The 57,671-nt window shown below is 66.3% G+C and carries 42 protein-coding genes and 6 pseudogenes (1 of these 48 running past the window's edge); 22 read left to right on the top strand and 26 right to left on the bottom strand.

Annotated elements, in window-relative coordinates:
- The 4 genes from BJF89_RS17530 to BJF89_RS17515 all read left to right on the top strand — a co-directional run.
- Positions 1-932, top strand: partial view of a GNAT family N-acetyltransferase gene (locus BJF89_RS17530; RefSeq protein WP_075816346.1) — the 3' portion only. It extends 202 nt beyond the left edge of the window; the window shows 932 of its 1,134 coding nt (coding positions 203-1,134); its start codon lies off the left edge, out of view; its stop codon occupies positions 930-932.
- A gap of 64 nt (positions 933-996) precedes the next feature.
- The gene (locus BJF89_RS17525) at positions 997-1,770 is read left to right on the top strand and encodes an exodeoxyribonuclease III (RefSeq protein WP_075816345.1); all 774 of its coding nucleotides are present in this window, start codon (positions 997-999) and stop codon (positions 1,768-1,770) included.
- A 5-nt stretch (positions 1,771-1,775) separates the two neighbouring features.
- Positions 1,776-3,335 carry a cardiolipin synthase gene (cls, locus tag BJF89_RS17520; RefSeq protein WP_083651133.1) on the top strand — a complete coding sequence of 520 codons (1,560 nt, stop codon included), beginning with the start codon at positions 1,776-1,778 and terminating at the stop codon, positions 3,333-3,335.
- A 118-nt stretch (positions 3,336-3,453) separates the two neighbouring features.
- Entirely contained in the window at positions 3,454-4,047 is a 594-nt protein-coding gene (locus BJF89_RS17515; RefSeq protein WP_139312150.1) for a MarR family winged helix-turn-helix transcriptional regulator, read from the top strand.
- 13 nt (positions 4,048-4,060) lie between these two features.
- Here BJF89_RS17515 and BJF89_RS17510 read toward each other — a convergent pair whose 3' ends face one another.
- Genes BJF89_RS17510 through BJF89_RS17500 form a run of 3 tightly spaced genes read right to left on the bottom strand, consistent with a single transcriptional unit; the run spans position 4,061 to position 7,117 of the window.
- Positions 4,061-5,299, bottom strand: a complete 1,239-nt coding sequence (locus tag BJF89_RS17510) for a multidrug effflux MFS transporter (RefSeq protein WP_075816344.1) — start codon at positions 5,297-5,299, stop codon at positions 4,061-4,063.
- Complete coding sequence (locus BJF89_RS17505; protein WP_075816343.1) at positions 5,292-6,104, bottom strand: ABC transporter permease; 813 nt, start codon at positions 6,102-6,104, stop codon at positions 5,292-5,294. The genes BJF89_RS17510 and BJF89_RS17505 overlap by 8 nt, the downstream gene beginning before the upstream one ends.
- Positions 6,104-7,117 (bottom strand): ABC transporter ATP-binding protein, encoded by a 1,014-nt coding sequence (locus BJF89_RS17500; protein WP_075816342.1) that lies wholly within the window; start codon positions 7,115-7,117, stop codon positions 6,104-6,106. The genes BJF89_RS17505 and BJF89_RS17500 overlap by 1 nt, the downstream gene beginning before the upstream one ends.
- Positions 7,118-7,190: 73 nt before the next feature.
- Between BJF89_RS17500 and BJF89_RS17495 the strand changes: the two genes are divergently transcribed.
- Genes BJF89_RS17495 through BJF89_RS17485 form a run of 3 tightly spaced genes read left to right on the top strand, consistent with a single transcriptional unit; the run spans position 7,191 to position 12,294 of the window.
- Positions 7,191-8,654 carry a hypothetical protein gene (locus BJF89_RS17495; RefSeq protein WP_255372734.1) on the top strand — a complete coding sequence of 488 codons (1,464 nt, stop codon included), beginning with the start codon at positions 7,191-7,193 and terminating at the stop codon, positions 8,652-8,654.
- Positions 8,651-9,763 (top strand): transporter substrate-binding domain-containing protein, encoded by a 1,113-nt coding sequence (locus tag BJF89_RS17490; protein ID WP_255372733.1) that lies wholly within the window; start codon positions 8,651-8,653, stop codon positions 9,761-9,763. The genes BJF89_RS17495 and BJF89_RS17490 overlap by 4 nt, the downstream gene beginning before the upstream one ends.
- Positions 9,760-12,294, top strand: a complete 2,535-nt coding sequence (locus tag BJF89_RS17485) for a serine/threonine protein kinase (protein ID WP_075816341.1) — start codon at positions 9,760-9,762, stop codon at positions 12,292-12,294. Before BJF89_RS17490 ends, BJF89_RS17485 begins: the two co-directional genes overlap by 4 nt.
- A 36-nt stretch (positions 12,295-12,330) precedes the next feature.
- On the opposite strand, the pseudogene BJF89_RS17480 reads toward BJF89_RS17485, so the two are convergent.
- From BJF89_RS17480 to BJF89_RS17430, 11 genes and pseudogenes are all read right to left on the bottom strand, one after another.
- Positions 12,331-13,538, bottom strand: a pseudogene (locus tag BJF89_RS17480) (acetate kinase).
- Between the two features lie 17 nt (positions 13,539-13,555).
- Positions 13,556-14,971 carry a phosphate acetyltransferase gene (gene pta, locus BJF89_RS17475; RefSeq protein ID WP_075816340.1) on the bottom strand — a complete coding sequence of 472 codons (1,416 nt, stop codon included), beginning with the start codon at positions 14,969-14,971 and terminating at the stop codon, positions 13,556-13,558.
- Positions 14,972-15,174: 203 nt separating this feature from the next.
- Positions 15,175-16,125, bottom strand: coding sequence for a sulfite exporter TauE/SafE family protein (locus BJF89_RS17470; RefSeq protein WP_083651096.1), 951 nt, complete (start codon positions 16,123-16,125; stop codon positions 15,175-15,177).
- On the bottom strand, positions 16,122-16,892 hold the full coding sequence (locus tag BJF89_RS17465; RefSeq protein ID WP_075816339.1) for a sirohydrochlorin chelatase: 771 nt from the start codon (positions 16,890-16,892) through the stop codon (positions 16,122-16,124). The genes BJF89_RS17470 and BJF89_RS17465 overlap by 4 nt, the downstream gene beginning before the upstream one ends.
- Before the next feature lie 40 nt (positions 16,893-16,932).
- Positions 16,933-18,243, bottom strand: a pseudogene (locus tag BJF89_RS17460) (sulfate adenylyltransferase subunit 1); the annotation flags it as partial.
- Positions 18,243-19,175 carry a sulfate adenylyltransferase subunit CysD gene (gene cysD / locus BJF89_RS17455; RefSeq protein WP_075816338.1) on the bottom strand — a complete coding sequence of 311 codons (933 nt, stop codon included), beginning with the start codon at positions 19,173-19,175 and terminating at the stop codon, positions 18,243-18,245. The gene cysD and the pseudogene BJF89_RS17460, both read right to left, overlap by 1 nt.
- Positions 19,157-20,002, bottom strand: coding sequence for a phosphoadenylyl-sulfate reductase (locus BJF89_RS17450; RefSeq protein WP_075816337.1), 846 nt, complete (start codon positions 20,000-20,002; stop codon positions 19,157-19,159). The genes cysD and BJF89_RS17450 overlap by 19 nt, the downstream gene beginning before the upstream one ends.
- Positions 20,003-20,394: 392 nt before the next feature.
- Positions 20,395-22,229: pseudogene (locus BJF89_RS17445) on the bottom strand (ABC transporter ATP-binding protein).
- Positions 22,226-23,887, bottom strand: coding sequence for an ABC transporter ATP-binding protein (locus BJF89_RS17440; protein ID WP_075816336.1), 1,662 nt, complete (start codon positions 23,885-23,887; stop codon positions 22,226-22,228). Before BJF89_RS17440 ends, BJF89_RS17445 begins: the two are co-directional and overlap by 4 nt.
- Positions 23,888-23,952: 65 nt before the next feature.
- The gene (locus BJF89_RS17435; RefSeq protein ID WP_075816335.1) at positions 23,953-24,147 is read right to left on the bottom strand and encodes a hypothetical protein; all 195 of its coding nucleotides are present in this window, start codon (positions 24,145-24,147) and stop codon (positions 23,953-23,955) included.
- Between the two features lie 25 nt (positions 24,148-24,172).
- Positions 24,173-25,885, bottom strand: a complete 1,713-nt coding sequence (locus BJF89_RS17430; RefSeq protein WP_075816439.1) for a nitrite/sulfite reductase — start codon at positions 25,883-25,885, stop codon at positions 24,173-24,175.
- 1,270 nt (positions 25,886-27,155) lie between these two features.
- Here BJF89_RS17430 and BJF89_RS17425 point away from each other — a divergent pair.
- The 4 genes from BJF89_RS17425 to BJF89_RS17410 all read left to right on the top strand — a co-directional run bounded on the left by BJF89_RS17425 (position 27,156) and on the right by BJF89_RS17410 (position 31,275).
- Positions 27,156-28,586, top strand: a complete 1,431-nt coding sequence (locus tag BJF89_RS17425) for an FAD-dependent oxidoreductase (protein WP_075816334.1) — start codon at positions 27,156-27,158, stop codon at positions 28,584-28,586.
- Positions 28,587-28,763: 177 nt separating this feature from the next.
- A complete protein-coding gene (locus BJF89_RS17420; protein WP_075816333.1) occupies positions 28,764-29,333 on the top strand; it encodes a GNAT family N-acetyltransferase in 570 nt (189 codons plus the stop codon).
- A 71-nt stretch (positions 29,334-29,404) separates the two neighbouring features.
- Entirely contained in the window at positions 29,405-30,337 is a 933-nt protein-coding gene (locus tag BJF89_RS17415; protein ID WP_075816438.1) for a rhodanese-related sulfurtransferase, read from the top strand.
- A 95-nt stretch (positions 30,338-30,432) separates the two neighbouring features.
- Complete coding sequence (locus tag BJF89_RS17410) at positions 30,433-31,275, top strand: hypothetical protein (RefSeq protein ID WP_083651095.1); 843 nt, start codon at positions 30,433-30,435, stop codon at positions 31,273-31,275.
- Positions 31,276-31,282: 7 nt separating this feature from the next.
- Here the strand turns inward: BJF89_RS17410 and purT are convergent, their stop codons facing one another.
- The 3 genes from purT to BJF89_RS17395 all read right to left on the bottom strand — a co-directional run bounded on the left by purT (position 31,283) and on the right by BJF89_RS17395 (position 34,418).
- Entirely contained in the window at positions 31,283-32,557 is a 1,275-nt protein-coding gene (gene purT, locus BJF89_RS17405; RefSeq protein ID WP_075816332.1) for a formate-dependent phosphoribosylglycinamide formyltransferase, read from the bottom strand.
- Between the two features lie 45 nt (positions 32,558-32,602).
- Entirely contained in the window at positions 32,603-33,547 is a 945-nt protein-coding gene (locus BJF89_RS17400) for a TauD/TfdA family dioxygenase (protein ID WP_075816436.1), read from the bottom strand.
- Positions 33,548-33,623: 76 nt separating this feature from the next.
- Positions 33,624-34,418 carry a MerR family transcriptional regulator gene (locus tag BJF89_RS17395; RefSeq protein WP_075816435.1) on the bottom strand — a complete coding sequence of 265 codons (795 nt, stop codon included), beginning with the start codon at positions 34,416-34,418 and terminating at the stop codon, positions 33,624-33,626.
- 260 nt (positions 34,419-34,678) lie between these two features.
- Here BJF89_RS17395 and BJF89_RS17390 point away from each other — a divergent pair, with 260 nt between their 5' ends.
- Entirely contained in the window at positions 34,679-35,182 is a 504-nt protein-coding gene (locus BJF89_RS17390; protein WP_075816331.1) for an Hsp20/alpha crystallin family protein, read from the top strand.
- On the opposite strand, the gene BJF89_RS17385 is transcribed toward BJF89_RS17390, so the two are convergent.
- From BJF89_RS17385 to BJF89_RS17375, 3 genes are read right to left on the bottom strand one after another with little or no spacing between them, the layout of a single operon-like run.
- Positions 35,183-36,334 carry an ATP-binding cassette domain-containing protein gene (locus BJF89_RS17385; protein ID WP_075816330.1) on the bottom strand — a complete coding sequence of 384 codons (1,152 nt, stop codon included), beginning with the start codon at positions 36,332-36,334 and terminating at the stop codon, positions 35,183-35,185.
- Positions 36,331-37,179, bottom strand: a complete 849-nt coding sequence (locus BJF89_RS17380; protein WP_075816329.1) for a MerR family transcriptional regulator — start codon at positions 37,177-37,179, stop codon at positions 36,331-36,333. Before BJF89_RS17380 ends, BJF89_RS17385 begins: the two co-directional genes overlap by 4 nt.
- Before the next feature lie 50 nt (positions 37,180-37,229).
- Entirely contained in the window at positions 37,230-39,230 is a 2,001-nt protein-coding gene (locus BJF89_RS17375; RefSeq protein WP_075816328.1) for a fructose-specific PTS transporter subunit EIIC, read from the bottom strand.
- An 89-nt stretch (positions 39,231-39,319) separates the two neighbouring features.
- On the opposite strand from BJF89_RS17375, the gene BJF89_RS17370 reads away from it, so the two are divergent.
- The 3 genes from BJF89_RS17370 to BJF89_RS17360 all read left to right on the top strand — a co-directional run bounded on the left by BJF89_RS17370 (position 39,320) and on the right by BJF89_RS17360 (position 44,783).
- Positions 39,320-41,890: a YhgE/Pip domain-containing protein gene (locus tag BJF89_RS17370; protein WP_083651093.1), complete on the top strand. Its 2,571-nt coding sequence runs from the start codon at positions 39,320-39,322 to the stop codon at positions 41,888-41,890.
- Positions 41,887-44,178 carry a YhgE/Pip domain-containing protein gene (locus BJF89_RS17365; RefSeq protein WP_075816327.1) on the top strand — a complete coding sequence of 764 codons (2,292 nt, stop codon included), beginning with the start codon at positions 41,887-41,889 and terminating at the stop codon, positions 44,176-44,178. Before BJF89_RS17370 ends, BJF89_RS17365 begins: the two co-directional genes overlap by 4 nt.
- A gap of 149 nt (positions 44,179-44,327) precedes the next feature.
- Positions 44,328-44,783, top strand: a complete 456-nt coding sequence (locus BJF89_RS17360) for a hypothetical protein (protein WP_075816326.1) — start codon at positions 44,328-44,330, stop codon at positions 44,781-44,783.
- A gap of 24 nt (positions 44,784-44,807) precedes the next feature.
- On the opposite strand, the pseudogene BJF89_RS19830 reads toward BJF89_RS17360, so the two are convergent.
- A pseudogene (locus BJF89_RS19830) lies at positions 44,808-45,080 on the bottom strand (GNAT family N-acetyltransferase); the annotation flags it as partial.
- A 223-nt stretch (positions 45,081-45,303) separates the two neighbouring features.
- On the opposite strand from BJF89_RS19830, the gene BJF89_RS17350 reads away from it, so the two are divergent.
- Positions 45,304-45,759 (top strand): hypothetical protein, encoded by a 456-nt coding sequence (locus BJF89_RS17350; protein WP_075816325.1) that lies wholly within the window; start codon positions 45,304-45,306, stop codon positions 45,757-45,759.
- On the opposite strand, the gene BJF89_RS17345 is transcribed toward BJF89_RS17350, so the two are convergent.
- The 5 genes from BJF89_RS17345 to BJF89_RS17325 form a co-directional block, all read right to left on the bottom strand.
- The gene (locus BJF89_RS17345; protein WP_083651090.1) at positions 45,752-46,444 is read right to left on the bottom strand and encodes an energy-coupling factor transporter transmembrane component T; all 693 of its coding nucleotides are present in this window, start codon (positions 46,442-46,444) and stop codon (positions 45,752-45,754) included. The two genes, BJF89_RS17350 and BJF89_RS17345, sit on opposite strands and share 8 nt — an antisense overlap.
- Positions 46,441-47,235, bottom strand: a complete 795-nt coding sequence (locus tag BJF89_RS17340; RefSeq protein ID WP_075816324.1) for a glycosyl transferase family 9 — start codon at positions 47,233-47,235, stop codon at positions 46,441-46,443. The genes BJF89_RS17345 and BJF89_RS17340 overlap by 4 nt, the downstream gene beginning before the upstream one ends.
- A gap of 140 nt (positions 47,236-47,375) precedes the next feature.
- Positions 47,376-47,660 carry a hypothetical protein gene (locus BJF89_RS17335; RefSeq protein WP_083651086.1) on the bottom strand — a complete coding sequence of 95 codons (285 nt, stop codon included), beginning with the start codon at positions 47,658-47,660 and terminating at the stop codon, positions 47,376-47,378.
- A 246-nt stretch (positions 47,661-47,906) separates the two neighbouring features.
- Positions 47,907-48,710, bottom strand: a complete 804-nt coding sequence (locus tag BJF89_RS17330; RefSeq protein WP_139312149.1) for a hypothetical protein — start codon at positions 48,708-48,710, stop codon at positions 47,907-47,909.
- 83 nt (positions 48,711-48,793) lie between these two features.
- Positions 48,794-49,621, bottom strand: a complete 828-nt coding sequence (locus BJF89_RS17325; RefSeq protein WP_075816322.1) for an NAD(P)H-hydrate epimerase — start codon at positions 49,619-49,621, stop codon at positions 48,794-48,796.
- Positions 49,622-50,063: 442 nt separating this feature from the next.
- Between BJF89_RS17325 and metE the strand changes: the two are divergent.
- The 6 genes and pseudogenes from metE to BJF89_RS17290 form a co-directional block, all read left to right on the top strand.
- Positions 50,064-52,413 (top strand): annotated as a pseudogene (gene metE, locus BJF89_RS17320) (5-methyltetrahydropteroyltriglutamate--homocysteine S-methyltransferase).
- 114 nt (positions 52,414-52,527) lie between these two features.
- Positions 52,528-53,054: pseudogene (locus tag BJF89_RS20105) on the top strand (RDD family protein).
- A gap of 345 nt (positions 53,055-53,399) precedes the next feature.
- Positions 53,400-54,320, top strand: coding sequence for a (Fe-S)-binding protein (locus tag BJF89_RS17305; protein WP_255372732.1), 921 nt, complete (start codon positions 53,400-53,402; stop codon positions 54,318-54,320).
- Positions 54,220-55,719: a lactate utilization protein B gene (locus BJF89_RS17300; RefSeq protein WP_255372731.1), complete on the top strand. Its 1,500-nt coding sequence runs from the start codon at positions 54,220-54,222 to the stop codon at positions 55,717-55,719. The genes BJF89_RS17305 and BJF89_RS17300 overlap by 101 nt, the downstream gene beginning before the upstream one ends.
- The gene (locus BJF89_RS17295; RefSeq protein WP_075816319.1) at positions 55,716-56,399 is read left to right on the top strand and encodes an LUD domain-containing protein; all 684 of its coding nucleotides are present in this window, start codon (positions 55,716-55,718) and stop codon (positions 56,397-56,399) included. The genes BJF89_RS17300 and BJF89_RS17295 overlap by 4 nt, the downstream gene beginning before the upstream one ends.
- Before the next feature lie 138 nt (positions 56,400-56,537).
- Positions 56,538-57,671 (top strand): DUF559 domain-containing protein (locus tag BJF89_RS17290; RefSeq protein WP_139312148.1); only part of this gene is annotated, 1,134 nt, incomplete at its 3' end.

Below are 57,671 nucleotides of genomic sequence, written 5' to 3'. Positions count from 1 at the left end.
ACCCGTCGACGGGACGTCCCCTAGTCACCGACCTCATCGGTGTCATCGACTCGGTGGAACCGCTGCAGATCCGCACGACTGACGGGGTCGTGCACACGGTTCCGGCCGACGACGTCGTCGTCCTCAAGACCCTCGCCGACCGTCCGGTGCGCACCTCCGACATTCGCGCGGTGGAACAGGCCACCGCCGCCGCGTTCCCCGGCATCACCAACGACACGGTCGCCGGCTGGCTGATGCGCGCGGGGGACGGGATCACCGAACGGTCGAACTCCGCCGTCCCGCTGGGCCCGGAGACCGGCACCACCCCGGTACCGCTGGAGGCCATCCACGCGTTCTACCGGCAGCATGAGCTCCCCACCCGGATCCTGCTCCCCGACCGGGTGGCACGTCCTGCCGAGCATCTTCTCGGGCTGCCCGGGACACAGGCGGGCCCGGAGATCATCGTGATGGCCCGTACGCTCGAGGGCGAACTTCCACCGGTCCCCGACGGGCCTCCGGACGTCGAGTTCTCCGTCTCGGATGAACCCGACGACGAGTGGCTGAGTCTCTACCATTTCCGCGGAGAACCCCTGCCCGAACACGCGCTCCGGCTCCTCGCCGGTCGGATCGACGGCACGCTCGGCTTCGCGCGCCTCACCGTCGACGGTGTCCTCGTCGCGGTCACGCGCGGCACCGTCACCACCGGCGGGCGGGAACAGTTCCTCGGGTACTCGGCCGTCGAGGTGGCACCGGCATGGCGCCGTCGGGGCCTCGGACGACTGATGGGCACCGCGATGCTCCACTGGGGACGCCAGCATGGCGCGACGCGCAGCTACCTGCAGGTCATCACCACGAACGAGGCCGGTCTCGGCCTTTACCGTTCCCTCGGTTTCACAGAGCATCACCGACACCGTTGCCTGACGCTGACCGACGGCGCCGGGACAGGTGCCTGAGACGGTGGTCTCACCGGTGATCTCGCTGAGGTGCGATCGCCGCGGAGTGGATATGGTGTAGGGCATGAGGATCGCCAGCTGGAACATCAACTCCGTGCGTAACCGGGAACAACGTGTCCGGGACTTCCTGGAACGCTCGGACGTCGACGTCCTGTGCCTTCAGGAGACCAAATGCACCGATGACCAGTTCCCGGATTTCTCCGACACCGGGTACCGGCACGCCCACGTCGGCGAGAACTCCTGGAACGGTGTGGCGATCCTGTCCCGGGTGGGTGTCGAGGACGTGCGCTCGGATTTCGGTCAGCCCCGCTTCGACAAGGATCCGGCCGCGGAACCCTCGCTGGAGCCCCGGGCAGTCGGTGCCCGCTGCGGCGGGGTCGAGGTGTGGAGCCTCTACGTCCCCAACGGGCGGGAGATCTCCGACCGCCACTTCACCTACAAGATCGACTTTCTCGACAGCATGGCGTCCTACCTGGAGAAGGGGAAGGACGTGGGCGACCCGGTCGTTGTCGTCGGTGACTTCAACATCATCCCCACGGACAAGGACCTGTGGGACCGCTCCTGGTTCGAGGGTAAGACGCACGTCACCCCTCGGGAACGTGCGGCTCTGGAAGATCTCGTGCAACGGGGCGGCATGACCGAGGCGACCGCCCCGCTCGAGGGCACCTACACCTACTGGGACTACCAGGCGATGCGGTTCCAGAAGAACCAGGGAATCCGGATCGACCTGCAGTACTCGCGGGGGCTCACCCCCTCCTCCCCGGTCGTGGACCGGGAGGAACGCTCCGGTAAGGGGGCGTCCGACCACGCCCCTGTCATCGTGGATTACGCACTGTGACCGCCATGGTGGCCGCATCGGATTTCTGGTCGTTCATCACCCCCGACAACTTCGGTTTCCCCCTGTTCGGCAACGTCATCGGCGACGGGCTCGAGTGGTGGCAGTGGGTGCTCGTACTGCTGGACTACACGCTGAAGATCATCGCCCTGGGTTACGTGCCCTCCCAGCGCAAGCCCACCAGCGCCATGGCCTGGCTGCTGGCGATCTTCCTCATCCCCTTCGCAGGGGTGATCCTCTTCCTGTTCATGGGGTCGCCGTACATCAACCGGCGCCGCCACAACATCCAGAACCAGGCCAATGAGCTCATCCGCACCGTCAGCGAGGACGAACCGGACGTCCCGGTCGGATTCGACGTCACCGACGAGATCATCAGCATGATGCACCTCAACCGGCATCTGACGTCGATGCCTGCCGCGACCGGTCGCCTGGTGGCGCTGCACTCCGACTACGAGCAGTCGATCCAGGCGATGGCGGAGGCGGTCGACCACGCCGAGAACTACGTCAACGTCCAGATCTACATCACCGCTTGGGACGACACCACCGGGGTCTTCTTCGACGCCCTGGAGCGCGCGGTGAAGCGCGGGGTCACGGTACGCCTGATGTTCGACCACGTCGGCAGCTGGAAGTACCCCGGCTACCTCAAACTCGGAAAGAGGTTGACGGCGATCGGGGTCGACTGGATGGTCATGCTGCCACTGAAGCCGTGGCAGTGGCGCTTCCGACGACCGGACCTGCGCAACCACCGAAAGATCGTGGTCGTCGACGGTCACACCGCGTTCATGGGCAGCCAGAACATGATCGACCCCAGCTACCTGCTCTCCAAGAACCAGAAGAAGGGGCGGCACTGGATCGACGTCATGGTCGAGGTCACCGGACCGATCGTGATGAGTCTGGACACCGTCTTCGCCGTCGACTGGTTCACCGAGTCGAAGGAGGAGCTCGACCTTCTCTCCCCGTCGCAGGCGACGCACTGGCTCAATGCCGACACCGCCCCGCAGGTCCCGGACTCCGGGAACGAGATCCTGCAGGTGGTCCCGTCGGGCCCCGGCTTCACCACCGAGCCGAACCTGCGCCTGTTCACCTCGGTGGCCCACCACGCCAAAGAGCACCTGGTGCTGGTCAGCCCCTACTTCGTGCCGGACGAGTCACTCCTGGACGCCGTCACCACGGCTGCCTACCGTGGGGTCGAGGTCGAACTCTTCGTCTCGGAGAAAGCCGACCACACCATCGTCGACTTCGCCCAGTCCTCCTACTACGCGGAAATGCTTGCTGCCGGCGTGAGGATCCACCGGTACCCCTACCCCGCCGTCCTGCACACCAAACTGGTCATCGCCGACGACGAGGTCGCGATCATCGGGTCATCCAACATGGACATGCGGTCTTTCGGTCTGAACTACGAGGTGACCATGCTCTCCGGGCACGGCGATCTCCTGGATTCGATGACTGAACTGACCGACACGTACCGGGCGACCTGCACCGAACTGACCGAGGAGGAGTGGGGGAACCGGCCGTTGATGCGACGTTATGTCGAGAATGTTGCCCGGCTTACATCGGCACTGCAGTAAATGGCTTACAATGACATAAACAATAGGTCGCAGAAACTACCACGGGTCGGCTACCGTGATAGCTGACGGGACCGATACACCAGTCAGAAGCTAGTCAGTAGCAGACAAGGAGCCCACCATGGCCAAAGACATCCGGGACACCACGGACTCCACAGAGTCTGCCGACGATTTCACCGATTTCATCAATGACCTGGGCTCCGACACAGTCCAGGACCAGATCCGCGGACACCGTGCACCGGAGATCCTGCCGGAAATCGATGTCGCGGAGATCGCGACCGCCGTCTACGACTTCCTCTCCGCCCTGCGTCGTCTGATGGACCGCCCGAACCACAAACTGGCGATCTCCCAGTCCGAGATCGAGGTCCTGCACTTCATCGCCCAGCACCCGGGGTGCGGCGTGTCGGACATCGCCCGCCTGCGGTTCCTGCGTGCATCGAACGTCTCCGCCACGGTGCGTCGTCTGATCAACTCCGGGCTGGTGCTGCGACAGGCCAACGACCAGGACCGCCGCGCACAGGACCTGTACCTGTCCGACGAAGGAATCGAGATGCTGAACTCGATCACCGACGAGTGGGCGATGCTGATCGCCCGCGCGGCGCGTCGTATGGACGGGCGCGACCTGGCGAAGCTCCGCCGCGGCGTACCCGCGTTGCGGAACCTGTCCATCGCCGCGGAAAGCCTCATCGAGGACATCCAGCGGAGCCGCAACTAATCTGCCGCTCTGCTCAACTGCCCGGTGTTTCAGGGGAACGGGTGCGCCGGGCACCACGGCGGCCGTAGAGGCCACTGAGGACGGCGACGGCGGCACATGACGCCATCACCGTCGCCATGGTCAGCAGACCGTCCTCCCCCAAGCCGACGATCGGGGCGACGATACCGGCGGCGAGAAACTGGCCGGCACCGAGCAGTGCCGACGCCGCGCCGGCACGTCCGGGGGCGAGATCCATCGCCAAGGCCGTGGTGTTGCCCAGGTTCAGTCCGGTCCCGATCGTCGCAACGAAGGTGAACAGGATCACCGGAACCAGGCTGTGCGCGGTCAGGGCGATGACCAGCAGCCCCAGCCCGCCGACGAAGAGCAGCCCCTGGCCGATGGCCTGCATCCGCGCGGGACCGACTTTCTTGACGACGCGGGCGTTCACCATGTTCGCCAGCACGAGTGCGACCGCATTACCGGCGAACACCAGGCTGAACTGGGACGCCGTGAGGCCGAACTGTTCCTGCATCACGAAGGACGAGCCGGAGACGAAGGCGAAGAATCCACCGAATCCGATCGCGAATGCCACGAGGTGTCCGACATAGGGGCCGACGCGGAAGAGGCCCGCCATGCGTCGGTACACCACGAGCATCGCGCCCTCGGTACGCTTCTCTGCAGGGTGGGTCTCCGGGAGCGCGAGGGCGACGACCACCTGGGCGACGGCGACGGCGGCCAGGGTCCAGAACACCGCCCGCCATCCGGCGAGTCCTGCGACGGCGCCACCGACCACGGGTGCGACGATGGGGGCGACAGAGGTGAAGATCATCATCGTCGACAGGGCTGCCGCCGCGGCTGCCCCGTTGAGCCGGTCGGCGATCATGGAGCGTCCCAGTGTCACTCCGGCACCACCGGCGGCGCCCTGGAAGAAGCGCACGACGATGAAGAGCCAGATTGACGGTGCGAGGGCGCAGATCACGGATGCCAGCAGCCCGACGACGGTCGCGGCGACGAGCAGCCGGTGGCGTCCTGCACGGTCGGAGAGCGGGCCGACGACAAGCTGTCCGACGGCCATACCGACCATGAAGGCGGTGATCGTGAGCTGGGTGAGCGAGGCCGTGGTGCCGAGATCGTCGGTGATCTCCGGCAGGGACGGCAGGTACATGTCTGTACCGAACGGCCCACCGGTGGAGAGCAGTGCGATGCCTGCGAGCATCGCGAGGGATACTGTCGCGGTCGACGTGCCCTGGACCCGGGAGGGTCGGTCAGGCATCACGACGACGCAGTACGACCGTGCCGAGGATGAAGATCACCAGGCAGATGACAGCGAAGTAGATCACTGAACCGGTCTGACCCCACGGGGCGTTGACCGTATCGTTGAGGTTGACCGCATTCCCGATGTTCTTGAACGGCATGTACTGCGGGATCCATTCCTTGACCCTCGGGAACATCCCCGGGATCTCTTCGAGAACCAGCACCCAGAGCAACAGGACAGCCATGGCACCGGCTGTCTTCCGCAGCAGGTATCCGATACCGATCGCCAGAGCGACTGCGCCGAGCGAGTAGATCACCATGCGCAGCATCACTGTCCAGGCGTCGTCGGCTGACAGTGAGATATTGGAGAGCACTGCCTCATCGTCGATCTGGAGTCCGGCAACCCACTTTGTCACCAGCACACTGAGCACCGCGGAGATCAACGTGACGACCGCGGCGATGACGCCGTAGACGATGAACTTAGCCACCGGCAGCTGCCAGCGTTTCGGCACCGCCAGGACGCTCGACTTCGCGGTGTTGTTGCCGTACTCACCGGTGACCAGCAACGCGCTCTGGATCAGGATGATCATCACACCGAAGACCTGCAGCCCCGTCAATGCACCGGCAACATCGAGCGCGCCCGCGTTGATCGCGGCGGTCTCCAGGTCACCGTCGTCGACAAACATCTGGTAGCTGGTGGCATTCGCCCATCCCATGAATGCGCCGAAAGCGACGGAGAACACAACGATGAGCGCCGAGGTCCAGTAGACCGCCTTGGTGGTGCGGATCTTGATCCACTCGGCGTTGATAGCGTGTGCGAGCATTACTTCTCCCCCTCGGTGGTCTGCTGGGCATCGGCCTGCGCCTGCGCCTGCTGGTCCGGCAGTTCGCCCAGATCCGGAATGTCACCGAGATCCCCGCCCAGGTTCGCGTGGTAGTCCACCGCATGGCCGGTCATCCGCATGAAAGCGTCCTCCAACGAGGCCCGTCGCTCACTGAGCTCGCGCAGCAGCAGCCCGTAGGTGTAGGCGATCCCGCCGATGTCGTCGGGTTCGGTGTCCTCCATGACCAGGATGTCCCGGCCGTCGTCGTCAGTACTCTGGCTGAAACTCACGGACTGCTCGGTCAGCGCATTCTTCATCTCCTCGAGATGATCCGTGCGCACCACCGTCGTCGCCGTGGAGGCGTTCTTGATGAAGTCGTGGGTCGAGGTATTCGCCACGAGACGCCCGCGTCCGATGACCACCAGGTGGTCAGCGGTGAGTGCCATCTCGCTGAGCAGGTGGGAGCTGATCATGACCGTGCGGCCCTCGGTCGCGAGATGCCGGACGAAGTCACGCACCCAGCGGATTCCCTCCGGGTCCAGGCCGTTGACCGGCTCATCCAGGATCAGGACCTCGGGGTCGCCCAGCAGCGCGACCGCCAGTCCGAGCCGCTGGCCCATACCGAGCGAGAAGTTTCCGGCCTTCTTACCCGCGACGTCGCTGAGACCGACGAGGTCAAGCACCTCGTCAACACGTTTACGGGAGATGCCGTTGGCGGCGGCCAGCCACTTCAGGTGGTTGGCCGCGGTGCGGTTGGGGTGGACCCACTTCGCGTCGAGCAGCGTCCCCACCTTGTGCAGCGGTTTCGTGTACTGGTCGTAGCGTTTACCGTCAATCGTGGCGGTACCGGCCGACGCACGGTCGAGTCCGACGATCATGCGCATGGTCGTGGACTTACCTGCACCATTCGGCCCGAGGAATCCTGTGACGATTCCGGGCTGAACAGAAAAGTTCAGGTCGTCCACGACGGTCGCGGAACCGTACCGCTTGGTCAGGGATTCGACTTCAATCATTCCCCTATCGTGCCATATGCCCTGCAGCCAGGGCACTGCCACTTCTTGCCTCGACGAATGTAGGATGTCCTACATGCCCGTGCCGACACGAGATTCAAGTGACGGGGCCGCCGATCCGGCCTCGACCGGCACATTCACGACCCCCGACACGGACTCCCCGGCCGCCACGGGATCCGCTGTCGGTCCCGGGGGGCGTCGCCAGGACACCGACCGGTGGATGGACGATGCTCCCGCTGACGGCCCCGGGTCACGTCGGCTGAGTGTCTTCACCCCGGCGCTCGAGGTCCCCCGCCGGTTCCGCCGGTTCGTCTCCACCACACCGGGTCTGCTCACGGTGGTGTCGGTGATCCTGGTCCTGGCCATCCTCGCCGCCGGTGGTGCGATGGCGGCACAGTCCTCCAAACAACAGGGCGACCTCAACACCCTGGTCAACCGGACCGAACCGGTCTCCTTCGCCGCACAGGAACTGTACAACTCCCTGTCCGTGGCGGACTCCGTGGCCACCACCGGATTCGTCGAGGACGCCGCCGGTGGCGCCGACACGGACTCGTCCTACCGGGAGGCCGTCGACATCGCGTCCCGCGCGATCATCCGGGCCGCCAACGGCATCGACGACCCGTCCACCCGCGAAATGGCCCTCATCCTGGAGATCCAGGAGAAGCTGCCCATGTACACCAGCCTGATCACCGAGGCCGGGGTGAACAACCGGCAGGGACATCCCGTCGGCGCGGCGTACGTGACGCAGGCCAGCACGATGATGCAGGACGAGATCCTCCCCGCGGCCGGCGAGCTGTACTCCAACACCAGTTCCGAGGTCGGTGAACAGCAGCTCGCGTTGACGAAACCCGGCTGGTTCGCCCTGTCCGGACTGGTGGCCGCGGTCGTGCTGCTGGTCGTCGCGCAGTTCTGGTTGGCCGCCCACACCAACCGCCGCATCAACGGCGGTTACGCCACCGCCACGGTCCTGATGACCGTGGCCCTGCTGTGGGCCAGCGGATCGGCGCTGTCCACCTGGACCGACGGCACCCGCGGACTCGACGGGACCGCCCAGCCGCTGGAAACCCTGACTTCGCTGCGCATCAACGTGCAACAGACCCGCACCACCGAGGCGCTCAGCCTCGTGGAACGCGAGTACTCCGACGACACGCAGAATGACTTCTCTGACCAGGTGACCAACATCGACAGTGAGCTCGAGACGCTCCGCTCCACCGTGGGCGACCGCGGCGTTCTGGACGACGCCCGGGAGAACCTGCGTGCCTGGGACAACGCCCACGCCGAGATGCTCGCCTACGTTCAGCAGGGTGACTACTCCGCGGCGATCGGCGCCACGATCGGGGACTCAGACCTGCACCCCTACCAGCGACTCGACGAGAACCTGCGCTCCCTGATCGACGACACCCGGGAACAACTCCGGACCTACCTCGCCGACTCCCGGGTGTCGGCGCAGCAGGTCTCGGCTCTGGTGATTCTGCTCGGTGTCATCTCGGCCCTGTGCATCATCTACGGAACCCGCCCACGGCTCCAGGAGTACCTGTGAATACCCGCGCCCGCATCCTCACCCCTGTCGCCGCCGCCGTCGTGGCGACGGCCAGCGCCATGGCCCTGGCGTCCTGCGTCTCCAACGAACAGAGCCTGCAGCAGTGGCCGGACGCGCCGAACCCCAGCCTCGCGCTGCCCAACGGGTCGAAACTGTCCGACAATGTCGACGACCTCACATCCCAGACCACGAGCGACACCACGGCCGGTGCCCGTGACGCCTACGGCTCGCTCCGCCCGGACACTGACCCGCGTACCGGCGAGGAGGTCCCCCCGGCGCGACGTGTCCCGGCCATCGTCGAGCGAGGCCGACTGGTGGTGGGGGTTGCACAGTCCCTCAACCAGCTGGGTTTCCGGGACCCGGTCACCGGCGAACTCGCCGGATTCGAGATCGACCTGGCACGGGAGATCGCCCGTGACATCTTCGGCGACCCCAACCGTATCGAGTACCGCTACGTTGAAGGCAACAATCTCGAGGACGTCCTTTCGGTGGGTACGGTCGATCTGGTCATCCGCACGTTCACCATCACCAGGCCACGACAGGAACAGGTCGAGTTCTCGGTCCCCTATCTCACGACCTACCCGCGCGTCCTGGCCATGCGGGACTCCGGCATCACGGGTGAGGAGGATCTCGGCGACAAGACGGTCTGTGTCACGCACGACTCCACCAATCTCCAGGCACTCCGCGACGAGGTACCCCACCAGGACATTCTCGCCACGCAGACCTGGTCGGACTGCCTGATGGCGATTCAACGCCGCCAGGCTGACGCCATCTACTCGGACTCCGCGATCCTCTCGGGACTCCAGGCACAGGACCCCTACACGGAGATCATCGGCGACAGCACCGACGGGACCGACTACGGTGTAGCCGCCGCGCTCCCTGAAGACCGCGACACGGCCGGGCTCGTACGCCAGGTCAACTCGACCATGGACCGCATACGCACCGACGGGACCTGGGACGACATCTACGACACCTGGCTGGAAGGCTACCTCGGTGCCGCCAGCCAACCCCCCGCCGAATACCGTTCCGCTGACGACAACCGTGAGCTCACCGCCCTACGTGAACGCGCGCGGGACAACGGGAACGCTGAGAGGGAGGACGACCAGTGACGAACCCCGACGAGCCCGGCTCCGAGACCACTGACCGCCAGGACGGCACGAACGACACCGGTCAGGCGACCGAAGCGACTTTCTTCGACCCCTTCGCCGACGATGACGCCGACAGCGACGCATACGGCGATGAGGGTGACAGCGCCTCCGACGGCTCCGACGGCTCTGACGGCTCTGACGGCGACGACGAGGACACCGGAGGCCAGTCGACACAGGCCACACCCTTCGACCCGTTCGCCGACGACAGTGACGGCGAGGAAACCCACGACGACACCGCAGTCACCGGTCCGGCCACCGACCCCGACGGCATGCCGAAGGCAGGCGACACCGAACGCCAGCCCACCGTCGACTCCGGTGAACGCAGTCGTCGTGAAGCTCTGTCGACCTTCCGTCGCCGACGGGGCACATCCCGGGCCGGTGCGGAAGTCGCCGGCGGCATGGTCCGTCTTCCGTTCATCCCTCCCACGAATCCCCAGGACGCGGTCATCAGCGACGATGCCGTCGAGAAGGCCGTCTCCGAGGGCACGGAGCGGCCCGTCCTGCAACCGGGTGACATGGTTGCCGCCCAGTACGAGGTGCTGGGGCCGATCGCCCACGGCGGTTTGGGCTGGATCTACCTCGCCGTCGACCACAACGTGTCCGACCGGTGGGTCGTCCTCAAGGGCATGATGGCCACCACCACCGCCCATGAACGGGCGGTCGCGGAGTCCGAGCGCGCCTTCCTCGCCGACATCACCCACCCCGGGATCGTGAAGATCTTCAACTTCATCGATGACCCGCGCAGTCCGGGCGGATTCATCATCATGGAGTACGTCGGTGGCCCGTCCCTGCGGCATCGCCGTCGTCGGCAACCGGGCAACACACTGCCGATCGATATCGCCATCGGCTACATCCTCGAGGTCCTGCCGGCACTGGACTACCTGCACTCCCGCGGTGTGGTCTACAACGACCTCAAGCCGGACAACATCATCATCACCGAGGACCAGGTCAAGCTGATCGACCTGGGTGCGGTCTCCGGCATCGGCGCCTTCGGCCACATCTTCGGCACCCGCGGTTTCCAGGCACCCGAGATCGCGCGCACCGGGCCGACGATCGCCAGCGACATCTACACCGTCGGACGGACGCTGGCCAGTCTCATCGTGAAACTGCCCGTCACCGACGGGGTCTACGACCACGGGCTACCGACGCCGAACGACGAGCCACTGTTCCGCAAGTACCTGTCGCTCTACCGGCTGCTGCTGCGCGCCACCGACGAGAATCCCGAGCGCCGTTTCAGTTCTGCCGGCGCGATGGCCAACCAGATCATCGGTGTCCTCCGTGAGGTCCTGGCCATCCGCGACGGCCGCCAGTACCCGCACCTCGACACCCGTTTCACCGCCCAGCGGTCCACGTTCGGGACCAAGCACCTGCTCTTCCGCACGGACCAGCTCATCGACGGTATCGAGCGGTCTGTGGAGACCACCGCCCCCGAGGTGGTCGCCGCGCTGCCGACCCCCCTGACGGATCCGAACGATCCTGGCGCGTCGCTGCTCTCCGCTGCCAGTCTCACCGAACCCAGTGAAGTCCTCGACACCCTGAAGGCAGCGCTGAAACAGCCGGACATGTCGTCGTCCACCGAGATCCCGCTGACCATCGTCCGGGCACAGCTCGACCTCGGCATGACCACCGAAGCCGTCCTGACCCTGCGGGAGATGGACGACCGGCTGCAGCGGGATTGGCGCCACCAGTGGCTGTCAGGCGTTTCCAACCTTCTGACCAGTGACTATGTCGCCGCGCAGGCATGTTTCAATGAAGTGCTCAACACCCTGCCCGGTGAGCCGGCGCCAAAACTCGCCCTGGCGGCGACCGATGAACTGATGCTGCAGCACCAGGGGATGAACACCACCCGACTGCTGGACTCCAACGTGCAGAAGGCGGCGCTGGCATTGACGTACACCCAGGGTGCACAGCAGTCCCCCGACTACAGCGAGGTCCCCGGATGGACACACCTGTCCCAGGACCCCGTCGCGCTGCGTTTCCACACGATCCGTCTCTACGGACTCGTGTGGGCCACGAATGCCTCCACAGTGTCCGCGGCCTTCGGACTGGCCCGCCAACTGCACGCCGAAGGTCTGGTGGATGCCGCCGTCGCCGCGCTCGACCGGCTCCCCCAGTCGTCCCGGCACCACCGGACCGCCCGGCTGACGACTGTCCTGATGCTCATCACCGACCAGTCGTCACTCAACGAGGCACGCCTGCGGCGCGCTGCACGACGCCTCGAAATACTGCCCACCAACGAGCCGAGGATCCCCCAGGTCAGACTGGCTGTCCTGGCCGCCGCCCTGGAATGGTTGCGCGCGGAGCAGGAGAAAACCGACGGACCCGTCCGCGTGGCAAAGGCGCCGTTGTTCGACGTGGAGTTCACCGAACGGGGACTGCGCGCCGGAATTGAACAGGGCCTCCGCGACATTGCCCGACAGTCCCCTTTCGCCCGCCACCGCTTCCGGCTGGTGGACATGGCCAACCGGATCCGGCCCCGGACCTGGTTCTGATCCGTTCAATCGGTGGCACTCGTCGGGCGCCACCGACTACATCTCGGACAGTTCCTTCGCCGCACGGGCGATCGCGAGTTCCTCATTCGTCGGCACCACGAGAACCTTCACTGCCGAATCGTCGGAAGAGATCACCCGCGGGCCTTCGACACCCTCGTCGTTGTTGTTGCGTGACTCGTCGATGACGATGCCGAAGTTCTCCAGGTCCGCCATGGTGTCACGGCGGATACCCGTGTGGTTCTCACCCACACCGGCGGTGAACACCACCGCATCGAGGCGCCCCAGCTGCAGCATGAACGCGCCGACGTAGCGGCGTACGCGGTGCACGTAGATGTCGTAGGCGTCCTGGGCGTTCTGGTCGCCCTCGTTGATCAGTTCCTGGAGGAGACGGAAGTCGTTCGCACCCGCCAGACCCTTGAGCCCGGAGCGCTTGTTGAACAGGGTGTCGATCTCGTCGATGGTCATCTTGCCCTCGCGGTAAAGGTGGAAGATGATGCCGGCGTCGATGTCACCGGTACGCGTGCCCATCACCAGGCCCTCCAGCGGGGTCAGTCCCATGGTCGTGTCGACGGGGTTGCCGCCACGGATGGCGGCCATCGAGGCACCGTTGCCCAGGTGCAGGGTGATCTGGTTGATGTCGTCGGCGTCCTTCCCGAGAATCTTCGGGACGAGCTGGGAGACGTACTGGTGGCTGGTCCCGTGGAAGCCGTAGCGCCGGATGTGGTACTGGTCGGCGACCTCACGGTTGAGTCCGTACCGGGACGCGCCTCCGGCAGGCTGTGGAAGAAAGCCGTGTCGAACACGGCCACGTGCTTGACGTCGGGCAGCAGGGTACGGGCGTTCTCGATACCGTCGATGTTGGCGGGGTTGTGCAGGGGTGCCAACGGGATCAGCGAACGGATGTCGTCGACGATCTCGTCGGTGATCACCACCGGCTCGGAGAACTTCGAGCCGCCGTGCACGACACGGTGACCGACCGCGGAGATGTCGAGGTCCTGGGGGCCGGCGCCGAGCAGCGACATCATGCCGAATGCACGCTCCAGGCCGACGGAGTGGCTCAGGATCGAGCGGCGGTCCTCGATGGTCTGGTCTTCGGTGACCAGCTTGATGTGTCCGCGGTTCTCACCGATCTGTTCGACGAGACCGGACAGGAACGGAGGATCCTGCGGGTCTGCGTTCAGGTCGAGGACCTGGAACTTGATGGACGAGGAGCCGGAGTTGAGGACGAGGACATAGTTGGTCATGTGTGGTGGCCTTTCGGTTAGTTTCCGGCCTGGATGGCGGTGATGGCGACGGTGTTGACGATGTCGGGGACGGTCGCCCCACGGGACAGGTCGTTGACCGGCTTGTTCAGTCCCTGCAGGATCGGGCCGACGGCAAGGGCGTCCGCCGTACGCTGGACGGCCTTGTAGGTGATGTTGCCGGCGTTGAGGTCGGGGAAGACGAAGACGGTGGCCTTGCCCGCGACATCGGAACCGGGCATCTTCTTCTGACCGACAGACTCGACGACGGCGGCGTCGAACTGCAACGGGCCGTCGATTCCCAGCTCGGGCGCCTGCTCCCGGGCGATGGTGACGGCCTCCGCCACGGCCTCGACGTCCTCACCTGCACCGGAGGTGCCGGTGGAGTAGGACAGCATCGCGACCTTGGCGTCGATACCGAACTGTCCGGCGGTCTTGGCCGAGACGACCGCGATCTCGGCGAGTTGTTCCGGAGTCGGGTTGGGGTTCACCGCACAGTCGCCGAACGCCCAGAGCACCCCGTCCATGACCATGAGGAAGATCGAGGAGACGATGGAGGCGTCCGGGGAGGTCTTGATGATCTGGAAGCTGGGCTTGATGGTGTGCGCGGTGGTGTGGGCGGCACCGGAGACCATGCCGTCGGCCATGCCGAGGTGGATCATCATCGTGGCGTAGTAGGAGATGTCCTTCATCGTCTCGCGTGCGTCGTCGATGCTGACCCCCTTGGACTTGCGCAGCTCGGCGAATTCCTCGGCGAACCGCTCCAGGTCATCTCCGCTGGTCGGGTCGGTGAGGGTGGCGGAGCTCAGGTCGTAACCGAGTTCATGCGCGCGGGCGGCGATGGCCTTCGGGTCACCGAGGATCGTCAGGTCGCACACCCGGCGTGCGAGCAGCTGGTGCGCCGCCTCAAGGATGCGGTCGTCGTCGCCCTCGGGCAGGACGATGTGCGCCTTGGCTGCCCGGGCCTGGATGATCAGGTTGCGCTCGAAGGATTCCGGGCCGATGACGGGTGTGCCGGGTTCGGCGGAGCTGACGGACTCCAGGGCGACGAACGGTACCGCCGTCCCCTCTGATTCCAGCGCGGAGGACGAGGCCTGGGGCCGGTCGAGCAGGGAGATACCGCGCGGTTCGCGTCCCGAGCGCACCAGCTGGCCGGACACCTGCTGGAGCTGGAGGTGGTCCTGCTCCCCTGCCGCGATGAGGAAGTGGGCGACTCCGGCGGCGGCTGCCAGCCGGGAGTCGAACATGGGCTCACCGGTGGCGATGAGGACGTCCACGTCGCTGGACAGTGCGGTCTCGAGGGCGGCACCGAAATCCGGCGCCGCGGGACGGAGAGTCTCGAAGATGTCGGTCACCTGGCCTGCCAGGCTGGTGATCAGTTCGTCTCGGCGTCCTGCGGCGGTGGCTATCGGGCTGAGCACTGCTCGAACGGTCACGGGGTCTCCTTACATGGTTGACGGTCCCCGTCACGTCCGGTGCCTGGTGACGCTCCCGGAGCGTGGGGATGTTCCTCCCCCATTGTGCCGTGAATCACTGACACCGACCAACGTGGAACTGTCTTAATGGTCTCAATACCCCCATTGCTGTGTCTTATCCCACTCACGCGGGGGTGAAACCGGCGCTCTCTGCCGGCGTCACCTCACCGGGGTGCATCTACGGCGATAACTACCGGGTCGGAGGAGTCGGACGTCTCGTCCTGCGGGTCGTCGTTCCCCGCCCGGTGTCCCGCGGCACGGAGTCCACGGAGTCCACGGACCACGGCGACCAGGCACACCACCACGACCACCGAGGTCAGCACACCGCCGAACCATCCGAGTGAGACGCTGACCCGGGCACCGTTGAGCCCGACCAGGACGGCGCCGACGATGCCGCCGAGAATGTCGGGTTTGATGACGGTCACGATCCAGGCGGCGATCGGTGCACCGATCAACCCACCGATGAGCAGGCCGAGGACGGGTTGCCAGGACTCGTGCACGCGGTCGAGACCGACGATGAATCCGGCAGAGGCCGCCACCGCGACGAGGAACTCGGCGGTGTTGACCGTGCCGATGATCTTTCGGGGTTCGCTGCGCCCCACACTCATCAATGTCGAGGTGGTGACCGGGCCCCACCCGCCGCCGCCGGAGGCGTCGAGGAAACCTCCCCCGAGCCCCAGGGTGACCAGGCCGAGACGGGACCGACGGGTGGCCGACGCCGGCGCACCGTCCGCCGCCGCCGTCTTCTTCCACGGCACGAGGATGCTGCGGATCAGGACGTACGCCCCGAGCAGGAGCAGCAGCGTCGAGACAACGGGCTCGGCAGATTCCGCGGACAGGCCCGCGAGCACCGTCGCGCCGATGAACGCACCGACCGCCCCGGGGATTCCGAGGAAGATCACGGTGGGCCAGTGGACGTTGTTGAGCCGCCAGTGGGCGATCCCGGAGAACAGCGTCGTCCCGACCTCGGCGAAGTGCACCGCCGCGCTGGCCTGGGCCGGCGCGGTGCCCGATAGAATCAGCATCGTCGTGGCCGTCACGCCGAACGCCATGCCGAGGGCCCCGTCGACCAGCTGAGCCATCAGGCCGGCCACGGCGAACAAGAGCAGCTTCATCGGGTCGTCCCTTCGTCCTGTGGCGGGTGGTCACTGAGTCGTGCGGCGATGAGGGGGGCGATATCGGTCGCCAGCGGCTCCCCGACCGCCACGGAGCGGGCGACGGAGGAGATGCGGAGTGCCCGGACCGCGTTGTCCCAGAGCGTGCCGGGACAGATGAACAGGGGTTCCACCGCGATCCGGTCGGCTCCCCGCCGGACGGCATCCTCTACGCGGGTCACCAGGGCATCCGGCCCGGTTCCGGGCCCGCCGGTGGCGACCAGTGCGTGGGCCCCCACGCCGAGTCGTCGTCCGACGGCGTCCGCCAGGTCGGCGACGCGGTCGTTGGCGCCGTCGACACTGGACCCCACCGAGTAGAGGACGAGATGGTCGGCCGCACCACCGTCTCCGCGGGCACGGATGCGGGAGGCCAGCAGATCGGCGAGGTCGTCGCCGGTGCCGATCCCCGCCGCCTGCCGCAGTTCCACCCCCGTCTCGGCGGTGGCCTGCGCCAACGCCTCGGGGACGTCGGTGGTCATGTGGAATGCCGTGGTGAACAGGAGTGGCACGACGACGACCTCTGACCACCCCTCCGCAGCGAGCAGTCCGGCGACCGTCGTCGGCGTCAACGGGGAGAAGTCCAGGTACGCCGCCCTGCTGTCGCGTCCGGTCAGGTCGGCGACGGCACGGGCAATGTCGACCACCGTCCGGTCCGCCTCCGGGTGCCGGGAGCCGTGCGCCAGGCACACGACGGGAGACAGGGAACCGGACCGGACAGTGGTGGACATCAGTGTTCCGGGGCTCAGGCCTGGGTCTCCCCGGTGACCAGCCTGCGGTGAGCGTGTCACCGGTACCGGGGTTGATCAGCAGGAAGGACCCGACGCGTCCACCACGGCGGTACGCCTCGAACGGGAGCGGCTCGGCGACCGTCACGCGCACCTCGGCGATGTCGTTGAGTGCGAGCTCGGTGCCCAGGTCCCCGTCCTCGCCGGTCTCGTTCTCATCGAGGATGTGGACACGGCTGATGATCTCGTCGACCCGTGCACGTACGGTGGCGGACCCGTAGCGCAGCAGCACATTACCCCGCAGTTTCACCGGGGTCTCGGCAAGCTGGAACACCAGTGCGGTGGCCGAGGTGGACGGGGTGGGAGCCGGATCGCCCTCCACCTCGGAGGCGATGAGGTCACCACGGGAGATGTCGATGTCGTCGGCCAGTCGCAGCGTGACGGACTCGCCGCGCTCGGCACGGTCCTGGTCACCGGCCGGGCCGTCGATTCCGACGACCGTGGTCGTCCGACCGTCCCGGCCACCGACGGTGACCTCGTCACCGACGGCGATCGAGCCGGAGGTCAACCGTCCCGCGTAGCCACGGTAGTCCGTGGCGTGGTCGCGGATGACGACCTGCACGGGGAAACGCAGTCCGCGGACCTTGCCGGCGTTGATGCGGGCCGGACGGGCGTTCTCCAGGATGTCGAGGACGGTCGGCCCGCCGTACCAGGGGGTGTTCTCCGACGGGGAGACGACGTTGTCCCCGAGCAGCGCCGAGGTCGGCACCACGTCGATCTTCGGGAGCTTCAGGTCCTCGGCGAGTTCACGGACCTCGGAAGTGATCGAGCGGAAGACTCCCTCGTCGAAGTCGACGGCGTCGATCTTGTTCACGGCGACGACGACGTGCGAGGTCTTCATCATCGCGGCGACGGTGAGGTGACGACGGGTCTGTTCGATGACGCCGTTCCGGGCGTCGATGAGCACGATGACCAGGTCAGAGGTCGACAGGCCGGTGACGGTGTTCCGGGTGTACTGGACATGGCCCGGGCAGTCGGCGAGGATGAAGGACCGCTTGTCCGTGGCGAAGTAGCGGTAGGCCACGTCGATGGTGATCCCCTGCTCCCGTTCGGCACGCAGCCCGTCGACCAGCAGGGAGAGGTCCGGGTTCTCCAGGCCTTTGGCGGTCGAGACCCGTTCCACGGCCTCGTACTGGTCGGCGAGGATGGACTTGGTGTCGTACAGCAGGCGTCCGACGAACGTGGACTTTCCGTCGTCGACGGAACCGGCGGTGCACAGCCGTAGGGTGGGGACGGTGCCCGGAGTTTCTGCGTCGCTCACGGGAGCCTCCAGTGTGGCAGTCGGTGCAGTCATCAGAAGTAGCCTTCCTTCTTGCGGTCCTCCATCGAGGACTCGGAGAGTTTGTCGTCGGCACGGGTGGCGCCACGTTCGGTGGTGGTGGACAGGCGGATCTCGTCGATGACCTCGTCGATGGTGCCCGCGTCCGAGAGGACTGCACCGGTGCAGGACATATCGCCGACGGTGCGGTAGCGCACCGTCTTCGTCTCGACGGTCTCGCCCTCGGCCGGCCCACCCCACTCACCGGCGGTCAGCCACATGCCGCCGCGGTTGAAGACCTCACGGTCGTGGGAGTAGTAGATCCCGGGGATCTCCACGTCACGGTCCCGCAGGTAGTCCCAGATGTCTGCCTCGGTCCAGTTCGAGATCGGGAACACGCGGATGTTCTCGCCCGCCTGGTGACGGCCGTTGTAGAGACCCCACAGTTCCGGACGCTGCCGCCGCGGGTTCCATCCGCCGAAGGAGTCGCGCACGGAGAAGACGCGCTCCTTGGCGCGGGCCTTCTCCTCGTCGCGGCGGGCCCCGCCCAGGACGGCGTCGTATCCGCGGTTCTGGATCGTCTCGACCAGCGGGACGGTCTGCAGCGGGTTACGGGTCCCGTCGGGACGCTCCTGGATCGCGCCGGAGTCGATCCAGTCCTGCACGTGGGCGACGTGCAGACTGATGCGGGGATCCTCGGCGACACGGTCACGGAACTCGATGACCTCCGGGAAGTTGTGGCCCGTGTCGACGTGCACCAGCTCGAACGGCACGGCCGCGGGCGCGAAGGCACGCTTGGCCAGTTCCAGGACGACGACCGAGTCCTTCCCACCGGAGAACAGCAGGGCAGGACGTTCAAACTGGCCGGCGACCTCACGGAGGATCTCGATGGCCTCCGCCTCGAGGCTGGCCAGGTGGGGGCTGAGTGTGGGGAGTTCTGTCGCAGTAGTCACAGGTGGAGTCCGCATTCTGTCTTGGAGGAGTTGGCCCAACGGCCGGAACGGGGGTCTTCGCCGGGGGCGACCGGCATCGTGCAGGTGGCGCAGCCGATGGAGGGGTAGCCCTGCGTGGTCAGCGGGTGGATGATCAGGTCGTGGTCGTGGATGTAGTCCTCGACGTCCTGCTCGGTCCATGCGGCGATGGGGTTGATCTTCAGCCGGCCGGTGCGGTCGACGTCGAGGATCGGGGTGTCCCTGCGCAGCTCGCTGTCGACCCGCTTCACACCCGAGATCCATGCCTCGTAGGGGTTGAGCATCCGGGCGAGGGGCTCGACCTTGCGCATACGGCAGCAGGCTGTGGGGTTGCGCTTGTACAGGTCGCGGCCGTAGACCTCGTCCTGCTTCTTCACCGGGTAGACCGGTTCGACGGTGCGCAGCGGCAGGGTGTACCGCTCGTCGACGTCGCGGGCCACGTCGAGGGTCTCGTCGAAGTGGTAGCCGGTGTCGAGGAAGACCATCTCGGCGTCGTGGACACGGCCTTCGGTCAGTTCCGCCAGGACGGTGTCCTGCATGGACATCGTCACCGCGACAGTGCCGGTGACGTGCTCGTTGACCCAGTCGAGGATCTCTTCGGCGCTGGCACCTTCAAGCGTGCCGTTCCATTCGTCGACGAGGGCGCGGTGTGCCGCGGTCTGTTCTTCACTGAGCGGTGTCGTGGTCGTCGGTGCGTCGGGGGGGCTCACCTCGGGGTCGGTGAGGTCCCGGGCGTCCTGTGTTCCCGAGACGCCGGAAACGCCGGACGCGCCGATCAGGCCGGTGAGCGTCGCGAATCCGACGTCTGGTCCTGTGTTCGTCATTCCTGCTCTTCTTCAGTCGGGGTTTGCGGTGTCGGGCTGTCGTCGTCACGTTCCGACCGGCGCCCAACAGACCGGTCGGTCTGCGGTATGAGTCACCAGACTAGAGCAGAGACCTCCCCTGAGCAACCAGAATTTCGTGTATGGACACAAACTCTGTTTGTCTTTGCTGCTGATAGCATGTTTATTCTCTAGACCGAGAGGTCTGCAACGACCCTCCGGGGACGCCTCGGTGCCACTCCACGCCGGGTTCCATTCGCGGTGAAAGCCGCGGTGCACGCGCGCGTACCGGAATCAGTGATCCGCCGTCACCGATGCCGCGGATCCGGTACGCGCGCACGCATCCGGACCCACCTCGCCCCCGCAGCGGGTCAACTACCTCCCGCTACCTCCCGCTACCTCCCGCGCGACCAGACCTCCCACAGACGCGCATAGCGTCCCCCGGCCTCGACGAGGTCGTCGTGGGTCCCGTTCTCCACGATCCTGCCGTCCTCCATGACCAGCACCTCATCGGCAAGGCGTGCCTGGTCCAGACGGTGCGCCACCGTCAGTGCCGTCCTCCCCTCCGTCAGTCGACGGGCCGCCGCCTCCAGTGCCTGGGCCCCCGCCGACCCCGCCTCGGCCGTCGCCTCGTCGAGGACGACGACCCGCGGATCCCGCAGCAGGACCCGGGCCAGCGCGATCTGCTGGGCAATCACCGGGTCAGGCACCAACCCCCGCGCACCGACCACGGTGTCCAGGCCGGCCGGCAACCGGTGGAACCAGTCGAGCGCCCCGACGGCGGCGAGTGCGTCGACAAGCTGCCCGTCGTCGGTCCGCTCAGAATCCACGGCCAACCCCAGGTCATCCCTCAATGTGCCGGAGAACGTGTGCACCTCCTGCGACACCAGGGCCAACCGGGCTGCACGCTCGTCGTCGGACAGGGCGGTCACCGGGACCCCGTCCACCGTCACCGAGCCGGCAGTGGGTTCCCGGAGCCCGGCGAGCAGCGTCGCCACCGTGGTCTTGCCCGCGCCGGACGACCCGACGAGGGCGACGGTCCGTCCCGGCTCGATGGTGAAGCTGACGTCCTCCACCGCCCAGGAGTCGTCCCCGTAGCGGAAGTCCACCCCGTCCAGACGTACCTCGCCACGTGCCTCAGGCGCCCCGGCGTCCGGCACCGGACGGGGCGGATCCACCGTGACACCCACGATGCGGGCCAGGGAGGCGTAACCGGACTGTGCGACGTCGAGCACCCGCATGATCTGCTGCAACGGTCCACGCACCCGGATGAGCATCAGTGTCGCCGCCGTCACCGCACCGACACGCAGGACACCGTTGTCGACGAGCACGAATCCCAGGACGATCGCCGTCGCCAGCATCACCAGCTCCGCGATGAGCATCTTGTTCATCAGCACGACCATGACCCGGTTGGCGTTCACCGCATTGGTCATGACCTGGCGGGAGGAGTCCGCGATGCGTTCATGCATCTCGTCCTCCATACGGAAGGCCCGCACCGTGGCACGGCCGTGGATGGCCTCCAGGACGCGCCGCGCCCGCAGTCCCATCGACGCACGCTCCGCGGCGTACAGTGCCGGTGCGCGACGCAGGTAGGACCGGGCCGCCAGCCAGTACACGGGCGAGACCACCAGGATGATCAGCAGGAAACGCCAGTCCACCGTCACCAGGCTGACCGCCGTGGCACCGATGACGAACACCGCACCCGACAGGATCGGCAACGCTCCATGATCGCCGCCGACACCTGGGCGACGTCATCGGTGGACCGGCTGACGACATCGCCGGTGCCGGCGTCCTCGACCGAGTGCATGGGCAGCCCCAGCGCGGTGCCGACCATCTCCTCACGCAGGTTCGCGATCAGCCGCTCGGAGAGCCGGGCGAGGATGAAGTAGCCGGCACCGTTGAACACTCCGGCACTGACGGCGACGACGACCATCAGTCCGGCGGTACGCCACAGGTCAGTCTCCGCCTGCGCCAGCTGGCCCGCCGCCGACCCGGCCGCCGAGGACACGATGTCCACGATGCGCCCCAGCAGGCGGGGGACGGTCACGGTGCAGGTCGAACCGACCGCCAACAGCAGGAACGCGATGAGAGCCTGCCGACGGGCCCGTGGCACCTTCCTCGCCTGGGCGGCAACCTCCCGCCGGGCCTGAGCCCAGGTGGCCAGAGGGAAGGTCCGGACGGGGCCGTCCCCACCGTCGGTCTTCGGACTTGTCAGGGACGCGGCCCTCATCGCTGCTCCTCCCCGGTCGCGACCGACGCAGGTGTGGGATCGGCGCGCCCGACGAGGGCGGCGAACTCGGCGTGCGTGATTTCATGCTCCGCGGCGACATGCCAGGCAGGCGCATCGCTGATGACCAGGACCCGGTGCCCGGGACGACCGTCGCCGGCATAGAGCGCCGCGACACGCTCAGCGATGTGCTGTTCGGTGACCGAGTCCACCGCGGTGGTCGGATCGCTCAGCACCAGCAGCTCCGGGTCCGCCGCGATGGCGCGTGCCAGGGCGACGCGTTGCCGCTGCCCACCGGACAACCGCCGTCCTCCCTCCCCCACAGACCGTTCCGGTCCCCCCGGGATGTCGGAGCAGTCGGCGACCTCGAGGGCGCGCACAGCCACCGCCGGGTCCGGGTGGACGTTGTCCCGTAACGGGCCGTCGAAGAGATCCGCCCCGTGCGGGGCCACGGTCACGCGGTGACGCGGCAGCCGGAGCAGTGCCGACGTCACCACCGACGTCACCGCAGACGGGTGGCTCCCACCGCCGGTCCCCCGCACGACGGTGACCCCGGCAGGCAACGCCGCCAACACTGCATCGGTCGTCGCGTCCGACGCCTCGTCCGGTGTGGCGTACGGAGAGGTGAGAACCTCCTGCACGCGGCGCCCCGACGCCGACGAGATCGCCACACGGGTGGCGAAGTTACGTCCCAGCATCGTCATCGGCACGACGACATACTGCGACAGGCCCACGACGGTGATCAGCTGCCCCACGCTCAAGCCGTCATGCAGGGCGATCCACCCGGCCGTCACACCGATGGCGACAACGTAGATCGCCCCCACGGACTCGGTGACCATCGTCAACCGTGCTTCGGCGGCGTTGGCCCGCACCGTCGCATCGAGGGCCCTGGACGAGTAGCCGTGGTACCGGCGGCGCATGGTGCGCACCACGCCGAGGCCTTTGACGATCCGCAGCCCCTGGACCGCGTCCGCAGCGACGGCCGCCGCCTGCGCCAGAGCCTGCTGGCGGGCCTGGGCCCGACCACGCAGCGGGCGGGCGGCGCGCACCGACAGGGCCACCACCAGCGGGGCCCCGACCAGAACAGCGAGACCGAGCTGCCAGTGGATCGACAGCACCACGACGGCGACGTAGAGGATCGAGCCGAGTTCGGCGATCGGGAAGACCGTCATCACCACGATCTCCGCTGCCTTGTTCGCGTCCGTGCTCGCGATCGACAGCAGCCCGCCGGCGGTACGTTCCCGTCCGTCGGTGCTGCTGATCCCCCGCGGGTCCTGGATCCGGTCGGTGACCGTGGTGCGCAGGTCATGGCTGAGCTGCTGGAGGGTGATCTCCGTGTACCGCCGCGCCAGCCAGACCGCCACCGCATTGAGCAGGAACAGTCCGGCCAGCAGGGCGACCCACAGCACCAGCCGGTTCCACCGCCCGGTGGCGACGGCATCGTCGATGGCACGTCCGACCACGATGGATGTGGTGGCGTTGCAGATGAACCCCACCAACATCCCGACGGAGGCGATGAGCTGGACCGGGCGCTGGGCGACGGCGAGCTTCAGCAGCCAGCGACGGTCGGCGGGGTCCGGGAGCTTCGAGGGGAAGCTGCGGAGGAGGCCGGATCTGATCGTGTCACGCCCGGTACCGTCTGTCTCCGCATCTCCCGCCATGACGGTTGAGCCTACAGGACGGGCAAGGGTGCCCTATATCCTCTCGGCGTGCGCTCGCGACCGGCTCAGACCCCGCGGTCGATGTGCCCGTGCAGCTTCACCGAGAACACCCGGCAGCAGTCACGGCACTGCCAGGCGTTGTCGGTCTCACTGTCCGGGAACAGGTTCTCTGACGTGCAGTAGGGACAGTTCATGACGGTGGCCCTCCTCGGGTTGGGGTGTGCGCTCTTCCCGGGGATCCGGGAGTTCGTGTCATCCATTCGTGTCATCCATGGTGTACCCCGCCTACTGCAGGACGGCCTCGTCGGCTCGCAGCACCCAGTCACGGAACTGCTCGCCTTCGTCCCGTTGGTCCTTGTAGTTCTCCACGACGCGGACGATGTAGTCGTCCAGCTCGGCGGATGTGACCTTGTGGCCGCGCAGCTTCTTACCGAAGTCCGGGTGCATTCCGACCGCCCCACCGAGGTGGACCTGGAAGCCTTCCACCCGGTTGCCGTCGTCGTCGGTGACGATCTGGCCCTTCAACCCGATGTCGGCCACCTGGGTCCGCGCGCACGAGTTCGGGCACCCGTTGAGACTGATCTTCAACGGGACGTCCAGGTCACCCAGACGCTCCTCCAGCTGGTCGGTCAGGGTGATCGCACGCTGCTTGGTGGTCACCAGGGCCAGCTTGCAGAACTCCAGACCGGTGCAGGAGATGATGTCGCGACGGAAGGACGAGGGCCGGGCGGACATCCCCTCGGCGTCGAGGGCGTCGAGCAGTCCGTCGACGGCGTCGGGTTCCACGTTGAGGAAGATCAGCTCCTTGTCCGGGGTGGTACGCAGGTCGGTGACACCGTGGGCCTCTGCCAGGTCGGCGAGCCGCTGCAGCTGGTCGCCCTCGGTGTGCCCGACGGTGGGCTTCACGCCGACGTAGAACCGTCCGTCCCGCTGCTCGTGCACGCCGACGTGGTCACGGTACCCGGGGAAGACCTCCGGTTCCGGACCGTCGGTGAGCTTGCGCCCGAGGTAGTCGTCCTCCAGGATGCGGCGGAACTTCTCGATGCCCCAGTCGGCGACGAGGAACTTCAACCGTGCCCGGTTGCGCAGTTTGCGGTAACCGTAGTCACGGAAGATGCGGACCACCCCGCACCAGACCTCAGGGACCTCGTCGATCGACACCCAGGCGCCGAGACGCTGGGCGAGCATCGGGTTGGTGGACAGTCCCCCACCGACCCAGACGTCGAAGCCCGGGCCCTTCTCCGGGTGTTCCGAGCCGATGAAGGAGATGTCCTGGATCTCGTGGGTGATGTCCTGGCGGACCGACCCCGAGATGCCCGACTTGAACTTACGCGGCAGGTTCGCGAACTCGTCGCGGGTGAGCCGGTTCTCCTTGATCTCCTTGATCGCCGGGGACGCGTCGATGATCTCGTCCTTGGCGATACCGGCGACCGGCGAGCCGAGGATGACACGCGGCACGTCACCACAGCCGAAGAAGGTGTCCAGGTTGACCGAGGCCAACCGGTCCCAGATCTCGGGGACGTCCTCGATCCGGATCCAGTGGAGCTGGATGTTCTGCCGGTCGGTGAAGTCCGCGGTGCCACGGGCGAAGTCGGACGAGATGCCGCCGATGACACGCATCTGCTCGCTGCTCATCATGCCGCCGTCCAACCGGATGCGCATCATGAAGTAGCGGTCCTGGAGTTCGGCGTTGGACAGCAGGCTGGTCTGCTCGCCGTCCATGTCCTGGCGGCGCTGGGTGTACATGCCGATCCACTTGAAGCGCGGCGCGAGGTCCTCGGCAGGGATCGAATCGAAGCCCTGTTTGGCGTAGATCTCGCGGACGCGGTCGGCGACGGCGAGACCGGCGTCGTCCTGCTTGATGCGCTCGTCGTTGTTCAGCGGCTTTTTGCCGTCGATGAGCCACTGCCCCTGAGGCTTCGGGGCAGCGCGGTCCGCCTTCTCCTCGTCAGTGAGTTCCCGTGGGGGCGGTGGCGCGGCAGCCTCGGCCTCCTCCAGCGCCTTGGCCGCCTTCTGGACGGCCTTGCCTGCCTTGAGCTCATTCCAACGGGCCTTCCGCGCCGCCGAGAACAGGTCCTTGTTGTCGGGGTCGGCGTCGGCCGCCGCTTCAGCCTCCTTGGTGGCTGCGGCGAGCTTCACCTGCTCGGCCTCCACACGCGCCAGCTCCTCACGTGCGGCGGTCACGGCGGGGTCCTCCGGGGCCGCAGGCGTGGCGGCAGCTGCATCGGCCGCGGAGGCATCCTCCGTGGCCGGTGCGCCCGACCCGTCCGTGCTCTCCACGCCCAGGACGGACTCGACAGAACGTACCGCCCGGGCTGCCTGCTGTTCAGCAGAGCGGGTGTCCTTCGCCGCGTCGGCGAGCTTCGTGTCACCGGGCTCGGCGGCAGCCACCGCCTCCGCGGAACCTGCGGCCACCGCGAGTACGGAGGCGCCGGCGCGGATCAACGACAGGGCGTCCTGCAGTGACGTCGGAGCCGCCGCAGGTGCGGTGCCCTCCGCACTGCCGGCGTCGGCAGTGGCGTCGGCTGTGCCCGGACGCTCCTGCGTCTCCTGAGCATCCTGGGCATCCTGCGTCTCTGCCGACTCGGCAGCTTCCCTGGCCTTCTTCAGGGCGCGTGCGGCCTTCTTCTGCGCCGCACGTGCACGACGTGCCGCGGCGGCGAGTTTCTTGTCGTCGGGTGCCGCCTCCGCGGCAGCCTCCGCAGCCTCGGTGTCCGCGGTGGTCTCGTCGACCCTGGCCTGTGCGTCAGCCACCGGGTCACCGGTGGCTGACTCGGCCGCTGTGGTCTCTGTGGTCTGTGCCAACGCGTCGGCGGGCGTGCCTGCAGCTTCAGCAGTGATGGGCAGTTCGTCGGTCGCCGTGGTCATACCTTCTCTTCTCCTGATCTTCCTTGTCGTCGATGGTCCCGCGCCCGCTGTCGCGGGACCGAGGAACGCTGGAGCCGGTCAGGACACCGGCCGCACAGACCGCTTGGTCTGGTCCTAAGGTGTCGCCCCAGACTAGACCGGTCTGTCCGCGGACACAACGTAGGAGATACTCACCCACGTTGACGAGGGGCTTCACCGTCGACCCCTTGCAGTTTCCAGACCGAGTGGTCTATAGTCTGTCCCTGACATTCGGTCACACGTGTGCGTGACCGTCCTCACCTGCGCCGTCCTGACACTTTCGGTTCGACCCAGGGCAGACTAACGTACACAGGAGACCACCCCTGCCCGGCCGCCGAGCTGCCGCACGAAACCGCCAACCACGGATTGGACCAACGCATTCATGTCTGACAACCGCCCGCTGCGCGTCGCCGTCATCGGATCCGGCCCGGCCGGAATCTACGCCTCCGATGCACTGATGAAGTCCGGCAAGGACGTCTCCATCGACCTCTACGAGAAGATGGCAGCCCCCTTCGGTCTCATCCGGTACGGTGTCGCCCCCGACCACCCGCGGATCAAGGGCATCATCAAGGCCCTCCACAAGGTCATGGACAAGCCCCAGATCCGTCTGCTCGGCAACGTCAACGTCGGCGAGGACATCACCCTCGACGACCTGAAGAAGCACTACGACGCGGTCATCTACGCCACCGGCGCCACCGACGACCGTGACCTGAACATCCCCGGCGGCGAGCACACCCTCGGCGCCGGCAAGTTCGTGGGCTTCTACGACGCCAACCCGCATTTCGAGGACTCCTGGAACGTCGACGCCGAATCCGTCGCCGTCATCGGCGTCGGCAACGTCGGTCTGGACATCGCCCGCGTACTGGCGAAGACCGGTGACGAGCTGCTCGTCACCGAGATCCCGGACAACGTCTACGAGTCCCTGAAGAACAACAAGGCCAAGGAAGTGCACGTCTTCGGCCGCCGCGGCCCGGCCCAGGCGAAGTTCACCCCGCTGGAGCTCAAGGAGCTCAACCACTCCGACACCATCGAGGTCGTCGTCAACCCCGAGGACATCGACTACGACGAGGGGTCCGAGAACGCCCGGCACAACTCCAAGATCACCGACCAGGTCTGCACCATCCTGGAGAACTACGCCGTCGCCGAGCCGAAGGACGCTCCCCACAAGCTCTACCTGCACTTCTTCGAGTCACCCGTGGAGGTCCGCACCGACGACGACGGAAAGGTGACCGCCCTGGTCACCGAGCGCACCGAGCTCGACGGCAACGGCGGCGTCCGCTCCACCGGCGCACTGACCGAGTGGAACGTCGGTCAGGTGTACCGCGCCGTGGGCTACAAGTCCGACGAGCAGAACGACCTTCCCTGGGACGGCAAGGAGAACGTGTTGCCCAACGTGGGAGGCCGCGTCCTGACCGAGGGCCCCACCGCCGACGGCATCGCCGGTGTCCCCGGCTCCGCAGACCCGGAGGCCGAGCTGCGCGAGACCCTGCCCGGGGTCTACGCCACCGGGTGGGTCCGTCGCGGCCCCGTCGGCCTGATCGGCAACACCAAGGGCGACGCGAACGAGGCCGTCGCCAACCTGTTGGCCGACTACGACGCCGGCATCGGCTTCGGCCCCGAGGCCCCGGGCGAGGACGAGGTCATCGAACTCCTGCACTCCCGCGAGATCGACTACACCACCTGGGAAGGTTGGTACAACCTCGACGCCCACGAGCGCAGCCTGGGCGAAGCCGAAGGACGCGAGCGCAAGAAGGTGCGCTCCCACGAGGAGATGGTGCACTACTCCTCCGGAGAAGCACGCGTGAAAGCGTAGTACCGAACTCGCGAATAGCTCCGTAATTCACACGGAGAAATTATAATTCGCGAGATACTTTCTCGAAAACCCCGGCAGAACCGCAGGTCGCCGGGGTTTTTCATGTTTCCGGATAAAAGTCGGAATTTTCTTCGCTTTTTGGTGATTCATTGCACTCATACCGTTATCCTTAGGATCATGAGCGACACCACGAACACCGCAGGCCGCAACCCCGCCGCTGAAGCGCCCGAGGTCCATCTCACGGGCAAGCAGGTGTTGAACATGCAGCCCCAGCAGGTCCACGCCCTCTACAAACTGAGGGTGGACGTCTTCGTCAACGAGCAACGCGCCAGCTTCGCCGAGATCGACGACACCGACATTGATCCGGGCACCCACCAGCTCCTGGCGTACGTCCACCCCGGTTCCGGCCCGGACTACCCCTGGGGCCTACCGGACCCGGGGTCACCCCTGCGACTGGTCGGTACCCTCCGGGTCTTCGGCCCGCCGGAGGAGCAGCACATCGGGCGGCTCTGCGTCCACCCTGATTTCCGTGGTTTCGGCATCGCCTCGAAGCTGGTGGATGACGCCCTCGAGGTCATCCGCGGACGGGCTGCGGCGCTGGATCCCAACGTCCAGAAGACCACCGTGAAGATCGAGGCGCAGACCTACCTGATGCCCTTCTACAAGTCCTACGGCTTCGAGGCCACCGACGAGCCGTTCATGGTTGAAGGCATCGAGCACCAGGAAATGCATCTCACCCTCGACTGAGGTCAGCACGGAGGCCGGGGAAAGGGGCACGGAGGGCGGCGTCGGCGCCGGTGCCCGATAGAGTGTCCCGGGTGGGTACCAAGAGCACCAAAGGCACGAACTCAGAGACACGCATCCTCCTGTACTACCGCTTCACCCCGGTGGCGGACCCGACGGCGGTCATGCTGTGGCAACGCACCCTGTGTGAGTCCCTCGGCCTGCGGGGGCGGATCATCATCAGCTCCCACGGGATCAACGGCACCGTCGGTGGATCACTCACCGCGGTCAAGCAGTACATCCGCCGGACCCGCGAGTACCCCGGATTCCACGACATGGAGTTCAAGTGGTCCGCCGGTTCAGCCGAGGACTTCCCGAAACTGTCGGTGAAGGTCCGCGACGAAATCGTCAGCTTCGGCGCCACAGAGGAACTCCGCGTCGATGAGCACGGCGTCGTCGGCGGCGGCACCCACCTCTCCCCCACCGAGGTCAACGACCTTGTCGAGCAGAAGCGCGCCACCGGCGACGACGTGGTCTTCTTCGACGGACGCAACGCCATGGAAGCCCAGATCGGCAGGTTCAAGGGCGCGGTGGTCCCCGACGTCGACACCACCCATGACTTCCTGCGTGAACTGGATTCCGGCAAGTACGACGACCTCAAGGACCGTACCGTGGTCACCTACTGCACCGGCGGCATCCGGTGCGAGGTCCTGAGCTCGTTGATGCGCAACCGGGGGTTCACCGACGTCTACCAGATCGACGGTGGCATCGTCCGTTACGGCGAACAGTTCGGCGACTCCGGGCTGTGGGAGGGTTCCCTGTACGTCTTCGACAAGAGGATGCACATGGAGTTCAGCGAGGACGCCACCACGCTCGGAACCTGCGTGCACTGCGGCACCGCCACCAGTACCTTCCACAACTGCGCCAACGGCGAGTGCCGGGAGATGGTCCTGCTGTGCGAGACGTGCGCGGACACACCGTCCACCGCTCACTGCGGGAAGCAGGCGTGCGCCGCCGTCGTCTCCTGACGGGGCGTGTGCCCTCTCACAGTGACCGGACCGTAGAGTCGGTGCGAGAATACTTGTGCGCGACACATCGTGACTTTTCAGCAGGAGCATCCCCCATGACCCGCATCCCCGTTTCCGCACGTGCCCGACGCCGGACGAGCCGCGCCGTGCTGGCCGTCGGCGCCGGCACCACGCTCCTGTTCGGAGCGTCGGCCTGCTCCTTCGAGACCGTGTTCACCACCACCGAGGACGACGGCACAGCTGACCGTGCTCTCGCACTCTCCGCACCGGGCAGCGCCGATCTGTGGCGGACCTCCGGTACCGGGCCGGACTCCCTCAATGACGACGCCGAACCCGGCACCCCGATGGAGTTCGTCGACCCCGCACTGCTTGAGGACGGGGAGCTGCCGGCACGTATGACGGTCACCGAGGCCCAGTCGCTCCAGGTCCTCCAGAAACTCGCCGACATGGTGCAGGACGAGGGTCGCCGTATCTCCGAGGTCGCGACCCTGCGGGTCTACCTCAGCCCCGAGGACGGCACCGACGGTAACCCTGACGGGGCTGGCGGGGCCGATTTCGACGGCTGGAACCGGGCCTACCGGACGTTCTTCGCCAACCTCGACCCCTTGACCGGGGACTCACTTCTGACCGGCACCTCGGCGGTGACGTTGACTGCGGAGACCAGCCCCTCCACCACCTCAACGACATCAGAGCCCTCATCCGCCTCATCCTCCGCATCATCCGCAGCCCCCTCGGACAGTGACGCCCCTCCGTCGTCTCCGTCCGGCGAGCCGACCGACACGACCGGCGGGCCCGGCGAGGATTCCGAGGACGACGCCCGCTACTCCGGGGAAACCAACCCCACCAAGCCGACGGTGGTCACGGTGGGCGTGGCCGAGCAGCCTGTCGACGGATGGCTGGTGCAGGTCGAGGCCGAAGTCATCTTCGACAACGAGTGACGCCCCGTCAGGAGCGCCCCCACCTGCCGCTGTCCGGCGCGTCGGTCGGGGTGGCCGCGTCGTCGACACCGACCGTCACGGTGGACGCCGCCTCAGTGGCCCGTTCCCTCGCGATGTCCACGGTCTCGGCCGTCGAGAAGGCCACACCCATCCTGCGGCGTTCACGACTGACCGGTTTGCCGAAGATCCGGACCTCGGTCTCCGGCACCGTCAGTGCCTCCGCTAGTCCGGAGTAGGTCGGAGCCGCAGCGGACTCACCGCTGTCCACACCGCCGTAGATCACCGCCGACGCACCCGGGGAAATCAGTGTGGTGTCGATCGGCAGTCCGAGGATCGCGCGGGCGTGCAGGTCGAACTCGCTGAAGCGCTGGGAACCCATCGTCACCATGCCGGTGTCGTGCGGCCGGGGACTGACCTCGGAGAAGTACACGTCGTCGCCCTTCACGAAGAGCTCCACCCCGAACACACCGCGTCCTCCCAGGGCGCCGGTGATACGCGCGGCGACCGAGCGTGCGGACTCGAGCGCCGCCGTCGTCATCTGCGCGGGCTGCCAGGACTCCACGTAGTCCCCCCGGTCCTGCCGGTGTCCGATGGGCTCACAGAACCAGGTCGCGTCCTCACCGGAATCCGGATCCACCGACCTCACGGTGAGCAGGGTGATCTCGTAGTCGAACGGCACGAACTGCTCGATGATCACCCGCCCCGACGACACCCGCGCGCCACTCATCGCATACTCCCAGGAGCGGCGGAGATCATCCTCGGAACGCACGTAGGACTGCCCCTTCCCCGAAGAGCTCATCACCGGTTTGACCACGCAGGGCATGCCGATCCGGCGGACCCCCTCGAGGAACTCGTCGTAGGACGAGGCGAAGACGTGGCGGGAGTTCGGCAGTCCCAGATCACGGTCCGCCAGGGTGCGGATGCCCTCGCGGTTCATCGTCAACCGTGTGGCCCGCGCCGTGGGGATGACGGTGGCCAGGCCTTCGTCCTCCACGTCCTGCAGGGCGTCGGTGGCCAGTGCCTCGATCTCCGGGACGACGAAATCCGGACGGACCTCGTCAACCAGGGCACGCACGGCGGTGGGGTCGGTCATGTCGATGGTGTGGTGGAGATCGGCGACATGGTGCGCCGGTGCCCCCTCGTAACGGTCCGCGGCATGGACCTCCACCCCGTAGCGCTGCAGGGCGATGGTCACCTCCCTGCCGAGCTCGCCGGATCCCAGCAACAGGACCTTCGTGGCATTGGGGGCAAGGGGTGTACCGATGACGTCAGGCGTGTACATGGGTCAAGACGCTACCAGCCTCCCCACGTCCGACAGACAGTCCAGTCAGGCAACCGCCAGGTTTCCCGCGTAGTTCGCCAGGCGACCGCCGTCATCGACCACCGAATACGCCGAGGCGTCCCCGGCGATGACGCGCGAACGCTGGCCGGACACACTGACAGGGACCGGCCCGGCCACCGTGACACGGTGGTTCTTGCGACGCTGGTCGCCGAAATCCGCCACACCGTAATGCTGGGTGGCGAGGTTGTCCCAGATGGCGACGTCCCCCTCCTCCCAGTGCCACCGTACGGTGTTGTCCGGGGACAGGATTCTGGCCTGGAACAGTCGGATCAGGTCCCGTGACTCGTCGTCACGCAGCCCGCTGATCCGGGACACGAACTGGCCGAGCAGCAACGAACGCTCGCCCGTGGCGGGGTGCACGTGGACCACGGGGTGCTCGGTCTCGAACCGGACTCGGGTGAATTCCGCGTAGGAGAACCCGCTGGAGTCGGTGGCTTCCGGCTGCTTGGCCGAGGCGTAGTCGTAGTCGTTGGTGTGGACGGCCCACAGGGCGTCCGCCAAATCACGCAACGGCTCGGGGAGGCGTTCATAGGCCGCGACGGTGTTCGCCCATTCGGTCGCCCCGCCGTAGCCGGGGAGTTCCACGGCCCGCAGGACCGAGATCTTCGGGACACGGTCGACGAAGGACACGTCGGTGTGCCACGCATTCGCCGCTCCCTCGAGAATCAGGTTGTCTTGGCCGTGGGAGACCACGGTGGGGTGCGCGAGTGTCGGTGTACCCAGCAGGCTGGCGAAAGCGTACTGGTCGTCATCGGTGAGGTGCTGCTGTCCGCGGATGATGAGGACCTTGTGGAGCGCCAGCTCGGTGCGGATCCACTCGACGGTCTCCGGGGCCAGGTCCCCGCCCAGACGCAGGCCCTCGATCGTCGCACCGACGTTGTGGGAGAGGCGGCTGAGTTCAATAGACTGATCTGTCTGCTTCTGTGTCATGGCGACAGCGTCGCACACCACACACCACCCCGCACCCCTTCTCTTCAGCATGAACCGAATAGGAAGGCCGCCTGGCTCACCACCTGGGACTGTCCAGGTCCACCCCGTGACCGGCGGCGTTCGCACGGATCAGTTCCACGAGATAGTCCGTGTGGTCGTCTCCGTCCACGGTCCAGTTCGTCCGGAACCTGTCGTCACCGACATACATCGTCGACAGAATGACCTGCCGGTCGTGCGACACCTCGTACCACCGCGAGATCGAGCGCCGCTGGCGCTCCGCCAACGCATTACCCTCCTCCGAACCCGGCGCGACACCACGCTCATGGGCCTCGGCGAGAGCCCGGGCGAAAGCATCGCCCTCCTCACGGACTGCGCGCCAGTCTTCCTCCCCCATCTGCGACATGGCCTCCTGGGACTGCGTCCACTCGGCGGTGCCACCCCAACGCTCCTCGGCCTCGCGCTGGTAGTCCGGATCCCAGTCCGGGCCGAGGATCTCCCGGACCCGATCAGGTGGCACCGGGCCGGTGTACACCCCGGACGTCGTCTCGGTGAGCAGCTCCTCCACCGCAGTGAGCATGCGTTCCACCCCATCGCGACGCTCCAGCAGCATCTCCCGCTGGCGCAGCAGGTGAGTGCGTTCATCTCCACCGTCCAACAGATCGGCGATCTCGGCGAGCGGGACGCCGGACTCCCGGTAGACGAGGATGCGCTGGCCACGGGCCAGGTCGTCGGGGGTGTAGATGCGGTAGTCCGACCACGTCCGCACCTGCGGGACCAGCAGCCCTTTGGCGTCCCAGTGATGCAGGGTGCGCACGGTGACACCGAGGTACTCGGCGGCCTGACTGACGGTGAATTCTGTGTTGTTCTCCATGCCAGTGATCATCGCCCCTGACGCAACGTGAGAGTCAAGTACCTGGCAGAGGCAAAGGCAGGATGGCAGAGGTACCGGTCGCTGAGCACCCGAAATCCGACCGGTGTCCCTGCCACTGCGCCGACAGCTCTGCCACTGCCGGCCCAGGCCACCGAAAAAATCTCGCCAAAGTTGAGCCTGATGGAATAAACCCTGGGGACGTGTAGTTGAGTCTGGTGTACGCAAGTTCAGCAGACAGATGAAGGAGTGAGGTACCCACCATGGCCACCTTCCGTTTCGATCCTTTCGCACAGCTCGACTCCGTCGCCCGTGAGATCTTCGGCGAGTCCGGTGCACTCGGTGCCGCGAGCCGGAACCAGGCACCGCGGTTCATGCCGATGGATCTGGTCCGCAAGGACGACGACTACATCCTGACCACGGATCTTCCGGGTGTGGACGCTGACAGCATCGACGTCGACATCGACAACGGTGTGCTCACCATCACGGCCCAGCGCACCACCGGGCCGATGCAGAGCGCAGACACGGAAGCTACCCAAGAGTCCCGAGACACCGAGGCCAACCACAAGTGGATCGCCAACGAGCGCTTCACCGGCACCTACCGTCGCCAGGTCACGGTCAGTGACAGCGTCGACACCGAGCGGGTCACCGCGGACTACACCGACGGCGTCCTGACTGTCACCCTCCCGGTGGCGGAGCGGTCCAAGAGCCGCAAGATCACCGTCGGACGCTCCGGGGACGACACCCCCAAGGAGATCGACGCCTGATCAGGCGAGGTTGTCCAGCATCGCCGACCGGTCACTGACCGCGTCGGCGAATGCCGCGTTGTGGCAGGACCACAACACCGCCGGACGTTCCCCGGACCACAACGGCGTTACTCCTGCTGAGGTGAGCTCCGCGTGGTACTCCCCGGTTGCGTACCCGCGCATCACGCGGGCCAGCCACGCGTACCCCTCGGCGTCGAGACCGACCGTCGGTTCGTCGAGAATCAGCAGGCCAGGTCCCCGTACCAGGGCAGCAGCAACGGCGAGCATGCGCCGCGGAGAGCTCGGAACGTCCAGAGGGTGGACGTCACGCCAGCGCTCCAGGCCTACCCACCGCAGCGCCGCCTCGGCGTGGGCCTCGTCGGTACCGACAGCCAGCTCCTTGAGGACGGTCCGCCGGGAGAATGCGGCGTCCATTCCCGTCGGGGCCCACCCTGCGACTGGTGTGTCGAGGGTTCCCTCATGTGGCAGGAGACCGAGGACGGCGAGCATCAACGTGGTCTTGCCCGAGCCGTTCGGCCCGCCGAGGTGGGTCACCTGGCCGCCGAGGACGTTCAGGTTCACCGGCCCGAGCGCGAAGGATCCACGGGTCACACCCACATTCGCCATGGTCAGCACAGGTTCTCCGGGGGCGGCCGACGGTGAGGAGGAGGGAACGGGATCCGGCGCATCCTCCTCCGTCCCGTCCAGCCGCATCTCCGTCCTGGCATCGTCCGCCAGGACGGTGCGCACCCGGTCATAGACGGTGACCGCCCCGTCGAACTCGGCGAGGGTGACGCGAAGCGTCTCCACAGCTGCGGCGTCGAGCCCGTCGGTCGGACAGTCGAGCACCAGTGAACCGGGGTCACGGAGGAGGGCCGCAGCGACCGCGAGCCGTCGGGTCTGCCCGGTGGAGAGCCTCGACGGCTCCCGTTCGGCGATATGTCGCAGACCCCAGGTGTCCATCGCCGCATCAATCCGGGCAGCCATGATCTCCGGTGCGATACCCTGCTGCTCCATACCGAAAGCGAGTTCCTCGCGGACGGTGGAGCGCAGCAGTGAGACGTGGGCCGCGGCATCGTTGCCCACCCAGGCCGCCCCGGATTCTTCCGCGGCAGCCCATGCATGTTCGGACAGCCCGGCACCGGAGGCTGCCCAGATGAAACGGTCGATCATGAGGTGACCGTACCAGTGGGCGTATCCACGATCGGGAAGCACAGTTGGGTGACCCACGCCGTAGGATCGGGGTTCTGTGCCGGGCTGACGTGATAGATGTTGAACATCGGGCCCACGGTCAGGTCATGGGCAGCCAAGAAACGCCCCACCTGCTCTGTCACCGCAGGGACTTGTGCATAGTCACCGTGCAGTGTCGCGGTGACGACGTCGCACTCCCCCACATGGCGGCATTCCAGTCCATCCGGCGGAGTGAAAGACTCCGTGACCTGAACCCACACCTCGATATCGGCGTCATTCTCCTTGAAATCGGGGTCGTGGAAGGTGGCACCGGACAACCCTCCCGCCGGGAACGCTGCATCTGTTTCCTGAAGGAGAGCCATGATCTCCTGCCAGAGCTGTGTTTCCTCCGAATAGTTGGAGACGACGCGACGCAATCCGGCGAGAACCATGGCTTGCATGTGTTCGATCGTGACGTCAGTCATGTCAGGATGTCCTTTCAGCTGTGTGCGTAACCGGTCGAACTGCGCAAGCTGTGTATGCAGTTCGCGTGACCGTTCGGCGAGAAGCACGTGATGTTGTTCGAGCTCATCGTCGAGTTTCACTGGATCCGTAGCCGCCGACAGCATCCTTACGATCGCATCGATGGAGAATCCTGCATCCCTGAGTGCGACGATGAGATTTGCAGTCCTCAACTGGTCTGCACTGTAGAAACGTCGCCCGCTGTAAGGGTCGACGTGGGCAGGAGTAAGTACATCGTGCTCCTGGTAGTACCGGAGCATTCTTATGCTGATGCTCGTCAACCGGGAGAACGTCCCGATCGCAAGAAGGTTGTCATGGCGTTCCATGGGTCTAGTGCACATCCTGACACCGTGGTAGGAGCAATCAGACGGAGAAACTACGCGGTCACCGACCCCTGTACCTCCTCCACGCCGAGGCCTTTCACCAGGTTGACCACGTCACCCGAGGACGGTGCAGACCGCAGCGATTCACGGAAGTCCTCCTTCATCAGGGCTCGGGCGAGCTTCGCGAGGACCTTGAGGTGCTGTTTACCGGCGTCGTCCGGCACCGCGATGAGGAACACCAGGTCAACCGGCTCACGATCCGGGGCGTCCCATTCCACCGGTGTCTGCAGCCGTCCGAACGCCAGCGTCGGGACGCTCACTGCCGCGCTCCGGGCATGCGGGATGGCCACACCGTTGCCGACGGCGGTGGTGGACTGTGCCTCGCGTGCCAGTGCGGCCTCCACAACCTCCGTCTCCGAGAGACGTCCCTGCTCCTCCGACTGCCCGGCGAGGGCACGGATCACGGCGGCGGCGTCCGCTGACGTCCCCGAGCCCCCGGTCTGACCGGTCGCGGGAACGAGGTCGAGAACGACGGTGCCTGCGTCGATCAGGTCCGTCGAGGTCGGTTCCACGTCCGACTCCGTGTCGGCCTCCCCGCCCCGCCCCTCCTCCGGAGCGCCCGTGGTGAGGGCCATGAGCAGCAGAGACACCGCAGAGGTCACCACGATGCCGATGACCAGACACAGGAAGAACCAGGCGATGCCCTCCACCGCTCCGAGCACCGCGACAATCGGACCACCGTGCATCACATTGTCCTTCACACCGAACATGCCGGCCAGCGCACCTGCCACTGCACCACCGATGACATTGGCGGGAATGATCTGCAGAGGGCGGGCGACGGCGAGGGGGATCGCCCCCTCCGAGATACCGAAGAAGCCCATGAAGAGGCCCGCCACCCCGGCGTCCCGCTCCGCCTTGTTGAACCGGCTGCGTGCCAGCAACGTCGTCACCCCAGCGGCGATCGGCGGGACGGCGATGGCGACCGCGGCCATCCCCATCGGTGCGGCATTGCCGGTCGCGATGAGACCACCGGCGAAGAGGAACGCCGTCTTGTTCAGTGGACCTCCCATGTCGAACGCGATCATCGCACCGATGATCGCACCGAGCAGCAGCACCGAGGAGCCCTGCATGCCCTCCAGACTCTCCGTCATCACCTCGAACAACGTGGCGATGGGTTTGCCGAGCAGGTAGATGAACAGGCCACCGACCACCAGTGTGGTCACCACCGGAATCACGATGATCGGCCAGATCGGCTGAATGTACTTGTGGACCGGGATCTTGCGGATCGCCAGCGCCACGTAGCCGGACAGCACGCCGGTCACGATCCCGCCGAGGAACCCGGCGTCCGCCTCGGAGCCGTACAGATCCCCGGTCACCGCCACCAGTCCGGTCACGAACCCGGGTGCCAGGCCGGGACGGTCGGCGATGGCCATCGCGATGTACCCGGACAGCACCGGGACCATGAGTGAGAACGCCAGACCACCGAGCTGGTTGAGGGTGTCCCAGAACGTCCCCTCCGGGATCACGAGGCCCTCGGCCGTAGTCTCACCGCCGAGCGAGAGCGCCACGGCAAGCATCAGGCCGCCGGTGACGACGAACGGGATCATGTGGGAGACGCCGTTCATCAGGGCCCGGTAGAGGTCGTCGCCGAACCGGCGGATCCAGGACCGGTCACCGGCAGCATCGTCGGAGCCGCTGCCGTCCACACCCGCGGCATCGTCACCACTGCTCTTCGGCGCGTCCAGCGCTGACCGCAGCAGCTCCGCCGGTTTCTTGATCCCGTCGTCCACGCCGGTCGACACCAGCGGCTTGCCGGCGAACCGGGCGGTGTCGATCTTCATGTCCGCAGCGACTACCACGGCCGCCGCGTCACGAATCTCGTCGGCGGTGAAGGCGTTCTCCACGCCGATCGAGCCGTGGGTCTCCACCCGGACGCGGACACCGGCTGCATCTGCGGCCGCCTCGAGGTTCTCAGCCGCCATGTAGGTGTGGGCGATGCCGGTCGGGCACGCGGTGATCGCCAGGACGAGGGGTCGTGTCTCCGGAGACGTCATGCGACCGAGGGTAGTAGACGGCGGTAACAATTAGCCCGGAAAATTGCACAGCTACCGTACGGGACCCGGCCAAGTGCTACGGTCACCGAGTGGCCGTAAGCTGGAATATCTTCACACGTGACGTCGGACGCATCCTGCGCACCCCCAAAGTCTGGGTGATCGTCATCGGCGTGCTGATCACCCCTGCGCTCTACTCCTGGGTCAACGTCGCCGCCTTCTGGGATCCGTACGGCAATACCCAGAACGTCGGCGTCGCCGTCGTGAACGAGGACGAGGGTGGCACCTCCGACATCACCGGTCCGATCGACGTGGGCGGTCAGATGATGGACCAACTGGAACAGAACGACCAGTTGGGGTGGCAGTTCATGGACGAGGACGAGGCGGAGGACGCCCTCAAGAAGGGGGACGTGTCCGCCAGCATCACCGTCCCCGCCAGCTTCTCCTCCGACATCCTCAGCATGTTCGAGGGGACCTACTCCCAACCGACAATCCAGTACCAGGTCAACGAGAAGAAGAGCGCCATCTCCCCGAAGATCACCGATCAAGGGGCGACGACACTCGACTCGACGATCACCTCGGTGTTCAAGGAGACGGTCTCCGAGGCCGTGACAACGGAACTCCGCGACGCCGGCGGATCACTCGGTGACCGCCTCAGCGACGCGGGCGACCGCACGGCCAACGCCTTCGACGAAACCGCCGGGACAATGGCGTCCGCCCAGGACGAGGTGGCCCGGGTCCAGGAACGGCTCGACGGCGCGCGTCCGACCATCGCCGCCACGCAGGACGCCCTGCGCTCCGTCGACGCGACCCTCGGCGACGCCACGACCGCACTCGACCAGGTGCAGTCCATCATGACCGAGGTCCAGGAACAGGTGTCGTCCTTCTCCGACGCCGCGACGTCGGCGTACATCGAGGGCACCACCGCGCTTGCGGACGGGACGGCCTCGGCGAACGCCGCGATCTCCTCGGTCACCGGGGAACTCGAACGGGCCGGTTCCGGTCTCGACACCGCGACCCGTGAGGCCTCCGGCGTCGTCCGCCAGGCAGACCAGGCGATCAGCCAGCTGCAGACTCTCCTGGACAACGCCGCCGTGACCCCGGGGATCTCCGGGCCACTGAAGGACACCCTCAACGAGCTGCAGGAACGTAACACCACGAATCAGGAACTGCTCGACGACCTCTCCGGTCTGCAGGGCAACGCGTCCGACACGGTGTCCTCCGTGAACGCGGCGGCGGATGCGCTGGCGGCGGCCACCAGCGACACCCGCGACCGGGCCCAGGGGCTTCGTACCTCGGTCAGTGACTCACTGCCGGCCCTGAACTCGGCCATCAACCAGGTCAACTCGACCGCCGGCGCATTCTCCTCGGCGCTGAGTTCGCAACGGACGCTCCTGGGTGAGTCCATCACCCTCCTCGACGGTGTCGACCGGCAGATCGGCACGTCGCAGGACGTCCTCGGTAGCTTCAGGAACGACCTGTCCGGCATCGAGGACGGTTTGAAGACCGCCCGGGCGGACGTGCTGGCGCTGAGTGCCGCATCGGGGGACGGCATCCTGGGCACGGTGTCCAACCTGGACTCCGTCGGGATCTCGGAGTTCATGGCCACCCCTGCCGAGGTGGAGAGCCACGCCGTCTACCCCGTGGCGAACTACGGTTCCGGTATGGCGGGACTGTTCACCAACCTGTCCCTGTGGATCGGCGCCTTCATGCTCATGGTGATCTTCCGGACAGAGGTGGACACGGCACGGCTCAAGAAGCTCACCGTTGCCCAGGCCTACCGCGGCCGGTTCATCCTCCTCGCCGTCCTGAGCACCTGCCAGGGTGTGGTCGTCTCGGTCGGCAACCTCGTGATCGGGGTTCAGACCGTGAACCCGGTCGCCTTCATCGCGACCTGTGTCGCCATCGGTCTCTGCTACCTGAGCATCGTCTACGCCCTGATATCCGCGCTGGGCAATATCGGGCGAGTGATCGCGGTGGTGCTGGCCTTCCTGCAGATTCCGGGTGCGTCGGGGATGTACCCCATCGAGATGACGCCGGACTTCTTCCAGGCCCTGCACCCGATACTCCCGCTGACCTACGGTATCGACGCCCTGCGCGAGACCATCGGCGGGTTCTACGGCAACCACTACTGGAAGGCCATGGGGACCCTCCTGGTCATGGCGGTGCTCTCGTTCGTCCTCGGCACGCTCCTGCGGAGGGGGCTGTCGAATGTGAAGGGGATGGTCAACCGACAACATGCGGCGTCGGGTCTCATCGTCAACGACCAGGTGGAGGTCGTGGGCAGCAGCTACCGTCTGACGGACGTCATCCACGCCATGCGCGACCGCGACGCCTTCCGGAACGAGATCGACAACCGGTGGAAGCCACTCAGGGAGAACTACCCGACGCTGCTGCGCGCCGCGATCATCACCGGAGTCGTCGGGATCGTCATCCTCTGTGTCCTCGCCCGGATCTACACCGACGAAAAAGCCGTCATCTTCGGCCTGGTCTGTCTCTGGTGCCTGCTGATCATCGGGGTCATCGCCGCTCTCGAGTACATCAAGCAGAGTTTCGCCCACGTCCAGGAACTGTCCGACCTCTCTGAGGAGCAACTCCAGGAAGCCGCCGACACGCAGAGCGCGCGTCCGAAGACGTACTCCCTGGACGGAGACAACGCATGAAGAACGCTCTGAGCATCCTGCGCAACGACCTGCGCGGCATCAAGAACAACGTGATGACCTCCATCGTGGTCTTCGGACTCGTCATCATCCCGCTGCTGTTCTCCACCTTCAACGTGCTCGCCAGCTGGAATCCTTTCGGGAACACCGACCAGTTGAAGATCGCCGTCGCCAGCGCCGATGAGGGCCACGAGAGTGACCTGGCGTCCCTGCGCATCAACCTCGGTGACCAGGTGCTGTCCCAGTTGAGCAGGAACGACCAGATCGACTGGGTCATCACCGGCGAAGACAAGGCGATCGAGGGGACCAAGGCCGGAGACTACTACGCGGCCATCGTCCTGCCCCCGTCGTTCAGCACGGACATGCTGACGTTCTACGTGGAAGGTACCGAGCCGACGAAGCTCGACCTCTACACGAACGAGAAGAAGAACGCGCTCTCCACCGTGATCACCTCGCAGGGTGCCGAGGGGATGATCTCGCAAATCAACGAGACCTTCACCCGGACCCTCAGCAGTGTGGGTCTGGGACTGGTGTCCTCACTCGACGACTACCTCGAGCAGGACGACACGCAGGCGGCCATCGAACGCGTCGAGTCGCGGGTCGCGAACGTCAGCACGCGTCTGCATTCCGGCGCCCAGACGGTACGTTCCCTGTCCGGTCTGGTGGAGTCCTCCATCCCACTGGTGGAGGGCGCGGACAGCATCATCAGTGCCGCAGGCGACCAGTTCGACGACCCGTCCACCCGCATCGGCGGCGGATCCGGTGCGGCCACCGACCTGGATTCCACGCTCCGCACTGCGACGGACTCCCTGGAGACCGCACTGCAGGCCACCGGCGACAGCTACGGTGCCGTGAGTGACCGTCTGGAGGAGTTGTTCGACAGCGCGAACGCCACCAGCGACGGTGCCGCGTCAACGTTCAACACCCTCGCCGAGCGCGTCCAGCAGCAGGTGGACTTCTTCCAGTCGCTGCGGGACTCCCTGGACAGCAATGTCGCCGGGGCTATTCCCGACGTCGCCCAACCCGGGTATGAGCGCGTGCTCGCCCGCCTCGACGCGGCAATCGACCGGAGCACGGACCTGCACGACAGCTTCGCGCAGACCGCGGAGAACATCTCCAGTGGGAACGGATCGGCGCAGTCGTCCCGGCAGGAGAGCCGGGACGCGATCTCGCAGGCCCGGGCGGCGGTGAGCGACGCGGTGACGTCCTACCGGGAAGACCTGAAACCGCAGCTCTCGGAGCTCGGGAACACACTCGATTCCCTCGGCAACAACATTGCCAGCGTCCGGGAGGATCTCGGGAACATCAGGTCGTCCATCTCCGACTCCCCCGGCTCCGTACAGGACGTCCTCGGACGGACCCGTGACGCCACGGCCGGACTCGCCGACCGGCTCGACGAGCATGCGCAGCGCTTCTCCGACCTGGAGGAAGCCTTGTCGACCGCCGGCGACACCGGTGACTTCTCCCGGCTCGCCGACATCGTGGGTTCCGACCCGGAGGCACTGGCGTCACAACTGGCCGCGCCGATCGACGTTGACCGCCAAGCGGTGTTCCCGGTCGCAAGCTTCGGTGTCGGTATGACTCCGCTGTACCTGACACTCGCGTTGTGGATCGGTGCGGTTCTCACCTCGGTGCTCGTCCGCACCGGCGTTCCGGAGAAGAGGACGGCGAAGAAGGGCAGCGACGGCGACGAGGTATCGGGCGACTCGGAGGGTTCAGACGACTCAGCGGCCTCGGCGGACTCGGCCGTCGAGGCGTCAGAGCAGAACGACGAGGTGACGGAGTACTCGAGGACACAGGCCTACTTCGGACGCTTCGGCATTTTCGCCTGCATCGGTCTGGCGCAGAGTACGCTCGCGGTGCTCGGACTGATCTTCTTCGTCCAGATCGATGCCGCCCATCCGCTTCTCCTGCTGGTGTGCGGCTGGGTCACGTCGCTGGTCTTCATGCTGATCGTCTACACCCTGGTGCTGTCGTTCGGCAGTGCAGGCAAGGCGATTTCCGTCCTCCTTCTGGTGTTCCAGGTGTCCGGCGCCGGTGGCGCCTATCCCCTGGAGCTGCTTCCCCAGTGGTTCCAGAACATCGGCCCATGGCTGCCCGCCACCCACGCGATCGACGCGATGCGTGCGGCCATCGCCGGTGTCTACCGGGGTGACCTGTGGATCGAACTGGGCCTGCTGCTGCTGTTCACGATTCCGATGCTCATTCTCGGACTCCTGCTGCGGAGACTCCTGGACGGCTACAACCGCAAGACGACGGAAGCGATCGAGTCGACGAAGATCATGCAGTAGCCCGTCGTGCAGTCGGACAGACTGGATGCTGGTCTTGAGTGCTCAGGTCAGTTTTTCGGCTCCATCGTGACCTTGGGCCCTCAAGATGACAGACACCGCTCCGGCATCTACGTGGGTAGTGTCGCGGGGACACGATATGAGGAGCTGCAATGTCTGCCCAGACGGAACATCTTCGCAGAGTCCCCCGGCCCCGGGTTCTGTTGGCGCTTGTTCTGGAGCGCCTGCCTCTCCTCGAGCTGGGACTCCTCGTCCTGGGTGTCACCGGTGCAGCCGGTGCCGCATGGGTCGGGGTGTTTGGCCCGGTCGGACGATCCAGCGGAGACTACACCGCTGAGTGGATCAGCGATCTGATGACCTGGGCGCCCCGTACTGCGGTATTCATCTCAGTCGTCAGTGACAATATGTTTCCGCGGCAGGGATGGCCGCCATTCATCTCCCTCGTCGCGGGGATTGTGCTGTGGATTCCACTCTGGGTGGCCCCCACCGGGCCCAACATTGGTGGCGGTCTTCTGTGGATCGTCGGCATGTGCCTGGTGTTTTCCGGGGTCTGCTCGCTGATCCGCCGGTTGCTGGGGCTGCTAGTGCGGTTGGGGATCGAAGAATGAACCTCCCTGAGCGGACAGCAGGCCTCAGAGAGTGCGCCCCAGCCGGAATCGCAGCGAACTACGGGTCTGTGGCCACTCCGCTGCGATGATGGAGTACACGCAGGTGTCGCGAAGCGATCCATCCGACGTTCTCACGTTCTGCCTCAGCACACCGTCGAGCTTGGCCCCGAGTCGCTCGATAGCGGTCCTGGACTGGTGGTTGTGCCAGGATGTCCGGAACTCCACAGCGGAACATTCCCAGACTTCGAAGGCCTGTATGAGCATGAGAAGCTTTGACTCCGCGTTCGTCCCCGTTCTTCACCGCAGTTGAAAGGCCTTCCTCATGCTCGAAGGACAACGGCTCCAAACGGACTCTCTCACCGGAGAGTTCAACCGGATGCATAATTGTCATGATGAGAGTCTAGTAAGGAGCATTACATTATATGGTCAATCCCCGTGAACACTACGATGCGCTCCTCGCCGAGCATTACACATGGATGCTCGGCGGGGATGTGGAGACACTCAAGGAGCACAGGATTTCATGACGAACCCATCCACAGATGAGGGGCGCAATCCTCTGGAGGCCGCGTTCTCCTCCGAGATCGCAACACTCGAGGAATCATCCGCAGGCCCCGTCGACCCGACGATTCTCGCCATCCTCGATGCATCTAAGGCACCCCAGAAACCCGAAGAGATCTGGAGTGCAGAAGCCTTCGACAAGGTCGAGGCCTCCGTACGCTCCGGCCAAGCCGGGGTATCCGTCGAGGCACTCACCCTCTACCTCGGGAAGTACCTGGTCGAACAGACCGGAGGAACCTGGGGTGTGATGAAGATTTCGCCAGAGGGATGGCCGTCAACCCGCATCCTGTTTGGCGTCTACAACGCCGAACACAGCTCTTTCGCCCCTGTGTACAGCTGGGCCCGCCACGTGGTCGACGGAGATGACTGGATACCACTCTCCTCGCTGCTACTCACACACCCGCCATCGGCTACATGAGCACCCCGACAACAATCACCACAGCGACGGCAACCACCATCAACCACCGGCACACCTGCTGAGCCGTGGAGTCCGCCACCGGCATCAGGAGCGTCCTCGGCCCCGGCTCACCGATGCCCGTCCGCTGCAGCGGGCGGGCACGCTGCGACGCATCGTCGATCAAACCGACCACCAGGGGAAGGACCGTGGCGCCCCGGGCGCGCCATGTGTCCACCTCAACGCCCCGGGACGCCTGGACCTGCCGGATCGTCCTCCAGCGCTGCTGCGCCATAGGCAACAGCCGCACCACCGTCCCCACCATGTAGACCAACGGCGCGGGGACGCTGAGCTGCAGGCGTCGCATCAACGCGTCGGCGTCCACGAAGCTGCCGATCACCAGCCCCGAACACGTCATCGCAGCGAACCGCAGACCCAGGTCCCAGGCGATCCACGCCCCGTCCGACGTGACAGGAATCAACACCCTGGCGACCTCGACATCACCGAAAGGCACGTAGATCAGCGCGTACGACAGGAACGCCGGCACCGACAGCACCAGACCGGTGGTGAGTGCGCGACGCTGGCGACGTCCTGCGAACGAGAGCACTACCGCAAGCAGCAGAAAGGCGCCCGACACCCACGGATTATGCAGCACCATGACCGTGACGATGGCGCAGGCCGCTGCGGTCAGCGGAGTCAGCGGACTCATAGGGTCGCGGGCGATGTCTGTGTCGGCTGTGTCGGCGCAGGATCGGGGTCGAACGTCCTGCGGGACCGTTCCGGCAGGGACCGCACCACCACCCAGACCACGAGGAAGACGATGACCTTGTCCAACGGGTCGGACGTCCACGACTGCAGGAACACCGCCGTGGTCTGCGACGCACCGAGCGACTGGTAGAAGCTCACGAGCAGGCCCGTTCCCGTTCCGGCAGTACCGCCGAAGATGAAGGACGCGACCGGTGCGGACACCAGGGCGGACAGGAACCCCAGGACGAGTCCGGCGACGACGACCTTCCACCAGGACGAGCGGAACAGCTTCCTGACCAACCCAGCCGCCAGACCCATCAGCGCGTAGCCCGCGGCGAACGGCACGATCGTGGGGTTGAACGTCCCCCACACGAGCGCCGAGAGACCACCCGTCGCCAGCCCCGCAGCCGGACCCGCAAGTACACCGACGAGCACGGTGCCGAAGGAGTCGAGGTACAGCGGGATCGGCAGCCCCATGGTGCCCACGACCTGTCCGACGACGATATTGAGCACCAGAGCGACGGGCATCAACGCCAGGGTGCGCACCGGAAGCGTGGAGATCACCGCGATGAGGGCGATGACGGTGGGCACCAGGAAGCCGACCAACGCGATCGTGGTGGATGCGGAGTCCGCCATGGAGGAGAAGTCGGAGTCCTCCGGCTGGTTGAGCACGAGGTAGAGCCACGTCACCGCGTAGATGACGACGGCGATCGAGATCAGTGTGATGCGCAGGGTTCGTGACAGGGGACGCACTGGTTGGCTCCTGGGTGGGGCGGACGTGGGCGCGCGGGGGTGCGGCGCCGTGGCTGCTCCCCTATGTCACCTCGGGGAGCGGGCCGTGACTGTTCACATCTTGCCGAGTCGCGGCGGAGAGAGCAAGGCAGGAATCCGACTCACCGTCGGAGGAGACCATCACCATCCAGGTGCCGGACCTCGCGGTCGCCCACGTCGTCTTCCAGTTCGACGAGCAGCGTCGCGGCCCTCCCGACGTCGGGACAGGCCGAATGTGCTTCAGGAATAGTGCCCACAATCGTCGCGATGAGGATCTCATCGGCCTCTTCCCGGACGGCTGCGCGCGTTCCGTAACAACTGGTGGTTCCCGCCGTGAAACTCACCCGCAGGGCCGCTGGACCGACCTGCTCGAAGGACGTCCACGGGGCGATGCTTTCGTCGGTCATGTCATCGCGCGGCACGTCGTCGGGTGGCCTCACTCCATCGGGCCCCGTCACAGACGGCTCTGCGTAGCCCTGGTCCCCTGGGTCACCGCGGTTTTCTACGGAACATCCGACGAGCACCAACGGGACCAGCAGGCCCGATAGACATTTCAGGCGGGTCAGGCGAGCCATTTTCCTTCCGTAAGTCCGTGGTTCGCAGCGCCAGGTTCAGTTCACATGCATTCAGTGTAACCCAGGTCACCCATCGCCTCAGGGAAGCGCGTTGGCTGCTTCGCGGCTCGGAGCCTGTAGGTCGCGCAAAGTACGTCGTTGTCCCTGGGCGATACATCGTGCTGTCGGTACGTTGACAGGATCCTGGCCTACGACGACCGCGGTACATGCCAGCAGAGTCAATGCCGCCTCTATCGGCAGGTCGTCCTGCAACCCGGTGGCAGCGACTGCCCCTGCAATCACCTCGGGCATACCTTGGACTCGCGACGCCTCCGTCGTTGTCCGCACCAGGAATGTCTTGTTGCCACGGCAGTAGACAACCGCGGTGCCGGTGAGAATGACTCCGTATCCGGTGCAGGCAGTCAGCTCTTCTGCAGCGGTGACCGGATCCCACCGGTTGGGCTGCACCTCATCATCGCGCTCACCGCACCAAGCGTCCAACGCTGCGTCAGCCGTGGGACGGTCCACAACCAGGACAGACCGCTGGCCGTCCAGCCGCTCCGGTGGCCGACGTCCCTGATCCAACCAGTCTCGGACGGCATCACGGGTCACCACGAGCTTGTATGCCATCTCCACCCGTGCCGTCAATCTTCCGGAACAGAGCACGTGAGGTAGGGCAGTTTCCCGTACGTCCCCGTCACTCACCTCAGTCTCCGGATATGTGTTGCCGAGCCTGTGTACCGCGTCTTCATCTGCGAGAAGATCCACCGGACGGACTCCGGTCGCCCCCGCGGCGACAAGTAACGGCGCGCCCGGCCGACGGGGAGGAGCGCCGAGGATACATACATGAGACGCCGACTGCAGTCGACGCCGGACGTCGAACAACAGATCCAGGTTTCCCATCACCTCCGGATGATAGACAGCGCCGTGACCGCCGCTGTCCGGGTACGCTGGAACAGCCTTCTCCGGCGAGGGGTCCCGGACGATCACTCCACTACGCGTCCGGACGGAGAAATACTTGTGCGTGTCGAAGAGTCCATGTCAGCAGCATCGGCGGCACGGAGACGCTCATCCTCCGCACGCCGGAGCAGCCTGCCGAGCCCACCGGGGACGTAAACGAGGCGACCACAGTCCTCCCTCAGCAGATGTGCTGCACGTAGGCCGCCAAGGACGACCGTCGTCGCTGCCGTGAATCCTCCCTGGGCAGGTTGAGCACGTTCAGACGCCGGAACAGTACGCCCGCTGTCCGGGAGCATTCCTGTGGGGGAATCAATAGCCACATCCACGTGACAAGCCCAGGCTGTCGCCGGGCCGCAGAGACGTCCGTCAATTCCCCTGCCGCAGATCGCGTCGACAGTGATGCAGAGCTCCCCGCCCTCATCGTTAAACCGTCGGGAAGTGAGTTGCCCTCCGTACGCCAAGAACCTCTCCAGCAGCTCGTGTGCTTCAGGTGTAGCGTCGTCTCGCCACAGAACCCGCTGGTCGTCGTAGAAGCCCGGGTACAGGTCCGGGTTGTCCCCGTCCCGGGGGACAGGAAGCAACTCGACCTCCCCCCGGTAGCCACGGTTCACCAGCAACGACGCCGCCCGCAGGCCGGCGCGACCGTTACCGCCCGCCCCAACCAGTATGAACACGGGAACAGGGTGGTCACGACGCTGTTGTTCGACCTCGACACAGGCCGCGACTGCCTGAGCTTCCTGGTCGTAACGTTCCTCACGATCGCGTCGGGTACGCCAGTCCTCTGGCTCGGGTGCACCGTCGGCCCACTCCTCCAGTGCCGCGCGGTACTGCTCTCCCGTGTAAACACTCCACATTCTTCCGACGCTACGCGAGGTGCGCTGCGCCCAGAACCCGGTCGAGCCCGGTTCTTGTCAGCTGAGTCACCCCTGGGATCACGAAATCGTCGATTACTGACCTGAGCAGTGACTCAGATGGCCAGGGGCAGAACAGGCGATGCAACAGGCGACACGAGGCGAATGACGTGACGGACTTGACAGACTAAGCGGTCTACTGGTTACCTTGGTCGCGAAGCAGTCGACGAGAGTCGAGTTCCCCTCCTGGAGCCCCGGACGAGGCGGAACCTGCGGAAACATGACGTCCTGACCCAGTCGGGACGTGTGCGTTCTGCAGCATGTGGTCTATCGTGAACCGCCCCTTTCGGAGTGCGGTCGCGGCAGCACCGGGGCACCGCCCTGTGCCACATGTGACTCACCGGTCGACGGCGAGAACCGTACATCCACATGTGAAGGATCATTTGTGACCGCACAGATCAACGCCACCGTCGCCGGGGTTCCGCGCATCGGCCCGAAGCGCGAGCTGAAGAAGGCCCTCGAGACCTACTGGAAGGACGACTCCACCGGCCGCAACCTGGCCACCGTCGCCACCCAGCTGGTCAACCAGCAGGCCGACAACCTCACCGAGGCCGGCCTGGACTCCGTCCCCACCATCGGCCGTAGCTTCTACGACTCGATGCTGGACACCTCCGCCCTGCTCGGTGCTCTGCCCACCCGTGTCGCCGACATCGACGACCACGGCAACGACGGCCTCCCCGCCTTCATCGACCGCCTCTTCGCGGCCGCCCGCGGCACCGCGGATCTGCCCGCCAGCGCGATGACCAAGTGGTTCGACACGAACTACCACTACATCGTGCCGGAACTCGCCGCCGACACCGAGTTCCGTCTCGACGACGCCGCGCTGCTCGCCGACCTGGGTGACCAGATCACCCGCGGCACTGCCGCCCGTCCGGTCATCATCGGCCCGCTGACCTACCTGGCACTGGCCCGCACCACCGACGGTTCGGACGCGCTGACCCACCTCGAGGAGATCTTCGAGGCCTACGCCCGCCTGCTGCCGCGTCTCGCCGAGCGCGGCGCGACCTGGGTCCAGTTCGACGAGCCCTACCTCGTCACCGACGTCGACAAGGACGACGCCCGCAAGGCCGACCTCCTGGCCCGCACCCGTGCCGGCTACGAGAAGCTCGTCGGCGCCGCAGGCGACACGAACCTGCTGGTCCAGACCTACTTCGGCGACGGCGACCTGGCCGTCAAGACCCTGTCGGGTATCGGCATCGCCGCTTTCGGTGTCGACCTGGTCACGGGCCGCACGGATGAGCGTCAGGCCGACGACACCAACGTCGCCGACGCGACCTGCTCCCCTCCTGGACCGGTACCGAGGAAATCCTCGCCGGTGTGGTCGACGGCCGCAACATCTGGCGCACCGACCTGGCCCGCGCCCTGGAGACCCTGAAGGCTCTCGCGAAGCGCGGCCCCGTCGGCGTCTCCACCTCGTCCTCCCTGCTGCACGTCCCCTACTCCCTCGCCCAGGAGACCAGCCTCGACGACGACGCCGAGCTGCGCAGCTGGCTCGCCTTCGGTGCCGAGAAGGTCGCCGAGGTCGCCGTCCTGTCCCGTCTGCTCAACGGAACCGAGACCGAGGACGACAAGGCCGCCGTCGCCGAGGCCCATGAGGCCGTCGCATCCCGCCGCAACTCGGAGCGCACGCGCAACAGCGCACTGCGTACCCGGACCGACGCCGTCACCGACGCCGACCGCAGCCGTAACCCCTTCGACCAGCGCCGCGAGGTGCAGGACGAAGAACTCGGTCTGCCGCCGCTGCCGACGACCACGATCGGCTCCTTCCCCCAGACCACGGAGATCCGCCAGGCCCGCGCCAAGCTGCGCAAGGGTGAGCTCACCCTGAGCAGTACCACGAGGCCATGGTCAACGAGGTCAAGGACGTCATCGACCGCCAGGAGGCTCTCGGTCTGGACGTGCTGGTCCACGGTGAGCCCGAGCGTAACGACATGGTTCAGTACTTCTCCGAGCAGCTCGAGGGCTACCACTCCACCGACCTGGCCTGGGTCCAGTCCTACGGTTCCCGCTGCGTGCGTCCGCCGATCCTCTTCGGTGACGTCACCCGCCCGGAGGCCATGACCGTCGAGTGGTTCAAGGTCGCGCAGTCCTTCACCGACAAGCCGGTCAAGGGCATGCTCACCGGTCCGGTCACCATGCTCGCCTGGTCCTTCGTCCGCGACGACCAGCCGCTGGGTGCCACCGCAGACCAGGTAGCCCTCGCCCTGCGTGACGAGATCTCGGACCTGGCCGACGCCGGTGCGAAGATCGTCCAGGTCGACGAGCCCGCCATCCGTGAGCTGCTGCCGCTGCGTGCATCCCAGCAGCCCGCCTACCTGGCCTGGGCCGTGGGATCCTTCCGCCTGGCGACCGCCGGCGCGGAGGACGCGACGCAGATCCACACCCACATGTGCTACTCCGAGTTCAACGAACTCATCGGCACCGTGGGCGACCTGGACGCCGACGTCACCTCCATCGAGGCGTCCCGTAACGGCATGCGTGTGCTGCACGCCCTGCGCGACTCCGGCTTCGAGCTGGGTGTGGGGCCGGGTGTGTGGGACATCCACTCGCCGCGTGTCCCGGAGCAGGACGAGGTCGACACCCTGCTCGCCGAGGCTCTCGAGGCCGTCCCGGCCCGCCAGCTGTGGGTCAACCCGGACTGCGGTCTGAAGACCCGTGGCTGGGACGAGACCACCGCCTCCATCAAGGTGCTCGTCGCTGCCGCCGAGAAGGCCCGCGCCAGCGTCAACGCATAGGTTCTCTCTGAGCTCACACAGCAACCCCAGAGGCTGGTCTGTCCAGCCTCTGGGGTTGCTGCTCTATGCTGAAGACCCGCATTTACCCGATGTACCGAAGGACGCAAGAACGCCATGACCAACAATTCCAACCCCTATGACGGCGTCCCCTCCTACGGGGCCTACAACAACGACCCGTACGGGCAGGACCCGAACCGTCTGGTCCCGAACAACCGTCCCGGCGCGGGCCGCCGCCTGGGAGCGACACTCATCGACGGAGTGATCATCGCGCTCATCTCGACGGCGATCACCTCACTGGTCGGCGTGGACAGCGCTGACATCAGCGCCGGATCGATGTTCACCACGAGCCTCGTCATGATCATCGTGTGGCTCATCGCCCGTGTCGGCAGCGAGGTCGCCTGGGGCGCCAGCCCGGTAAGCGGATCCTCGGCATGAAGGTGGTCACCGCGGACGGCTCCACCCCTGACGCCGTGGCTTCCCTGAAGCGCAACAGCTGGATCATCAGTCAGATCATTCCTTTCATCGGTGGTCTGGTCCAGATCGCCCTGCAGATCTTCATCGGCGTCGGCATCGCGAATGACCCGGAGAAGCGGTCCTGGTTCGACAAGCTGGGCAACCTCACCGTGGTGCGTACCCAGTAACACGACCGTCTCCACAAGCAACCCCAGAGGCTGGTAACCACGGCCTGTGGGGTTGCTTCTGCGTAGCAGGCATCTCCCCCATGCACGCTCGCCCCGGTCCTCTCCCTTCCACGCCGTGACCAGCTGTGGTCGGACCACACTGTGTTATCTGCATAAACATGCCCTCCCCCGCCTCATCGCATCGTCGCACACCTCTGGTCGACGGGTCTACAGTGGAACATCAGGACGCCCCGAAGGCCTCTTTCAACGTCGGCTGACTACCGCACGCGCCCCGGACGTCCCCGGCAGAAGCAGAGCTGGAGAAGAGCTGCTGTATTCCACAACTTGAGACGAGGGACGATTCCCATGAAGATCGCGTTGTTCGCGACATGCATCGTCGACGCCATGTACCCCGAAGTGGCGAAAGCGACCGTCACCATCCTCGAGCGGTTGGGGCACCAGGTGGTGTTCCCCGAGCGTCAGGCGTGCTGCGGTCAGATGCACATCAACTCGGGAAAATTCACCGACGCCTACCCCGTGGTCCGTAACCACGTCCGGGCGTTCGAGGAATCGGACTGGGACTACGCCATCGCTCCCAGCGGCTCCTGCGTGGCATCCCTGGGCCACCAGCACCCGATGATCGCCGACTACAACGGGGACGCCGCACTGGCGTCCCGTGCCACGGACATCGCCGACCGCACCTACGAGCTGTGCCAGTTCCTCACCGACATCCAGGGCATGACCGATGCCGCCGCCGACCTGGGGAGCTGGTTTCCCCACACGGTTGCCTACCACCCGTCCTGCCACGGTATGCGACTGCTGCGGCTCGGCGACCGGCAGCGTGACCTCCTCGCCTCGGTGGAGGGGCTGGAGTTGCGCACCATCCAGAACGAGGACATCTGCTGCGGCTTCGGCGGCACGTTCTCGGTGAAGAACCCGCAGGTCTCCGGCGCCATGCTCGGCGACAAGGTCGAGGCGGTCATCTCCAGCGGCGCATCGGTGTGCACCGGCGGCGACGTGTCCTGCCTGATGCACATCGGCGGCGGTCTGTCACGCACCGGGCGACTCGTCCCCGGCGAAGGGCCGTCCCCACCTCGGTGCACCTCGCCCGGATCCTGGCGTCCACGAAGGACAACCCCCTCCTGCTGGCGGACGAAGGCGCCACGGTCACCGGGGGTGCACTGCGATGAGCTCCCGCACCGTCCTCGGCATGCCGACCGTCCCGGGCAGCGGCAACCTGCTCGAGACCCACCCCTTCCCCGAGGTCGCCGAGCACGAGCTCGGTAACGTCCAGATGCGCAGCAACCTGCAGCACGCCACCCAGACCATCCGCGGAAAACGCGCCGCCCGGGTCGGCGAGATGCCCGACTGGGAAGCACTGCGGGACGCCGGTTCCGCGGTCAAACAGGACGTGATGGCCCGTTTGCCGGAGCTGCTCCAGCAGTTCGAGGAGGCGTTCACCGCCCGCGGCGGACACGTCCACTGGGCGCGGGACGCCGACGAGGCAAACCGCATCGTCGAGGATCTCGTGACCACCCACGCTCCCCTCACTGACGACGGTGTCCGCGAGGTCATCAAGGTCAAGTCGATGGCCACCCAGGAAATCGGGCTCAACGAGTACCTCGAACCCCGCGGCATCTACGCCTTCGAGACCGACCTCGCCGAACTCATCGTGCAGCTCGGCGGCGACAAACCCAGTCACATCCTCGTTCCCGCGATCCACCGCAACCGTGACGAGATCCGCCGCATCTTCCTCAACGGCATGGAGGACGTCGACCCCGACCTGGACAACAACCCCGAGCACCTTGCCGAAGCCAGCCGCCGGCACCTGCGCCGCAAGTTCATGGAGACCAAGGTCGCCATCTCCGGCGCGAACTTCGGTATCGCGGACACGGGCACACTCTCGGTGGTGGAGTCCGAGGGCAACGGGCGGATGTGCGTCACCCTGCCCGAGACACTGATCACCGTGATGGGCATCGAGAAGCTGCTCCCGACCTTCCAGGACCTGGAGGTCTTCATGCAGCTGCTGCCCCGCTCGTCCACCGGCGAAAGAATGAACCCCTACAGTTCCTTCTGGACGGGGGTGACTCCCGGCGACGGCCCCCAGAACGCCCACGTGATCCTGCTGGACAACGGGCGCACCCGGGCACTGGCCGACGAGCACGGACGCCAGGCGCTGCACTGCATCCGGTGTTCGGCGTGCATGAACGTCTGCCCGGTCTACGAACGCACCGGTGGCCACGCCTACGGCTCGGTCTACCCCGGGCCCATCGGTGCGATCCTCACGCCGTTGATGACGGGTGTGGACGAGTCCGAGAACGGCTCACTGCCCTACGCCTCCTCGCTGTGCGGCTCCTGTTACGACGCCTGCCCGGTGAAGATCAACATCCCGGAGATGCTCACCCGGTTGCGCAACGAGGACCAGGAGGTCAACCACCGCCGCCGCGTCCCTGAGACGCAGTTGGATGCTGCCCTGGACGGTGCGAAGTGGCTGATGAGCGACGGGCGACGTATGGGCGCCGCCGAACGCGCCCTGCCCCTGGTCCACAAGGTCAGCCCCTCCAGGGGGATGACGTCCCTGCCCGGACTCGCCGGAAAATGGACGAGCTCGCGGGACGTTCCCCAACCGCCTCCGGAGTCCTTCCGCAGCTGGTTCCGTAAACACCGGAAGGGAGAGGACGAATGACGGACTCACGTAGTGATGCCCGGACGGAGATCCTGGCTCGGGTGCGCTCCTCGTTGGGACTACGCGACGGGCAGGACAGTGCCGGGGCCGTGGAGGTACCCCGTCAGTACCGTTCGACCGGCTCGCTGGACACCAGTGCCCTCGTTGACCTGCTCGTCGACCGGTTGGAGGACTACGATGCCACCGTCGAGCGCACGGGCGGGACGTCCGAGGAGATCGCTGCCGCAGTCCGGCATTTCCTCGAGAAGTCCGGTGAGGATTCCGCCGAGTCACGCATTGTGATTCCCGCGTCGCTGGATCATGCGTGGGTCGATGCCGTGGAGGCGGAGGTTCTCGATGATTCTGCGGATTCCCCGGTGGACCTTGATGCGCTGGACGGTGTCGATGCCGTGGTGACGGCGTCGGCCGTGGCGGTGGCGGACACGGGCACCATCATGCTTGTCGGACCGGACTCGGGACGCCGGGCGACGACGCTGGTACCCGACCACCACATCGTGGTGGTGAAGGTCGAGGACATCGTGGAGATCGTGCCCGAGGCCATCTCGAAACTGACCGGCGACGGCCTGAACGAACTGCCGGTGACGATGGTCTCCGGGCCGAGCGCGACGGTGGACATCGAGCTGATCCGAGTACAGGGCGTGCACGGGCCCCGCACCCTGGACGTGATTATCGCGGGCTAGCGTCCGGCCCACACCGTCCTGCCCACACCACCCGACGCAGCAACCCCGGAGGTCGGTGCGACCAACCTCCGGGGTTGCTGCGTGCCAGGTCCCGGCGCGAGGGAACCCCGGCACACCTGTGCCGAGTCTCTCTCCACCATGGACCGTTCCCTCCCGACGCATCGTGGCCCCGCGCATACCCGCCGAGCCTTCCCCCGGACTCTTCCGCAGCGTCGCCGTGACCTGTTGGCCTCCGGTGCCGTGACCCGGTGGAGGCTCGACCGGTCCTACGTCACCGTCGCCTCGGGGTTGGTCGTCCCGCGTTCGTCACTTCCGGAGGACGCCCGGCTCTTCGGGAGTTTCCCGGCGGACGCCGTCACCCGCGCCCGCGCCCACTCGATGAACAATCCGGGTGCGGTCGTCGGTGAGTGGGGAGCCGCAGCGCTCCACGGTCTCTGGACGGACTGGCCGGACTCCGCGGCCACCGTCCTGCTCGCCGACCGTGGGTCCAAGGGCAGCTCGAACTCCCGGGCCGCTGCCCGTCTCCCCCTCCGCCCGGTGTTCCGTCGGTTGCCGCACGGACTCCCGGTCACCCATCCCGACCGGCGTCTCCCGGCGCTGCGCGTCGTGGATCCGGCAACGACGGCCGCACAGTGTCTCTGGTCGATCCTGCACGGGAGACACTCCTGGTCTCACCTGCGTCTGCCGGGAATCGACGACCGGATCTACCGCGCGGTGCAGTTCGTGGACGCATTCACCCAGTGCACGCGCCTGACCCACGAGGACATCTGCGCAGCCTCCGCCGACCGCGTCGATGCGAGGACGGTCGGAGAGGTGGTCGGCATGTGCGACTACGGTGCACAGTCGCCGATGGAGACCGCACTACGGCTCATCGTCGCCCCGCTGTTGCCGGCTGGACTCGCCTGGGAGTCGCAGGTCAGGGAGGACGCCGAGGGCCGGATGCTCCCCGGTGGCACAGTTCCCGACCTGGCCTGTCGTGAGCTGCGGGTGGCCCTCTACTACGACGGCGGCCACCACGACAGCCTCCAGCAGCGCGAGACCGACCTGCAGCTCACGCAGGCGATGATGAACGACGGCTGGGAAGTCTGTCGGTTCACCCGACACGGGATCCGGTCGCCCGCCCGCGTCCTCCGTACCGTCGGGGATGGACCACTCCAGGACGTCCAGGCCGTGGGTCTGCAGGCCGGACCGCACCGCAGTGGCCCGGTCGTCGGCGCTGATGTCTTTCACCGGCACCGGAGTGGAGGACAGCTCGATCGCGCCGAGACGTCG

This window comes from Corynebacterium sp. CNJ-954 (genome assembly GCF_001942345.1).
Lineage (GTDB): Bacteria > Actinomycetota > Actinomycetes > Mycobacteriales > Mycobacteriaceae > Corynebacterium.
This window is presented reverse-complemented; position numbering and strand designations above follow the sequence as displayed.

Bases quoted from the DNA above. Each gene is read 5' to 3' on its own strand.
- BJF89_RS17400 (WP_075816436.1), bottom strand. From the start codon at position 33,547: ATGACACAGAAGCAGACAGATCAGTCTATTGAACTCAGCCGCCTCTCC.
- BJF89_RS17440 (WP_075816336.1), bottom strand. From the start codon at position 23,887: ATGGCGGGAGATGCGGAGACAGACGGTACCGGGCGTGACACGATCAGA.
- BJF89_RS17305 (WP_255372732.1), top strand. From the start codon at position 53,400: ATGAAGATCGCGTTGTTCGCGACATGCATCGTCGACGCCATGTACCCC.
- BJF89_RS17395 (WP_075816435.1), bottom strand. From the start codon at position 34,418: ATGGAGAACAACACAGAATTCACCGTCAGTCAGGCCGCCGAGTACCTC.
- BJF89_RS17465 (WP_075816339.1), bottom strand. From the start codon at position 16,892: ATGTCCACCACTGTCCGGTCCGGTTCCCTGTCTCCCGTCGTGTGCCTG.
- cls (WP_083651133.1), top strand. From the start codon at position 1,776: ATGGTGGCCGCATCGGATTTCTGGTCGTTCATCACCCCCGACAACTTC.
- BJF89_RS17470 (WP_083651096.1), bottom strand. From the start codon at position 16,125: ATGAAGCTGCTCTTGTTCGCCGTGGCCGGCCTGATGGCTCAGCTGGTC.
- BJF89_RS17345 (WP_083651090.1), bottom strand. From the start codon at position 46,444: ATGAGTCCGCTGACTCCGCTGACCGCAGCGGCCTGCGCCATCGTCACG.
- BJF89_RS17360 (WP_075816326.1), top strand. From the start codon at position 44,328: ATGTCTGCCCAGACGGAACATCTTCGCAGAGTCCCCCGGCCCCGGGTT.
- BJF89_RS17335 (WP_083651086.1), bottom strand. From the start codon at position 47,660: ATGACCGACGAAAGCATCGCCCCGTGGACGTCCTTCGAGCAGGTCGGT.
- BJF89_RS17420 (WP_075816333.1), top strand. From the start codon at position 28,764: ATGAGCGACACCACGAACACCGCAGGCCGCAACCCCGCCGCTGAAGCG.
- BJF89_RS17510 (WP_075816344.1), bottom strand. From the start codon at position 5,299: ATGCCTGACCGACCCTCCCGGGTCCAGGGCACGTCGACCGCGACAGTA.
- BJF89_RS17325 (WP_075816322.1), bottom strand. From the start codon at position 49,621: ATGTGGAGTGTTTACACGGGAGAGCAGTACCGCGCGGCACTGGAGGAG.
- BJF89_RS17390 (WP_075816331.1), top strand. From the start codon at position 34,679: ATGGCCACCTTCCGTTTCGATCCTTTCGCACAGCTCGACTCCGTCGCC.
- BJF89_RS17300 (WP_255372731.1), top strand. From the start codon at position 54,220: ATGAGCTCCCGCACCGTCCTCGGCATGCCGACCGTCCCGGGCAGCGGC.
- BJF89_RS17525 (WP_075816345.1), top strand. From the start codon at position 997: ATGAGGATCGCCAGCTGGAACATCAACTCCGTGCGTAACCGGGAACAA.
- BJF89_RS17425 (WP_075816334.1), top strand. From the start codon at position 27,156: ATGTCTGACAACCGCCCGCTGCGCGTCGCCGTCATCGGATCCGGCCCG.
- BJF89_RS17435 (WP_075816335.1), bottom strand. From the start codon at position 24,147: ATGGATGACACGAACTCCCGGATCCCCGGGAAGAGCGCACACCCCAAC.
- BJF89_RS17350 (WP_075816325.1), top strand. From the start codon at position 45,304: ATGACGAACCCATCCACAGATGAGGGGCGCAATCCTCTGGAGGCCGCG.
- purT (WP_075816332.1), bottom strand. From the start codon at position 32,557: ATGTACACGCCTGACGTCATCGGTACACCCCTTGCCCCCAATGCCACG.
- BJF89_RS17385 (WP_075816330.1), bottom strand. From the start codon at position 36,334: ATGATCGACCGTTTCATCTGGGCAGCCTCCGGTGCCGGGCTGTCCGAA.
- BJF89_RS17505 (WP_075816343.1), bottom strand. From the start codon at position 6,104: ATGCTCGCACACGCTATCAACGCCGAGTGGATCAAGATCCGCACCACC.
- BJF89_RS17295 (WP_075816319.1), top strand. From the start codon at position 55,716: ATGACGGACTCACGTAGTGATGCCCGGACGGAGATCCTGGCTCGGGTG.
- BJF89_RS17365 (WP_075816327.1), top strand. From the start codon at position 41,887: ATGAAGAACGCTCTGAGCATCCTGCGCAACGACCTGCGCGGCATCAAG.
- BJF89_RS17500 (WP_075816342.1), bottom strand. From the start codon at position 7,117: ATGATTGAAGTCGAATCCCTGACCAAGCGGTACGGTTCCGCGACCGTC.
- cysD (WP_075816338.1), bottom strand. From the start codon at position 19,175: ATGCGGACTCCACCTGTGACTACTGCGACAGAACTCCCCACACTCAGC.
- BJF89_RS17450 (WP_075816337.1), bottom strand. From the start codon at position 20,002: ATGACGAACACAGGACCAGACGTCGGATTCGCGACGCTCACCGGCCTG.
- BJF89_RS17330 (WP_139312149.1), bottom strand. From the start codon at position 48,710: ATGGGAAACCTGGATCTGTTGTTCGACGTCCGGCGTCGACTGCAGTCG.
- BJF89_RS17495 (WP_255372734.1), top strand. From the start codon at position 7,191: ATGCCCGTGCCGACACGAGATTCAAGTGACGGGGCCGCCGATCCGGCC.
- BJF89_RS17380 (WP_075816329.1), bottom strand. From the start codon at position 37,179: ATGGAACGCCATGACAACCTTCTTGCGATCGGGACGTTCTCCCGGTTG.
- BJF89_RS17515 (WP_139312150.1), top strand. From the start codon at position 3,454: ATGGCCAAAGACATCCGGGACACCACGGACTCCACAGAGTCTGCCGAC.
- BJF89_RS17375 (WP_075816328.1), bottom strand. From the start codon at position 39,230: ATGACGTCTCCGGAGACACGACCCCTCGTCCTGGCGATCACCGCGTGC.
- BJF89_RS17410 (WP_083651095.1), top strand. From the start codon at position 30,433: ATGACCCGCATCCCCGTTTCCGCACGTGCCCGACGCCGGACGAGCCGC.